Raw genomic sequence first — 56023 nt, 5'->3', positions numbered from 1 at the left:
CGGTGCAGGATGGCGAGTTGCGCGTGGCGGTCAAGCGCGTGCCGGGCGGGCGCTTCTCGGCGTTTGCCAATGACGTGCTCAAGGCCGGCCAGCAACTGGAGGTGATGCCGCCATCGGGCCGCTTCTTCGTGCCGCTGGACCCGGCCCGTCAAGGCAACTACCTGGGCGTAGCCGCTGGCAGCGGCATCACCCCGATCCTGTCGATCATCGCCACCACCCTGGCCAGCGAGCCGCACAGCCGTTTCACCTTGCTGTACGGCAACCGTTCCAGCTCTGGTGCGCTGTTCCGCGACAAGCTCGAAGACCTGAAGAACCGTTACCTCGATCGCCTCAACCTGATTTTCGTGTTCAGCCGCGAGCAGCAGGATGTCGACCTGTACAACGGCCGCATCGACGCCGACAAGTGCGGCCAGCTGTTCTCGCGCTGGCTGGACGTTCCTGGCCTGGACGCAGCGTTCATCTGCGGCCCGCAGGCAATGACCGAGACCGTGCGCGATTGCCTGCAGGCCAATGGCCTGGGCAAGGAGCGCATCCATTTCGAGCTGTTCGCCGCTGCCGGCAACGAAGCCCGCCGCGAGGCCCGTGAGGCAGCGCGCCAGGTGGACTCGGCGCTCAGCCACATCACCGTGATCAGCGACGGCCGCGCCCTCACCTTCGACCTGCCACGCAACACCCAGAACGTGCTGGACGCCGGCAACGCCATCGGCGCCGAGCTGCCTTATTCGTGCAAGGCCGGCGTGTGCTCCACCTGCAAGTGCCGGGTGATCGAAGGCGAAGTTGAAATGGACAGCAACCATGCCCTGGAGGACTACGAAGTGGCGGCCGGCTATGTGCTGTCGTGCCAGACCTACCCGGTGAGCGACAAGGTGGTTCTCGACTTCGACCAGCTCTGAGACCGAGTCGCCTGCTTCGCGGGCGCGCCCGCTCCCACAGGGATAGCGCAGGCCTCAAGTACAGCGCCGCACCTGTGGGAGCGGGCATGCCCGCGAATAGGCCATCGGCAACACCGCAATACCCGCGTGACCTCAACAAAACAATTACAACACCCAGAGATCGCAACCCATGACACCCGAACGCATAGAAAGCATCGCCAACCACCCCGACTTCCAGCACCTGGTGCAGCGCAAACGCCGCCTCAACGGCAGCCTCACCCTGGCCATGCTGGTGATCTACTACGGCTTCGTCCTGCTGGTGGCGTTTTCCCCAAGCACCCTCGGCCAGTCCCTCAGCGGCGGCGTGACCACCGTCGGCATGCTGGTGGGCGTGCTGATGGTGCTGCTGTCCTTCGCCCTCACCGGCATCTACGTGCACCGCGCCAACAACGTGCTCGACCCGCTCAACGACAAAGTCAAGCAGGAGTGCGCGCAATGAACTGGACTGCCATCTCGATGTTCATGGTGTTCGTCTGCTTCACCCTGCTGGTCACCCGCTGGGCCGCCCTGCGCACCCGTTCGGCCAGCGACTTCTACACCGCCGGCGGGGGCCTGAGCGGCATGCAGAACGGCCTGGCGATTGCCGGCGACATGATCAGCGCCGCGTCGTTCCTGGGTATTTCGGCGATGATGTTCATGAACGGCTATGACGGCCTGCTGTATGCCCTGGGCGTGCTGGCCGGCTGGCCGATCATCCTGTTCCTGATCGCCGAACGCCTGCGCAACCTGGGCAAGTACACCTTCGCCGACGTGGTCAGCTACCGCCTGGCGCAAACCCCGGTGCGCCTGACCTCGGCCTTCGGCACCCTGGTGGTGGCGCTGATGTACCTGGTGGCGCAGATGGTCGGCGCCGGCAAGCTGATCGAGCTGCTGTTCGGCATCAGCTACCTGTACGCGGTGATGCTGGTTGGTGTGCTGATGGTCGCCTATGTCACCTTCGGCGGCATGCTCGCCACCACTTGGGTGCAGATCATCAAGGCGGTGATGCTGCTGTCGGGCACCAGCTTCATGGCCTTCATGGTACTCAAGCACTTCGGCTTCAGCACCGAGGCGATGTTCGCCAGCGCCGTGGCCGTGCATGCCAAGGGCCAGGCGATCATGGCCCCGGGCGGCTTGCTGTCCAACCCGGTGGACGCCATTTCCCTGGGCCTGGGCATGATGTTCGGCACCGCCGGCCTGCCGCATATCCTGATGCGCTTCTTCACCGTCAGCGACGCCAAGGAAGCGCGCAAGAGTGTGTTCTACGCCACCGGCTTCATCGGCTACTTCTACCTGCTGCTGATCGTCATCGGCTTTGGCGCCATCGTCATGGTCGGTACCGAGCCGTCCTACCGTGACGCCACCGGCGCGATCATCGGCGGCGGCAACATGGTCGCGGTGCACCTGGCCCAGGCCGTGGGCGGCAACCTGTTCCTCGGTTTCATCTCCGCCGTAGCCTTCGCCACCATTCTGGCTGTGGTCGCGGGCCTGGCGCTGTCTGGCGCTTCGGCCGTGTCCCACGATCTGTACGCCTGCGTGGTACGCCAGGGCAAGGCCACCGAACAGGAGGAAATGCGCGTCTCGCGTATCGCCACCCTGCTGATCGGCCTGCTGGCGGTGATCCTCGGCCTGCTGTTCGAGTCGCAGAACATCGCCTTCCTCTCTGGCCTGGTGCTGGCGGTGGCCGCCTCGGTCAACTTCCCGGTGCTGCTGCTCTCGATGTTCTGGAAGGGCCTGACCACCCGCGGCGCAGTGTGCGGCAGCATGGCCGGGCTGGTCTCGGCAGTACTGCTGGTGGTGCTGGGCCCGGCGGTATGGGTCAACGTGCTGCATAACGAGACGGCGCTGTTCCCGTACAGCAACCCGGCGCTGTTCTCCATGAGCCTGGCCTTCTTCGCTGCCTGGGTGTTCTCGGTCACCGACAGCTCGGAGCGTGCCGTCGAGGAACGTGGCCGCTACCTGGCCCAGTTCATCCGCTCCATGACCGGTATTGGCGCCGCCGGCGCCAGCAAGCACTGATATCAAGGACGAACGACCATGTCGGGTAAAACAACAACAATGAACCGCACACACTTCATGTCAGCCGCCTGGCTGGCCACCCTCGCCCTGCCAATGCCGGCGCTGGCGGACTTCATCGAAGACAGCCACGCACGCGTGGAACTGCGCAACCACTACATCAACCGCGACTTCCGCCAGAGCAACGCACCCCAGGCCAAGGCCGAGGAATGGGGCCAGGGCTTTACCGCCAAGCTGGAGTCGGGCTTCACCGACGGCCCGGTAGGCTTTGGCGTCGACGCCATGGGGCAACTGGGGATCAAGCTCGATTCCAGCCGCGACCGCCGCAACACCGGCCTGCTGCCTTTTGGCCCGAACAGCCATGAGCCGGTCGACGACTACAGCGAACTGGGCCTGACCGGCAAGGTACGGGTGGCCAAGAGCACCCTGCGCCTGGGTACCCTGCAACCGATCCTGCCGGTGGTGGTGTACAACGACACCCGCCTACTGGCTTCCACCTTCCAGGGTGGCCTGCTCACCAGCCAGGACCTCGACGGCCTAACCGTCAACGCCGGCCGCCTGAGCAAGGTCAACCTGCGCGATTCCTCGGGCCGGGACGACATGGGCTACGGCGCTGCCAGTAGCGACCACCTGGATTTCGCTGGCGGCAGCTACGCCATCACCCCGCAAACCAGCGTCAGCTACTACTACGCCAAGCTCGAGGACATCTACCGCCAGCAGTTCGTCGGCTTGATAGACACCCGCTCGCTGGGCGAAGGCCTGAGCCTACGCACCGACCTGCGCTACTTCGACAGCCGTAACGACGGTGCAGAGCGCGCCGGCAACATCGACAACCGCAACTTCAACGCCATGTTCACCCTCGGCGTGCGGGCCCACAAGTTCACCGCTACCTGGCAGCAGATGTCCGGCGACAGCGCCTTTCCGTTCGTCAATGGCGGCGACCCGTTCACCGTCAACCTGGTCACCTACAACACCTTCACCCGTGCCGGGCTGGACTCATGGCAGGTGCGCTACGACTACGACTTCGTCGCCATGGGCATTCCTGGCCTGAGTTTCATGACCCGCTACACCGACGGTCGCCATGCCGAGACCGCCACCGTCAACAACGGCCGTGAGCGCGAGCGCGACACCGACCTCACCTACGTCATCCAGAGCGGCCCGTTCAAGGACGTCAGCCTGCGCTGGCGCAATGTCACCTTCCGTTCCGGCAATGGCCTGACCAACGCCGTGGACGAAAACCGCCTGATCATCGGCTACACCCTGGCGCTGTGGTAACAGCGCCCCCACATTTGAACAGCATGGAGAACAGCATGTCTGCCGCCCCTACTCTGCAAAGCTTCATCGCCGGCCGTTGGCTGGGCCAGCACGGCGCCCAGGCCCTGCGCAGCGCCCTCGACGGCCACGTGCTGGCCTACAGCCATGAAGAGCGCCCGGACTTCGCCGAAGCCGTGGACTTTGCCCGTGCCCGCGGCCTGGCCGCGCTGATGGCCATGGACTTCCAGCAACGCGCGGCGCGCCTGAAAGCGCTGGCCCTGTACCTGGCCGAACACAAGGAACAGCTCTACGCCTTGTCCCACCATAGCGGCGCCACCCGTGCCGACAGCTGGATCGACATCGAAGGCGGCAATGCCACGCTGTTCTCCTATGCCGGCATCGGCAGCCGCGAACTGCCGTCGGGCAACCTGGTGCACGAAGGCCCGGCCATCCCGCTGGGCAAGCAAGGGCATTTTGCCGGCAGCCACATCCTGGTGCCGCGCGCGGGGGTGGCGGTGCACATCAACGCCTTCAACTTCCCCATCTGGGGCATGCTGGAAAAGTTCGCCCCGACCTTCCTGGCCGGCATGCCATGCATCGTCAAGCCGGCGACCTCGACCAGCTACCTGACCGAGGCCGTGGTGCGCCTGATGAATGCCTCCGGCCTGCTGCCCGAAGGCAGCCTGCAACTGGTGATCGGCAGCACCGGCGACCTGCTCGACCGCCTGCAAGGCCAGGACGTGGTGACCTTCACCGGCTCTGCCGACACCGCCGCCAAATTGCGTGTCACGCCGAACCTGGTGCGCAACTCGGTGCCGTTCACCGCCGAAGCCGACTCACTGAACTGCGCCATCCTCGGCCCGGACGTAACCCCGGACAGCGCAGAGTTCGACCTGTACATCAAGGAGGTGGTGCGTGAAATGACCACCAAGGCCGGGCAGAAATGCACCGCCATCCGCCGCGCCATCGTCCCGGCCAGGCACATCGACGCCGTCGCCACGCGCCTGCGCGAACGGCTGAGCAAGGTAGTGGTCGGCGACCCGTCGCTGGAAGGTGTGCGCATGGGCGCCCTGGCCTCCCACGACCAGCAGCACGACGTGGCCGAGCGGGTGCGCAGCCTGCTGCAGAGTTGCGACCAGCTGTTCGGCGCCAGCGATGGCTTTGCCCCGCGTGGCGAGGGCGTGGCCGAGGGCGCATTCTTTGCCCCGACCCTGCTGCAGGCCCGCGACCCGCATGCCGAAGGCGGTGCCCACGATATCGAAGCGTTCGGCCCGGTCAGCACGCTGATGGCCTACGATGACCTCGATGAAGCCTTGGCCCTGGCTGCCCGTGGCAAAGGTAGCCTGGTGGCGACCCTGGTCACCGCCGAGCGCAGCGTCGCCGCCAAGGCCATCCCGGTGGCTGCCGCCTGGCATGGCCGCCTGCTGGTGCTCGACAGCGAGGCCGCCAAGGAGTCCACCGGCCACGGTTCACCGTTGCCGCAGCTCAAGCACGGCGGCCCAGGCCGCGCCGGTGGCGGTGAAGAGCTGGGCGGCCTGCGCGCGGTCAAGCACTACCTGCAACGCGCCGCGGTGCAGGGCTCGCCGAGCATGCTCACGGCGGTAACCGGCGAATATGTGCGCGGTAGTGAAGTGATCGAAACCGAGGTGCATCCGTTCCGCCGCTATTTCGAGGAGCTGCGAATCGGCGAGTCGCTGCTCACCCACCGCCGCACCGTGACCGAAGCCGACCTGGTCAACTTCGGCTGCCTGTCGGGCGACCACTTCTACATGCACTTCGACGAGATTGCCGCCAAGGAGTCGCAGTTCGGCAAGCGCATTGCCCACGGTTACTTCGTGCTGTCGGCCGCCGCCGGGCTGTTCGTCTCGCCAGGTGCCGGGCCGGTACTGGCCAACTACGGCCTGGATACCCTGCGCTTCATCAACCCGGTAGGTATCGGTGACACCATCCAGGCGCGGCTGACCTGCAAGCGCAAGATCGACCAGGGCAAGACCAGCCCGCTGGGCCAGCCCCAGGGCGTGGTAGCCTGGGATGTGGAAGTCACCAACCAGCTGGGTGAACTGGTGGCCAGCTACGACATCCTCACCCTGGTACTGAAAAAGCCCTGATGGCACCGTTGGTCAGGGGCGGCGCGCATTCAATCGACCGTCCCTGGCCTTTACCCCTCTGATTCAATGAGGGGTGGTCAATGGCTTCGCCTCTCACTCCTGTATTGGGCCCGCCTGATCGCGGGCCGTTTTTTCATCGAAAGCGAGGGTTGCCAGATGAATGACTTACTGCGAATGGGCGGCGGCAGCGCACAGGATGACTGGCCGGAGCTGGAACCAGACCGGCGCAATGACCAGGCAGATGACCCGGATACCGACCCCCACATTACCGATGACGAAGAAAACCGCCCGGGTGTACCCGCCAGCGACCCTGAGTCCGGTGCCTGACGCTCGGCAGAATACTTACTGCAGGATTAACCGGCTTACGCAGAACCTGAAACCTTGCACCATCCCTGTGGGAGCGGGCGTGCCCGCGAACACCGGCGCAGCCGGTGCCATGCACCGCGTTGGGTTCTTCGCGGGCGCGCCCGCTCCCACAGGGGATCCCGATAATGGCTGAAGCCTGGGGTATCAAACCGTAGCCGCCGGGTCACCCACCGACTGGTTCGGCTTGCCCCCCGATACCCGCCAACTCACAGCGGTGATCCCGTAGCGCTCGGCCATCGGCCTGCTGACCTTGCGGATCTTCTCGCGGCCGAACTTGGGAATGATGCCGATGCCCGCATCGCAACTTGCCCAATGCCAGGCCTCGGCATTGTCCAGCCGCTCCAGACGAATGATGAAACTGCGCGGTTGGCCATGCAGTTGGTAATCGATGATGTACAGCTGTGGGCCAGGCATCGCGGGGGCCTCCTCTTCTCCATGGATGACACCCTGATTGATCTGGGCATGGCCAGAAAATTCAAAATTTTGTCGAACGTATGGTACGAGTGGCCTTGGAGCCCGGCATCCAGGCCGTTGCACCGCCGCTATCCATCTCATCAATCAGCATTATAATGCTGGATGTGATCTATCCTCCGGCGGTAACCGGAATCATATTGCCGAAAGCTGTTGTTTGATCCACACTATTCGGCATCATAATTCCGATTGTATGGGTCGCCATGTCAGGACATCTCACTATCCAGACGTACGTTGAAGGCCATTGGCGCGATGCAATGCTGCTTTCTGTGTCGAATGTTCAGAAGGTTGAGGAGTCGCGATGCAGCGTCTCTTACGCCCAGCACTATCTGATCGAATTCCTCGACAAGCTAGAGACGCCGTTCGAGCCCGCTATCAGCGTGAACCTTCCGCTGGGCTGGAACCCTGTCGATAGCAAAGGGTATCCGCCCTTCATCTACGACATCATACCGGCCGGGGCCGCCCGTACGTCGTTGCAGAAGCGATTCGGTGGGGAAAAGCCTGATGGGATGGACATGGACTTTTTCCTTCTCAGGCGCTGCACGCCCTCGCCCATTGGCCATTTGCGCGTGAAGGAGTCTTTCGAGCAGATCAATCAAACCCGCATGGAGGCTTTCCCGCGTAAAGAGGTTGTAGACCGGACGAACGAATTTCTGGAGTACGCCTATGAGTCAGGCGCTGCGCTAGGCGGTGCGACGGGGGCTCAGGGCGAAGCGCCGAAGCTGATCATGGTGGAGGGGGAAGATGGCGCGCTCCATGCCGATGCCATGCTGCCTGACGCCCTTGCGCGCCGCCATTGGCTGGTGAAATTTGCGCGCAACCAAGCCACTGAACTCGACAAGAACATCCTGCGCACGGAGTACCACTACTACAAAGCGATCGCTCAGCTGGGCTTGCACACGATATCCACGGATGGACTGGCGCTTGAGGAAGCCGATAAACCGAGCCTGTGGATGCCGCGCTTCGATCGGCGAATCACCAACGGTGTGGTGGAAAGGATTCCGGTCGAATCGATCTATTCCGTGTGTGAGAACACCGAGCCTGGATCGAGGCTGAGTCATGAAGAGGTGATCAGCCGTCTGATCCACCTGTGGCGTACCAATGGGCAGGGCTCAGAGCTTGAGGAGCTGGTGTTCGAGTACCTGCGCCGCGACCTGCTCAACCGCATCCTCGGAAACTCTGACAACCACGGGCGCAACATGGCCATTTTCAGGTATCGGGACAGATTCGAGCTGGCGCCGATTTACGACCTTGCGCCGATGGTGCTCGATCCGGAAGGCGTTACCCGGGTGACCAAGTGGAAGCCCGAGCACAAGGGAAGCCCAGACTGGCGCACAATCTGCCAGTACTTCCACGACTATGTGAGCCCTGACGTGCTGTTCGAGCGCGTGCGTGCGGCGGCTGAAATGTTTCGAGCTTTACCAGACCTGCTGGTCGATCTTCCAGAGCAAGTGAGGCGCGCTCAGTCCATCCCGCTGAACAATTTGGACAAGCGCTTGGTTGAATGGGGGCTTCGATGAAAGAGATCACACACGAACGGCGCAAGCAGTTGATCGACGACATCATGCTGCAGCACGACAGGGGAAGCGAAACCCTGGGAACCGCTATTCGCCGACTACGGCTTGAGGTAACCGGTCTGGACCAGGACACTTTTGCTGCCATGTGCAACATGTCGACCAAGGCCCTGTACCAGATCGAGAAGGACAAGGGTAATCCCACCTTGGGCACCATCGAAGCCATCCTGAGGAAGTTCGGCCTGCGTCTGGGGTTGGCCATGGCAACCAAAGCCACTTGCACGCCACCGCTCGGGCAGCAGGAATCTATCGCTAAAGTGCCCGTTCGCGGGGCTAATCCTCGCCGCAAGTATGCAGGTCAGCTCAGTCGAGTTGCACTCCCGGCCACTGCAAAGGCCAAGGACGGTGACCAGGGCCCGAGTACATGAGTGCGCGCCTGCCAGCGACCTGTTAGCGAGATGACGCGATTCCGGGCCGTCAGGCCCGAAATCGCTGCCTGGTTTCAGCGAGTGTGCCAATTCACTGTTGGCGGCCACCGCCGTGGCTGTTCTGCCCGCCCTTGCGCCCAGCTTCCGATGCCCGTTGGCGATCGTTGGCGAAATTGCCGCCAGAGGCCTGCCCGCCTTTGTGGCCCGCTCGGGAGGCCCGTTCACGATCGTTGGCGAAGTTGCCTGGGTTGGTTTCCTTGGTACCGCCGCGCTGGCTGGTTCGCTGTTGATCCTGCGCCATGTCGTTTCTCCTTGCGATGGATTGGCCATGCACATGAAGCTGTGCCATGCCTTGCTTCCGAGCCGCCGATTGGCCGCTCTGCTCAATAGTTTTGCCGGCAGCTGACCGGTGACACAAAACACGCGCAGGCAAAATATTTGCGTGGTGGTTGAAGGGCGATCGCATCTTTCTTCTCAGCCTGTGGTCTCAACGTCATTGCGGGGGTGTCCACGGCTCGCGATTGTTTCATCAGGCAGCCTATAATCCTGCCACATACGCCTAATGCCAGTCAGTTAAGCCTTAGTGGCAGCCATTGGGGCTGCCTTGCAGCCCATCGCCGGCAAGCCAGCTCCCACAGGGACCGCGAAAGGCTTGAGGTCTGCACTGTTCCCGTGGGAGCCCGGCTTGCCGGCGATGGGCCGCATAGCGGCCCCCATCGCTTAACTGACTGGTATTAGCCACATACGCCCGGCTGCTGCTTCGGGCCGAACGTCACGGTCTGCACAAGGCTCCGTCCATGAAGTCGTCCTCCAAGCAACCTGCATCGCCCCAGAACCCCACGCTCAGTCCCAGCCATCTGGATTTCCCGGTCGTGGGCATCGGTGCCTCGGCGGGCGGCCTGGAGGCGATCTGTACGTTGTTCCGGCAAATGCCCAGCGATTGCGGCATGGCCTTCGTGGTGGTGTTGCACCTGTCGCCCGACCACCAGAGCGTGGCCGACCGCATCATCCAGGAAACCACGCGCATGCCGGTGCGCCAAGTGACCGAGCCGGTGCCCATCGAGCGCAACCACATCTACGTGATTTCGCCGGCCAATCGCCTGTCCACCAACGATGGCTACCTGCGTGTGACCCCAGCCAACCGGCGCCGTGGTGACCACGTGGCCATCGACCTGTTCTTCCGTGACTTGGCCGACGTGCACAAGGACCATGCCTTCTGCGTGGTGCTGTCCGGCACCGGTGCCGACGGTGCCGTGGGTTTGTCGCGGATCAAGGAGCAAGGCGGCGTGACCCTGGTGCAAACCCCAGACGACGCCCAGTACGACAGCATGCCCCGCGCCGCGATTGCAACCGGTATGGTTGACCTGGTGCTGCCAGCGGCGGAAATGCCACAGAAACTGCTGGAGTTGTGGCGCAATGCCCGCCAGGTCAAGCTGCCCGAAATCGAGGACGATACCCTGCCACCGGCCCTGGGCACCCGCGCCGGTGATGCCCAGGCCTCCGAGCCCCTGCTCGAAGAAATCCTCCTGCAACTGCGCAGCACCACCGGCCACGACTTCCAACACTACAAACGCGCCACCGTGCTGCGGCGCATCGAGCGGCGCCTGCATGTGACCGGGCAAACGGACCTGACGGGCTACCTGCGTTACCTGGAGCAGCACCCTGCGGAGTCCAGGGCATTACTGGCCGACATGCTGATTGGCGTGACCAACTTCTTCCGCGACCGTGACGCCTTCGAGGCCCTGGAGCGCCATGTGCTGCCGCAGCTGGCCTGCGAACGTGACCCCGCCGAGGGCGCGGACGAGATCCGTGTCTGGTCGGCCGGCTGTTCCACCGGCGAAGAGGCCTACAGCCTGGCCATGCTGGTCTGCGAACAACTGGCTCTGGAGCAAGGGGCGCGCAAGGTGCAGGTGTTCGCCACCGACCTGGACGAGCGCGCGATCGGCATCGCCCGCGCTGGCTCCTACTCCGAGGCCATCGTCACCGATGTGCCGCCCAGCCGGCTGCGCCAGTTCTTCGTCAAGGAAGACCAGCATTACCGGGTGCGCAAGGAGGTGCGGGAGAAGGTGTTGTTCGCCCGCCACAACCTGCTGTCCGATCCGCCGTTCTCGCAGATCGACCTGGTTGTCTGCCGCAACCTGCTGATCTACCTGGACCGCGAAGTGCAGCGCGACATCCTGCAGATGTTCCATTTCGCCCTGCGCCCGGGTGGCTACCTGTTCCTGGGCACGTCCGAATCGGCTGATGTGGCCGCCGAACTGTTCACCCCGGTGGACAAGCGCAACCGCATTTTCCGCGCGCGCGATGTCAGCAATGCAGGCCGCCGCTCTGGCCGCCAGTTGCCCGGCACGCCTGCTGCCAATACATCCTTGCAGGAATTGGCCAAAGCCAAGCCCGGGCGCAAGCCGTCCTTGGCCGAGTTGCATCATCGCGCCCTGTCGCGCCGCATGTCGCCCAGCCTCATCGTCGATGTCGATGGCAACATCCTGCACCTGAGCGAAGGCGTCGGCCGTTTCTTGCAACTGACCGGTGGCGAGCCAAGCCGCAACCTGATCAACCTGGTGCTGCCAAGCCTGCGGCTGGCCCTGCGCAGCACGCTGTTCCAGGCGCGCCAGGGTACTGAAGCAGTGACCTCACGCCCTGTCGAACAGGTGGATACCGAACGCAAGCTGCAGGTGGAAATCACCGTGCAGCCCTACAAGGACGACCCCAGTGGCATTGACTGCCTGCTGGTGGTGTTCGAGGAACGTGCGCCCGACCCATCCCTGCCGTTGCCTGGCGTCATTCGCCAGACCGAAAGCATGGTCCTGCACAACCTCGAGCGGGAGTTGCAGCGCACGCGCCTGCTACTGCAGGAGACGATCGAGCAATCGGAAGTTTCCAGTGAGGAATTGACCGCTTCCAACGAAGAAATGCAGGCGATCAACGAAGAGCTGCGCTCGGCCAGCGAAGAGCTGGAAACCAGCAAGGAAGAGCTGCAGTCGATCAACGAGGAACTGCTGACGGTCAACTACGAGCTCAAGAACAAGGTCGAGGAAACCGACAAGGTCAACGACTATCTGAGCAACCTCATCGCCTGCACCGAGATCGCCACGGTGTTCGTCGACCGCAACCTGCATATCCGCTGGTTCACGCCGCGGGCCGCCGACCTGTTCAACATACTGCCGGTCGACATCGGCCGCGCCCTGCTCGATATCACCCACCGCCTGGATTACCCGGCGCTGGCCGACGACGCCCGCGCCGTGGCCCAGGGCGAAACCACCATCGAGCGTGAGGTCGGCGGTCAGAACGATCACTGGTACCTGGCACGCCTGCTGCCCTACCGCTCCAGCGAGCAGAAAATCGACGGCACCGTACTGACCTTCATCGATATCAGCAGCAGCCACGCTGCCGAAGAACGCGTACGCCTGGGTGAAGAGCGCCTGAGCAAGCAGCTGGCCGAGTCGCAGAACACCAGCCACATGAAGGACGAGTTCTTCGCCGTCATGTCCCACGAACTCAAGCACCCGCTCAACCTGATCCAGCTGAATGCCGAAATCCTGCGCCGCTTGCCGTCGCTCAAGAACATCAGCGCAGCCAGCAAGGCCGTCGGCACCATCTGCGAGGCGGTAACCAGCCAGGCGCGGATCATCGATGACCTGCTGGATGTGGCGCGCATTCGCACCGGCAAGCTCAAGCTCAAGACCGAGGCGGTAGACCTGCGCACCATCCTGCAGGGCATCCATGACGTGGTCCTGAGTGAGCAACACCCTTGTACGGTACGCCTGGAGCTGCCTGCCGACGGGCTGCCGTTGATGATCGAAGGCGACGTCACCCGGCTGGAGCAGATCATCTGGAACTTGCTGAACAATGCACTGAAGTTCAGCCCGGCGGGCAGTGACATACGCCTGGTGCTGAGCCACGACGAAGAACAGGCACGCCTGCAGGTGATCGACCACGGCGTGGGCCTGAGCCACGACAGCCTGGAGCATATCTTCGACCTGTTCAGCCAAGCCTCGCCGCAGCTGGCCAACCACAGCCGTGAGGGCCTGGGTATAGGCCTGTCGCTGGTACGGCAACTGGTCGAGGCCCAAGGCGGTAGCGTCCGCGCCAGCTCCCCAGGGCTTGGGCTGGGCTGCACCTTCACCGTCTGCCTGCCCTTGTGCGATGTGCAGCACCCGCAGGCCACCCAGGGCACGGAGCAGCCAAGCGTGGGCCGCTTGAACGGCATTCGCGTGTTGCTGGTGGATGATTCCGTCGAGGTGCTGGAGGTCATGCAGGAACTGCTGGAAATGGAGAGCGCCAGCGTCAGTGCCTTCAGCCAGCCGCGTGCAGCCCTGGAGGCCGCTGCCGGCGAAGAGTACGACATCATTCTGTCCGATATCGGCATGCCGGTGATGGACGGCCATGCATTGATCAAAGCCCTGCGCGCCCATGTTCACCTGCGCCATACCCCCGCCATCGCCCTTACCGGCTACGGGGCCAGCGCCGATCAATACAAGTCGCGCCAGTCGGGCTTCGACCGGCACCTGAACAAGCCGGTGGGCTATGACGAGCTGGTCGAGGCCATCGAGGCCTTGAGCGGCACGCTGCCGTACTGACCATTGGTCATATTCAACGCAACGTTCATCGCTGCCCGGGGCCGAAACTTCATGGAACAGAAGATTCGGCCAGGAGGTTGAATGAAGCCAGTCAAGCATCGCGCCACCATCATCTGCCGGCATGGCAAGCAAACCCATAAATGGTTATGGGTGAGAAAGCCCAACGCTGCCTGGACCCTGCCGGGCGGCAAGATCGAACCCGGCGAGACGCCGCTGCAGGCTGCAGAGCGCGAACTGCTGGAAGAAACCGGGTTGCAAGCTGAGACATTGACCTTGCTGATGCGCCATGAAACGCCGGAGCGCATGCACTACGTGTTCGAGGCGGAATTTGCCGATGCACCACACCCCAAGGCGCTGCATGAAATTGCTGATTGCCGGTTTGCCCACCTGGACCAGGTGACGGTGCTCAAGGATGAGATCAAGCTGTTGATCCGTTCGTTGCTGGCCTGTGACCGGGCAACGGCGGCGTCAGTGCGGTAGACCTGCTTTGCCTGTACTGGCCTATTCGCGGGCAAGCCCGCTCCCACAGGTACTGCACAGGCCTTGAGACATGTGGTGAACCTGTGGGAGCGGGCATGCCCGCGAATAGGCCAGTACAGCCACCGCGACCATTCAGGCATGTACGCTCCACTGAGACGCCTCCACCTCGATCGGCATCTCGTCAATGGCATGAATCATCCCGCTTTCGAGCGCTTCCGCCGGCCCCAGTATCCGCGGATACGCCATCAGGTACCGCGGCACATCCAGTACCTCGACCGCCCCCTCGGTGCGCTCGGCCACGATCTGCGCATACAGCCGCAAGTCATAATCCAGGCTCATCGCATACTCGGCCATCCGTGAATGGTCCACCGAGCCATGCAAGGTCCAGTGGAACGGATGGAACAGGAACTTGCTGAAACTGCACGCCGTGCGCCGCTCCCCAGCCAGGAACAGGATATTGCCCATGGACTCCACCGTGCCCAGGTTGTGGGTATGCACCTCGATGGGTAGCGCCCGCAGGAAGTTGTACAGGGTGAACCCGTAGCTGCACTCCCCGCCCATGGTAGCGATGTTCAGTTGCAGAATTTCGGCCCCCTGCTGCATCGCCCGCGAGCAGGTATTGATCAGGTTGCCACAGGTCGACGAGTTGATCGGCCCGGTGAAGTGGATGATATGTCTGGCCATGCTTGCCTCCGACGCCCGTCCTCATAAGCCGCTATCCGGTGGAAACGTCATCGGCCGCAAAGTTCAACGCGTCATTACCCGCGTCCCGTTGGTCAATCGCGCTGAACCCTGGCCGGTTTTCTTCAGTCGCACTTTCAGAGCGAGTGCGACCGAACAAGGACCCGGCAATGAGGAACGCAGTGTGAGCGATATCCGCATCGGTATTTCCGGCTGGCGCTACGGCCCCTGGCGCAAGGATTTCTACCCCAAAGGCCTACGCCAGGATGACGAACTGGCGTTTGCCTCGCGGGCGGTCAACAGCATCGAGATCAACGGTTCGTTCTACAGCCTGCAAACGCCCGAACGCTACCGGGGCTGGCGGGATGCAACGCCGGACGGCTTCGTGTTCGCGGTCAAGGGCCCGCGTTACATCACCCATGTGCGCCGGCTCAAGGATATCGAAGAACCCGTGGCTAACTTCTTCGCTTCGGGGCCGCTGTTGCTCGGCAAGAAGTTGGGGCCGTTGCTGTGGCAGTTTCCACCGAGCATGAAGTTCGACGAGGCCCGCTTCGCCCGGTTCTTCGAACTGCTGCCGCGTAACCGCAAGGCCGCCTGCGAATGCGCGCAAGGTTGTGCGCAGTACCTGCGGGGCAATGGCGGCACCGATATCAATGGCAATGCTCGGTTGCGCCATGCCGTGGAAATACGCCATGAAAGCTTCCGGTGCGAAGCGTTCATCAAGCTGCTGCGCAAACACCGCGTGGCGCTGGTGGTGTCCGACAGTGCCGGGAAATGGCCTTATGTCGAGGACGTTACCGCCGATTTCGTCTACATGCGCCTGCATGGCGACGTCGAGCTGTACAGCAGTGGCTACACGGCGCAGGCGTTGCGGCGTTGGAAGCAGCGGATCCTGCACTGGAGCCAAGGCAGCCAGCCCGAGGACGCCCAATTGATCGTTCAGGGCCCGCCACCACGCCGCGCGACCCGCGATGTCTACTGCTACTTCGACAACGACCAGAAAGTGCACGCGCCCTACGATGCCCGGCGCCTGTTGCAGAAGCTGTCGCTGGACCACGAACTGATGACCGAGCCGGGCGTGGTGCCGGAGGTGGCCCTGTGAACAGGACCTTGCCCGCCCCGCACTGCATCATCGACAAGGTCACCGCCGTACGCCGGCTCAATGTACTGACGCTGAACGTGCACAAGGGCTTCACCTTGTTCAACCGGCGCTTCATCCTGCCCGAGTTGCGTGAGGCCGTGCGTGCCACTGGCGCCGACCTGGTGTTTCTTCAGGAGGTGCATGGCAACCACCAACAGCATGCCCTGCGCCATCCAGCCTGGCCGGAAACGCCGCAATACGAGTTCCTCGCCGACAGCATGTGGCCACAGTTCGCTTATGGCCGCAATGCCGTGTATCCCCATGGCGACCACGGCAATGCCCTGTTGTCGAAATTCCCCATCAGCAGCTTCAACAACCTGGACGTCTCGGTGCAGGGCAACGAGCAGCGCGGCCTGCTGCATTGCCAACTGGAGGTGCCGGGCCATGAGCAGGTACATGCGGTGTGCGTGCACTTGGGCCTGCGCGAAGCCCACCGGCAGAGCCAGGTCAGGCTGCTGCTGGAGCTGCTCGATAGCCTGCCGCCCAAGGCGCCGGTGATCATTGCCGGCGATTTCAACGATTGGCGGCTGAAGGCCGACGCCGTGCTGAGCGAACACCTGATCGAGGCCTTCGGCGAGCATTTCGGTGTCCCGGCGCGCAGTTTTCCGGCCCGCCTGCCGCTGTTGCGCCTGGACCGCATCTATTTGCGCAACGCCATGCCCGGCGATGCCCAGGTGCTGTCGAAGTACCCCTGGTCGCACCTGTCCGACCATGCCCCCTTGGCCGCGGAGATCAACCTGTGAACCGACCTTGGGTAGACGGCAACCGCGTGCAGTTGCTGATCAATGGCGAGCAATACTACCCCCGTGTATTCGAGGCCATGGCCCAGGCACGGGAAGAAATCCTGCTGGAAACCTTCATCATCTTCGATGACAAGGTTGGCCAGCAATTGCAGCAGGTATTGATCGATGCCGCGCACCGGGGCGTGCGCGTCGAGGTGGTCGTGGACGGTTACGGTACCGCTGACCTGCCTGCGCCGTTCATTGCCGCCATGACCGATGCCGGGGTCAGCTTCCACGCATTCGACCCGCAGCCCCGGTTGGTGGGCATGCGCACCAACCTGTTTCGGCGCCTGCACCGCAAGATCGTGGTGGTCGACGGTGAGCGCGCATTCATTGGCGGCATCAACTACAGTGCCGACCACCTTGGCGACTTTGGTGCGATGGCCAAGCAGGACTACGCCGTCGAAGTCACCGGCCCGGTAGTGGCGCAGGTGCATGCCGCCAGCAAGCGGCTGATGTCGCCGGTGCTGCAGCCGCCCAGTGCGGTACGCCCGCTGACCGAACCTGCCGGGGCCAGCAGTGCTGTGCTGGTCGAGCGCGACAACGGGCTGCGCAGTACCGATATCGAAGCCCACTACTTGCAGGCGTTTCGCAGTGCCAAGCAGCGAATCGTGGTGGCAAACGCCTATTTCTTCCCGGGCTACCGGTTGATGCGTGAGTTGCGCAATGCTGCCCGGCGAGGTGTGCAGGTGCGGCTGATCCTGCAGGGCCAGCCAGACATGCGCTGGGTCCGGGCGCTGTCGCGGCTGCTTTACAACTACCTGCTGCGCGACGGCGTGGTCATTCACGAGTACTGTCAGCGGCCCTTGCACGGCAAGGTGGCACTGGTGGACGAGCAGTGGGCCACCGTCGGCTCAAGCAACCTGGACCCGCTGAGCCTGTCGTTCAACCTGGAGGCCAACCTGTTCATCCGCGATCGGGCCTTCAACCAGCAGCTCAACCAGCATCTGCAGGCCTTGGCCAGCGAGCAGTGCAAGCCGGTCACCCTGGAACGCATGGTCCGTGGTTACTGGTGGCGGGCACCGCTGATCTTCGTCTGCTTCCACGTCATCCGTCATTTCCCGCGTATTGCCGGCTGGTTCCCGGCGCACCGCCAGCGTTTGCGCTCCGTGCAGCCGGAAGTCGAAACCCAGGGTGGCTTTCACGAGGGCAAGACCTGATGGACCGAAAACGTTGGCAAACCTGGGCCAAGCGCCTGTTCACCCTGTTGTTCCTGATCCTGGTCCCTGCGCTGCTGTACCTGCTGGTACGCAACCTCGACTGGAACGAGGTGCGCCAGTCGTTGCTGGCCTATAAGCCCGGTACCCTGGCCGTCGGCCTAGCACTTGCCTTGTGCAGCTACCTGACGTTCGCCAGCTATGATCTGCTGGCACGCGCCTACACCGGCCACCACCTGCCGGCCCGGCAGGTATTGCCGGTGGCCTTCGTGTGCTACGCCTTCAACCTCAATTTCACCACCTGGGTGGGTGGCGTCGCCTTGCGTTACCGGCTGTACAGCCGCCTGGGCCTGGATGCGGCGACGATCACGCGCATCCTTACCCTGGGCCTGCTGACCAACTGGATGGGCTACATGCTGCTGGCCGGCACGTTGTTCGCCTTGCGCCTGGTCGAACTGCCCAGCAGCTGGGCGGTAGGCGCCACCGGCTTGCAACTGATCGGCCTGCTGTTGCTGGCCATTGCCGTGGGCTACCTGCTGGCCTGTGGTTTCGCCAAAAAGCGCACCTGGCGCTGGCGCGAGCATGAAGTCACCCTGCCGTCGCTGCGCCTGGCCCTGTGCCAGGTGGCACTCGGTGCCAGCAATTGGGCACTGATGGCACTGCTGATCTTCTGGCTGCTGCCTGGCCCAGCCTTCTACCCGTCGATACTCGGCATCCTGTTGATCAGCTGCGTGGCGGGTGTGGTGGCGCATATCCCGGCCGGCCTAGGCGTACTGGAAACCGTGTTCCTGGCCCTGCTACACGGGCAGCTTGCCCAGGGCGCACTGGTGGCGGCGCTGCTGGGCTATCGCACACTGTACTACCTGGTGCCGCTGCTGCTGGCGGTGGTCTCCTACCTGATCCTGGAAAAACGCGCCAAGGCCATGCGCCAGCGCGACAAGCCAGCCTAGACCTTGCAAGGGCCCCTGGCCCGGGAGGTGGCAAATGCGTGTCCCCGTCTTGAAGTCAGTGTTGATCTTGATGCTTGCCAGCCTGGCTAGTGGCCAAGTACTGGGCAAAGCCTGCGACGTGCTGACCCGCTCCTCCAGCGAGGCGGTCAAACCGGTGGAGCAGCACACCTGCTACAGCTACAGTAACCTGCCCGCCGAAGCGATCAACTGGTCGTGCAGCAACGAAAGCAAGGATATGCTCAACAGCGAAAAGCACGAGGTAGCGCGCTGCGCGGACGGCAGCGTCGGCAGCTGTATCGCACCGTTGACCCAGGAGGCGTTGGCCAACCCCAAGGCCATCGGCGGCGATAGCCCGGCGTTGCCCAAGGATGCGCGGGTGATCACCTACTACTACGACACCCCCAGCCTCGGCCAGGCCCGCACCGATTGCGAGCGCAACAACGGTATCTGGCAGACCCACTGACCCTCCACAGGAGCAGTGCAGGTTTCGGCCTCGCGTCATACCTGTGGGAGCGGGCATGCCCGCGAACACCGGCAAAGCCGGTGCCATCCACCGCGCTGGATTCTTCGCGGGCTCGCCCGCTCCCACAGATACTGTGCAGGTTTCGGCCTCGCGCCATACCCGTGGGAGCGGGCATGCCCGCGAACACCGGCAAAGCCGGTGCCATCCACCGAGTTGGATTCTTCGCGGGACCGCCTGCCGCACAACGATCAAGGTGAAATCGGGTCACTGGCCGGAAAAGTCTCATCCAGCGCATTGTCCACCGCGCTTTCAGCAGGTTTTGCCGCCTCAGCACAATGGCAATCGCTCATCCGGCACGGCTCGCCATTACGGTGCCCGCGGGCACAGGCCTCGCAGCAATACACCTTGCCCTCCAGTTGCAGGGCATTGGCATCCACGGTGCAGGAACAATTGGCACAGGCACAACGCAGTTCGTTCATGGTTTGCTCCCCTCTTCATCGATCACGTCGTCCGTCCACGGCTCGCCATCCAGTGGCGCGGAACGGGCCAGTTCAGCTTCGTCCAAGCCTATGCCACCGCCGATCTCATCGGCATCCACCCGTCGCAGGGTCTTGTCCGCCGGGCCACCGCTACCGCCCGGTTCGTGCGGGTCGCGGGCTCCGGTTTCGTCCAGCAAAGTGTCCGGGCTCAGGTCGTCGTAGGTGACATTATCCTCATGTTGGCTGTCGCTCAGCGCTTCGCCCCCGGTCATGCCGCTCTCGGCCACGCGCCGGGGCGGGAACTCCCGGGCGACGTCCGCGGCCGGCCGCTCATCCCCTACCCGCCCCTCGCGCTCATCCAGACGCTCGTCGAAGTCCAGCTCATGGACACTGCCCATGCGGTCTTCGGTGTCGTCGATTTCGCTTGGGGTGTATGGCTTCGGTTCATCTGCTCTGGCCATATGCGTTCTCCGTCAGGTGGATTCAATCGGTCGACTACGCACAGCGGCGGAAAATTCAGAGTTTTTCAGCCTGGGAGATCGTCGATTTTTTGAACTCCCGCACCGGCCGCTGCCTCCCAGCTTAGAGACTGCGAACCGCCCGGAGCCCGCCATGGCCAAGCCCCTGCAGGAATATGCGCGCAAGCGCGACTTCAATGCCACGCCCGAGCCCAGCGGCCAGGGCCGCCGTGGCAAGCGGGCCCATGCACTGCAGTTCTGTATCCAGAAGCACGACGCCAGCCACCTGCACTACGACTTTCGCCTGGAACTCGACGGCACCCTGAAAAGCTGGGCGATCCCCAAGGGCCCGTCGCTGGACCCCAAGGTACGGCGCCTGGCCGTGCATGTGGAGGATCACCCGCTGGATTACGCCAACTTCGAAGGCCATATCCCCGAGGGCCACTACGGTGCAGGCGATGTAATCGTCTGGGACAGGGGGATCTGGGAACCCGAAGGCGATGCGCAGCAAGCCTATGCCAAGGGCAAGCTGCGTTTCCGCCTGCAAGGCGAAAAGCTCGGCGGCATGTGGAACCTGTTCCGTACGCGCCTGGCCGGCAAGAAGGAACAGTGGATGCTGGTCAAGTCCGACGATGGCCAGGCCCGCAGCGAAAGCGAATACAACATTCTCGAAGCGCAGCCCGATAGTGTCCTGAGTGACCGCACTCTGGTGCCCAAGCTCGGCGCAGTGAAGGCAAAGCCCGCACCCCGCAAGCGCTCCGCTACTGGCAAGAAGGCGGCATTACCCGACCTGCTGCAGCCTCAACTGGCCACACTGGTCGACTCGCTACCCAGCGGAGACTGGCGGTACGAGGTGAAGTTCGACGGTTACCGCATCCTGGCCCGGATCGACGGCGATGACATACGCCTGTTCACCCGCAACGGCCATGACTGGAGCGCCAAGATGCCTGGCCACCTCGCTGCCTTGCGCGAACTGGGCGTCGATTCCGCCTGGTTGGATGGCGAGATGGTGGTCAACGACGAACACGGCGTGGCCGATTTCCAGGCCCTGCAGAATGCCTTCGATACCGAGCATGACGAGCAGATTACCTACTACCTTTTCGACCTGCTTTTCCTCGGTGGCCATGACCTGCGCCAGGTGGCGCTACAGGACCGGCGCGAAGCCCTGCGCCGGCTCCTGGAGCACAACCAGGCGGACAACCTGAAATTCTCCGCCGACTTCGACCAGCCGGTCGAGTCGCTGCTGGACAGCGCCTGCCGCCTAAAGCTGGAGGGCCTGATCGGTAAACGCGTGGATAGCCCCTACCTGGGGCGGCGAAGTGCCGACTGGGTCAAGCTCAAGTGCAAGCAACGCCAGGAGTTCGTGATCGTCGGCTACACCGACCCCAAGGGCAGCCGCAGCGGTTTTGGCGCACTTTTGCTCGCCTTGCATGACCACGACAGCGGCGCGCTGCGCTATGCCGGCAAGGTGGGTACCGGCTTCAGCAGCACCACCCTGGCCAGCATCCATGCGCGGCTCGAACCGCTCGAAGTTGCCAAGCCCGCCCTGCCCAAGCCGCCAACCGGGGCAGAAGCGCGGGGCGTGCATTGGCTCAAGCCACACTTGCTGGCCGAAGTCGCCTATGCGCAGATGACCCGTGACGGCGTGGTTCGTCACGCGGTGTTCCATGGCCTGCGCGACGACAAACCCGCCAGCGCCATCGACCTGGAGCGTGCCATGCCCGGCAACACCGTGCCCAAAAGCAAACCAGCCAAGGCAGCGGAAAACTTCGGTGACTTGCGCCTGACCCATCCCGAGCGCGTCATCGACGCCAGCAGTGGCATCACCAAGCGTGAGGTGGCCGAGTATTACGCCGACCTCAGCCAATGGATCCTGCCGCAACTCAAAGACCGCCCGGTAGCGTTGGTACGCGCCCCAGACGGCCTGGCGGGTGAGCTGTTCTTCCAGAAAAATGCAGGGCAACTGCACATAGCCAACGTGCTCAGCTATGCAAAGGCCGAGGCAGGCCAGGCGGCGATGGTCATAAACCGCCCGGATACACTGCTGGGCGCTGTCCAGATGAACATGCTCGAGCTGCACACCTGGAACGCTACCGACAAGGATTTCGACAAACCCGACCGTTTTGTCCTGGACCTCGATCCCGACCCCGCCCTGCCCTGGAAAGCCATGCTGGAGGCGACCCAACTGACGCTGACCCTGCTCGATGAGTTGGGCCTGAAGGTATTTTTGAAAACCAGCGGTGGCAAGGGCATGCATGTGGTGGTGCCGTTGACCCGGCGCGCCGGCTGGGACGAAGTGAAGGACTTCAGCCACGCCATCGTCACCTACCTGGCCAAGCTGTTCCCCGACCGCTTGAGCGCTGTATCCGGGCCAAAGAACCGCGTCGGGCGGATCTTCATCGACTACTTGCGCAACGGCAAAGGTGCCACCACGGTGTGCGCCTATTCGCTGCGGGCACGCGAAGGCTTGCCCGTTTCGGTGCCGATCTGGCGCGAGGAGCTGGCCCAGCTCAAGGGGGCCAACCAGTGGAACATCGCCAACGTGCACCAGCGCCTGGCGGAAGTCGACGACCCTTGGGCCGCTATGGGCAAGACACGGCAGTCCATCACTGCCCGCATGCGCAAGCAGCTTGGGCTGAAGTGATGGCACCGCATCGGACGGACATGGCTAGGGAGACCCGCCCATGAGCATCGTACAGGACTTTCACCTGACCCACCTCGACCGGCTGTTACGCACCTTCGGCGAACGGCCCCAACCGCTCAACCTCGACACCCAACTGCCCCAGTTGATCCAGGCGCTGCAAGCCGACCACCTCGACCTGTTGCCACTGCCGGGGCAAGGCAATACCTTGCGGCGCTGGCAGACCCTGGCCCGGGTGGCCGGGTGCGACCTGGCGCTGGCCAAGCTGTACGAGGGCCATACCGATGCCTTGGCGATTCTGGCCGAATGTGGTGCCGCGCATCATGCCGCCGAGGGTATTTGGGGCGTATGGGCTGCCGAACCGCCCGATGCGCGCGCTCATATCTCTGCGCGCGACGGTGCGCAGGTGCGTCTGAGCGGTCGCAAGGCCTGGTGTTCAGGTGCCCTGCAGATCGACCGGGCGCTGATCACTGCCTGGGACCAGGACGATCGGCCGCAACTGGTCGCGATCGAGCTGTCGCAACCGAGCCAAGGGCTGAGCATCGAGCATTGGCAAGCGGTTGGCATGGCCACTACCGCCAGTGTCGAGGTCGAATTGAACGACACGCCAGGCACGCTCATCGGCAAGCCGGGCCAGTACCTGTCGCGCCCAGGCTTCTGGCAAGGTGGTGCAGGCATTGCCGCCTGCTGGTACGGCGCGGCCGAGGCCCTCGCCGATTACCTGCGCGAACATTGCCGCCATCCGCGTCCCGACCCGCACGCCGATGCCCACCTTGGCGCAGTGGATGCGGCGTTGTACGGCGCGCGGGCGGCACTGCGCGAATGCGCCGCCTGGATCGACCAACAACCCGGGGCAGACGCCAGTTTCGAAGTACGGCGTACCCGGGCGCAGGTAGAGCAAGCCGTCGAGCAGGTGATCAGCCATGTGGGGCGGGCGCTGGGCGCCACGCCGTTCTGCCGCAGCAGCCACTTCGCCCGGCTAAGCGCCGACCTGCCGGTGTTCTTGCGCCAGAGCCACGCCGAACGTGACCTGGCAGTATTGGGCCAGCAGTCGGCACAAGTCCCGGCCGGCGCGTGGCAGCTATGAGCGAGGACCTGATCCAGTCCAGCCGCGGCACACCCTGGTCGGCGTGGCAGCAGTCTGCGCACCTCGCCCGCGCCACCTGGCTGGACCCGCGCCAGCTCTGCCCTCCTGGCCGGCGCCTGGTCTTGATCGCGCCACACCCGGATGACGAAATCCTCATGGCTGGCGGCCTTCTGACGGGGTTCAAGGGCCGTGAACAGGACCTGCTGCTGATTTCTGCCACCGATGGCGAAGGTAGCCACCCCGGTTCCAGCCACTGGACCGAGCACCGCCTGCGCCACCAGCGCCCGCAAGAAAGCCGTCTGGCCTTGCAACAGCTGGACCTGGACCTCAAGCGCCTGGACTGGCGCAGGCTCAACCTCAAGGACGGCCAGCTACCGCGGGAAGAAGCGTTCCTGGTCAGCCATCTCACGCAGCTGCTGCGCCCTGGTGACTTGCTGATGACGACCTGGCGTGGCGATGGCCATTGCGACCACGAGGCGGTCGGGCGCGCTGCGGCGCAGGCAGCGCTGGCCCGCCGGGTGCAACTGGCGGAAGTGCCCATATGGGCCTGGCACTGGGCGCAAGCGGACGATCCTCGCCTGCCATGGCCGCGCGCGCACCGCTTGCAGCTGGACGAGCCTGGCCTGGCGCGCAAGCGCAAAGCCCTGGCCGCCCACGCCAGCCAGCTGGAACCGGACGGGCACAACCTGCCGGTTCTGCGTACCGATTTACTCGATTGCCTGCTGCAACCTTTCGAACTGGTGTTCCTGTAGATGGAGTTGTCATGAGCCTCGACGCACAGTATTTCGCCGACCTGTACGCCACCAACGAAGATCCCTGGGCCTTCCGTACCCGCTGGTACGAGAAGCGCAAGCGCGAGCTGCTGATGGCAAGCCTGCCACGCCAGTGCTACCAGCGGGTGTTCGAACCGGCCTGTGCCAATGGTGAACTCAGCGCCCTGCTGGCCGAACGCTGCGCTGAACTGCTGTGCCAGGACCTGGACCCCACCGCCGTGGGCCTGGCCCGACAACGTCTGGCTGGCTTGCGCAATGCCCGTGTGGAACTGGCCCGGCTCCCGGCGGGCTGGCCGGATGGGCGCTTCGACCTGATCGTGCTCAGCGAAGTGGGTTACTACCTCGACCCTGGCGACTGGCTGCAGGTTATCGAGCGAGCGGTGGCCAGCCTTAGCTACGACGGCGGGCTACTGGCTTGCCACTGGAAGCATCCCATCGTCGGTTGCCCGCAGGATGGGCGCGAAGTGCACCGCATGCTGGCCCGGCACCTGCCGCTGTATCCCCAGTTTCAGCATGAGGAGGCGGACTTTGCATTGGCATACTGGTCCTGCCAACCCTGCGTGGTCGACCTGGACGAGACCTGCTTATGATCGCCGTGGTCATTCCCGCCCATAACGAAGTTCGACGCCTGGGGCGGTGCCTCAGCTCGGTCACCGAGGCGGCCCGGCAGGCCATGCAGTCGGGCCATCAGGTGGAAATCTTGGTTGTGCTGGACCGCTGCACGGATGGCAGCGGGGCCGTTGCCAGGCGCCATGGTGTTCATACCTTGGAAGTCCAGGCTGGCAATGTCGGCGAAGCCCGCCGAGCCGGCGCAGCCTGGGGCATCGAGCGAGGGGCCAGTTGGCTGGCCTGCACCGATGCCGACAGCCAGGTGCCCCCGCATTGGCTGGTTTCGCAGCTGGCCTGCGGCACTGATGTGGTGTGTGGCACTGTGCATGTGCAGCGTTGGCAGCCCTGGCACACGGCAGCATTGCGCCAGTTGTACCTGAGTCGTTACCAAGCGCGTGAAGGGCACCGTCACATCCACGGGGCCAACCTGGGCGTCAGTGCCCAGGCGTATCAGCGAATCGGCGGTTTCCGGCCGTTGGCGGCGCACGAAGATGTGCAACTGGTTCGTGACCTGGAAGCGCTGGGCGTGCCGATCAGCTGGACCGCCCGCCACAGCGTGGCGACCAGCAGCCGGCGTGACAGCCGCGCGCGGGAGGGGTTTGGGGATTACCTGGCGGGTCTGGAGGCAATTCTCTGATGGGGCCGCTTTGCGGCCCATCGCCGGCAAGCCGGGCTCCCACAGGAACAGTGCAGACCTCAAGCCTTTCGCGGTCCCTGTGGGAGCTGGCTTGCCGGCGATGGGCTGCAAAGCAGCCCCGGCACTCTCAAGTTTTTACCGAGCACCCGCCGCCTGTACTGTGTTGTCTGTCCTGGCCCATCGCTGGCAAGCCGGGCTCCCACAGGAACAGTGCAGACCTCAAGCTTTTCGCGGTACCTGTGGGAGCTGGCTTGCCGGCGATGGGCTGCAAAGCAGCCCCGGCACTCTCAAATTTTTACCGAGCACCCGCCGCCTCTACTGTGTTGTCTGTCCTGGCCCTATCGCCGGCAAGCCGGGCTCCCACAGGAACAGTGCAGGTCTCAAGCCCTACGCTGTACCTGTGGGAGCTGGCTTGCCGGCGATGGGCTGCAAAGCAGCCCCGGCACTCTCAAGTTTTTACCAGAGCACTCGCCGCCTGTACTGTGTTGTCTGTCCTGGCCCATCGCCGGCAAGCCGGGCTCCCACAAGGGATAGCGCATGGCCTTGGGTTAAGATGGTGGGGCGGGCCGCTTCAGTCACAGGGACCACTGTCGACTGCAAGCGTTACGAAGCCTTGCGGGTACGTTTGGCTGGTTTTTTCTTGCCAGCCGCTACCCCCTTGCCACCCAGGCTGCGCTTGAGCAGCTCGGTCAGGTCGATGATATCCGCGCCTTTTTCCGCGCCAGCCGCGTCGCCCTTCTCCACCGTCTCGATCTTGCCCTTGCTGGCCTTCTCTTCAACCAGGTCAAGAATGGTCTGGCGGAAGGCATCATGATATTCGTCAGGGTTCCAGGCGCCGCTCATGTCCTCGACCAGCCGCTTGGCCATGTCCAGTTCGCGCTTGTCCACCTTGACTTCGGTGACGCTGCTGTCCAGTTCGAGGGTTTCCAGCCCTCGCACCTCTTCCGGCCAGCGCAGGGTGATCATGACCAGGGCCTCGTCCAGCGGCCGTAGCAAGGCCAGGTGCTGGCGGGTGTGCAACACCACCGTGGCCAGCGCCACTTTGCCGGTGCTGGCCAGGGTTTCACGCAGCAACGCATAGACCTTGCCACCGCGCCGGTCCGGGCTGAGGTAGTACGGCGTGTCGAAATGCTGCAGCGGGATTTCGCCGGCGTCGACGAACGAAAAAATATCGATGGTCTGGGTCGCTTCAGGCCGAGCCTTGCGGATTTCTTCCTCGCTGATCACCACGTAGCGGCCTTTTTCGTACTCCACCCCTTTGACGATGTTTTCCTTGTCGATCTCCTTGCCGGTGACCTTGTTCACTCGCTTGTAGCCCACCGGCTCCATGCTGCGTTTGTCGAGCCAGTCGAAATCCACACGCTCGGTGCGCACGGCGGTATTGAGGGCTACGGGGATATGCACGAGACCAAAACTGATGGCGCCTTTCCAGATTGCCCGAGCCATGACCGTACTCCGAGGTTGCCTGCCAATATCCTAAGTGACTGCGCCGGGCTGCGAAGGTTTAGCTGCCCTGCTCTACGGCTGGCTGATCGCTGAACAGCACCCGCTTGAACGCCTCGGCCGCCAGGTGCACCTGTACCGCCCAATCCCCCGCCGCGTCGCTGCCGGCATCGTCGGAAATGTACTTCAGGCACACGAACGGAATACCTTCGCTGCGTGCGATCAACGCGAGCACGTAGGCTTCCATGTCGACCACATCGTAAGGCGCGTCGCCGTGATTGATCTCGAAGCTGTCGCCACTGCCGCAGGTTTCCACGGCCAGGCCCGGAATTTGCGCCCCATGCTCCAGCACCACCGGGATATCCGACAAAGGCGTCTCGTAGCGGGCGAAGCCCAATGGCGTCACGTCCATGTCGCGTTGGACGAAGCGGGTGCAACACACCACCTCACCCTTGCCATGGCGCTGGCTACCGGCCGAGCCAAGGTTGACGATCAGCCTGGGCCTGCGCGTGGCAATGGCCTTGCTCAGGGCGATGGCCGCATTGACCTTGCCGATGCCGGTGAACACGCTGTGCAGGCCAGCGAAGACATCGCCGGCTTCAGCTTCGAGGGCGAAGACGAACAGCGTGTCATCCAGGGAAATATCAGGGAACTGCTTGATCAGCATCATGGGGCAGGTGTTTCCGAGTGGCTGCGAGGGGGCGCGGCCATTTTCGGCCAACCCCGGCTAATTGCAAGCCCCCGCGGCCACCACGGCCAGCAACGCCTGCGCCTTGCTCAGCCCCGCCGCGCTGGCTTGCGCCAGGCATTGCAGTTGCTGGTCTGCATGGGTGCCTTCCTGCAGCAGGCGTTGTGCATGACAGTAGGCGCGCTCGGCGTCCACGGTGTCGAGCGGTAGTTGCTCCTGCAACTGGGCCAGCCAGCCTGCGGCCGTGACCAACTGCTGCTCATGCATGCCGATGAACTGAGCTTGACGCCCGTGGCGCATGGCGCGCCAGTAGTTTTCCTGGGTTACCCAACGCAGCTCGCGGTTGCAGGGCGCAGGGGCACGGCGGTGGGTGATGCTGTGCTCCACCAGGTGGCGAAACAACGCGGCGATGCACAGGGCGTCATCCAGTCGTGGGCAGGCATCGCAGATGCGCAGCTCCACCGTCGGGAAGCGCCGCGAAGGCCGGATCGCCCACCAGAAGTCGCCATCCGCGGCCAATGAACCGGTGCGCTGCAAGAGCGCGCGGTAGCGTTCATAGGCAGCCCAGTCGGGCAAGGGTTCGGGTAGCCCCATGTGCGGCCACTCGCCGCAAATCACCCGTCTGTAGCTCATGTAGCCGGTTGGCTGGCCCGCCCACAATGGCGAGGAGGTACTGAGTACCAGCAGCAGGGGTAGCCAACCCAGCACGCGGTTGATCAGTTGCATGCGGTCACAACCCGGCGGCACGCCTACGTGTACGTGCAGGCCGTTGAGCAAGCTGCGCTGTGCGACATACCGGTAATCATCGAACAGTTGCCGGTAATGCGCCGAGGCCGCGGGTTTCTGCCGCAACCAGGCGGCGTTGGGGTGGCTCCCTGCGCCATACAGGCCCATCCCCTCCTCGGCCAGTGTGGCGCGCAGCTGCTGCCGGCTGTGCTGGAAGAACTCGCGTGCCTGGTACAGGTGGGTGAATACCGGCGAGGCCACTTCGATCTGGCTGCGGAACATCTCTTGGGCAAAATGCCTGCCCAAGGTTTCTCTGCAGCGCCCGATCACGGCGGGCACTGGTGTGGCCGCCACCTGCCCCGAGCCCAGGTTCACCAGCAGGTATTCTTCCTCGATGCCGAACGTGCAGGGCCAGGCCATGCCGGCTCAACTGTTGCGGGTGACGGTAAGCGCTACGGCGGCGATGCGCTCGACCTGCGCGTAGCCCGGTTCGGCAAGCTGTTCGCCAAATACGTCCGGGTCGACTTCCCGGTACACCCAGGACCACTCCGGGCCCGCCAGGCGCAGGCGGATGGCCTCGAGCAGGGCATCGCGGCCTTCGACGATCGCCACGCCGGTGTACAACAGCAAGGTACCGCGCCGGCCCAGGCGCTCGCGGGCTTGTTCGACGATGCGCAGGGACAGTTCGGCGCCCAGCTCCCCACCGCCGTGGCGGTAGGTGCGTGCACTGCGGTCCAGCATGTAGGGCGGGTTGGCGACGATCAGGTCGAACGTGCCGGTGATGCCGTCCAGCAGGTCACTGGGCTCGACGGAAACGTTGCTGACCCCTGCCAGGGCGGCATTGATCGCGGTATAGCGTAGCGCCAGGGGGTTGATGTCCACCGCGCTGACTTGCGCATGCTGCGCTGCCCGGGCGATCAGCAAGGCGCCCACACCGCTGCCACAACCGATATCGACCGCATGCTCGACCCGCGTGGGGCTGTGTTGCAGGTGCTCGTGGATAACCTGGGCAAAGCGGTAGCTGTCGGGGCCGAAGAACACTGCATCGCGGGCGTCGGTGGGAAACGCCGAATGCACCAGCAGCAGTTCGTCCAGGCTGGACCAGCGTACCGCGCTGGTCAGCAACTCGCCATGTGGCACCAGCACCTGCGCACGTTCGAGTAGCCGCAACTGGTCGACCGAAACCAGCGAAGGCGCGAAAGGCCGGCTCCAGCCGAACACATCACGCAGCGTCCTGGCCTGTTCGGCGCCCTCGCGGGCGTTGTTGCGGGCATGGGTAGCCGGCGTGACGCAGGTAAAGCGGTAACCATCAGCGCGCAGGCGCTGGCCCAGTTGCAGCAGCGCCTGGTCGGCCTCGATCTGTTCTGGGGCAAGCATCATCAGCGGGGTTCCTCCTGAAGCAGCCCGGTTGCATGGATGAAGGCGCGGGTGGCCGACAATCCGTCGGGGGTGGCATGGCGGTTGCCGGCCATGCGTTCGATCAGTGCCGCCGGGGGCTCATGCTGCGTCGTGCCCGGTTGCTCCTCCGTAGCCTCGGGCAGCCCCCAGCTGCCGGGTACGACGCGGCGGATGGGCGCCTGCCAATCATCGGCGATCCAGTCATGCCAAAGCTGTTTCTCATAAGCATTGAACACGCCGAACATGGCCGCCGATGGCCCGTCGATCAACTTCCACCAGCGGCTTTGCGCCGGCTCCTGGCCGCGGCGGATCCAGCCCTGGGCCTGCAGCGCTGCGACAAACGCGGGCATGGCGCCGGGTTCGGCGAGCCATTGATTGATGGTGCGCTGTTGCACGCGGCAATGGTCGGCATGCATGAACTGGCCGTAGACACGCTTGCGCTCGAGGGCGGCGAGCAGTTCGGCCTGCAGGTCGAACTGGCGGATCAGGTCGGGGGCAGCGATACCCAGGCTATTCAGGCGATAGCCGCGCCGCACCCGTGCGTAGAACGCCTGCTCGTCGTGTGGGGCACACAGCTGGCGCAACGCCTGCACCGACAGATGGGCGTGGCCGCTGGCGGCGTTATCGATGGTTACATGTAACTGAAAGTACTGGCCGTCGATGCCCAGCTCAGCCAGTTCGTAGGTGGTGATCAGCAGGTGCAGCGGTGGTTGCTCGTAGCCGAGGTTATAGCCGACTACCTCCGGCAGGTAGGCGTCGCAATGTTGCCCCAGGGCCAGTTGCAGGGTGCCTTGCAGGTAGCGCTGGTCCTCCAGTTGCATGCCTTCCAGGCAACCCAGGCGGCTAAGCAGGCGCTGGTAGATCAGCACATGATTGCAGCGCGGGTCGCCGTTGCCGAGTTCTTCCAGATAGGTGCGGATCAACCCGTGGTAGCGTGGGTCGCGCCAATGCTGCAAGGCGCCGTGCAGCCAGGCGCCATCCACGGCTTTGGTCGGTGCCACCTGCTGCAGGAACCACAGCGCCTGGGCGCGGTTGGCAAAGAAACGGCGTGGCGCGCCCTGGCGGCGCTGGGCAAGGTAGCCGGCGTAGGCCTCGGCGACCTGAGCAGCCTGTCGCGCACTCCAGGCCGGCAGTTGCGACGGTGTGTCAGGCAAGTCATCCAGCAGGTTCCCGGCACGCGCCAGTTGCTCGTCAAGCCAGGTGGCGCTGCTCTCATCCGGGCCTGCCAGCAGGGCCTGGTAGCGCTGTTGCAGGCTGACGCACCCGGTAGTCAGCGGTGCAATTGCCGCGGTCTTGCGATTCATCACCGTCATGCCATGTTCCTCGTGCGCTTACTGGCTCGGTTTCTGGCCGGGCATTGGCTCGGGATCGGGCGCAGGTTGCGGCGCCGGCTTGGTATCGGGCTGCTGCATCTGCAGCGAAGGTTTGCTGGGGTCGGCGTCCTTGGCCGGGTGGTCGTTGTCACGGTCGAAACAGCCGCCTACCAAGGTCAGCGAACCCAACAGGAGTAGCAGAGGTGTCAGTCGCATAGGGTATCCCCCTTTTCGCTGATTCGCAGTGCCAGGTCGCCCCGGCACTGCGGGTCGGTCAATTACGAGCGGCCACCTTTGCGGCCCGACTCGCGATCGTGCGGCATGTTGCTGCCCGAGGACTGGCCGCCCTTGCGTCCGGCTTCGGAAGCCTTCTCACGGTCATTGGCAAAGTTGCCCGGGTTTTTGTTACCGCCCTGGCTGCCTTGTTGATTGCCGGTACGGCTGTTGTCTTTGTTGGCCATGGTCGCAAACCTCATATGACTTCGGGATGCACGGCGGTGTGCCGTACACAGGTTCGGAGTTCGGCTCTATCGCGAGATTCGTTTTATTGCGAAGGGTTCGGACCGGTGGCATTAAATAAGCGGCGGGGCCATATTTGGTGCGCCTGTCAGTCGCGCGGCGGGTTCTCCAGCCTGGCTTGGCGCCGGCCCAGCCAGCCACCGGTCCCGGCCCAGCCCAAGGCAATCAGCGCACCGATCGACATCGCCAGTTGCGGATGCTCGCCCAGCACGTCCAGCGCCCGCTTGACCCAGCCGCTCAAGGCATCGCCGCCGCGGTAGACCACCGTGTCGATGAAGTTCTTGGCCTTGTACTTGTCCTCGGCGGGCAACACCGTGAACAGCATCTCACGCCCCGGCCTGACCAGCGCGTACTCACCGGCCCGGCGCACCACCATCACCACCACGAACACGGCGAACACCGGCGCCAGGGCCAGCCACAGGAACCCCACGGCCATCACCAGCGGCACCGCCACCAGCAACACACCAACGCCCAGCCGGCGAGCCAGGCGCCCGGTGAGGAACACCTGGGTCAGGATGGCCAGGGCCTGCACCACGCTGTCGATGAGGCCGAACACCTGGGTTTGCCGGGTGCGATCGGTAAACGTTTCGCTGATGATGCGCGCCTGCTCGAAATACAGAAAGGTACTGACGCTGGCCAGCAGCACCACGAACAGGGCAATGCCCAGTAGATAGGGCGAGCGCAACACGGCGGTGGCGCCAGCGAACGGGTTGCCGCCCAATGGCCGGGAATCCGCGCGCTCGACCTGCGCGGGTAGCGGGTGGCGCGCTCGCCAGCGTTGCAGGAACAGCGTCGCGCCGATGCTGCCAAGCAGAAATGCACCGACAAGCACCAGCAGCCCGGCATGGCCCAGCGGTGCCACCAGCACTGTGCCAAGGACGGGGCCGCTGAGCCCGCCAAGGCTGGCCCCGGCGGCCAGCAGGCCGAATAGCCGCTTGCCCTGCGCGGTGGAAAACAGGTCGGCGAGCACACTCCAGGCCAGCGATATGGTCAGCAGGTTGAACACCGACAACCAGATGTAGAAGGCCCGGGCGGTCCACACCTCGTCCGGGTCACGGGCAAAAAGCACGGCGAACAGCCACAGGTTGCTGGCAAAGAAGCCATAGGTCCACGGCAGGATATGCCTGCGCTGCACCTTGGAGGCCAGCCAGCCGAACAGCGGCAGGCAGGCCAGGGTGGCGATGAAGGTGCCGGTGAACAGCCATTGCAGGTTTTCCACACCACCGGCGACGCCCATGGTTTCGCGCACCGGGCGCAGCATGAAGTAACCGCTGAACAACAGGTAGAACAGCAACAACCCGCCGAGCACCGCCGGCCCTTCGCCGGGTTGGATGTTCAGGCCTTGGTCCAGGCGCCGCCGCCAAGCCGCCATGATGTCAGGCAAACTGCTTGATCAGCGCCTGTTGCTGCGCCTGGGTAAGCATCGGTTCATGCCCGGCCTTGAGCTGGTCAAGCTGGCGCTCGGGCCGGCTGGTCGCGGGTATGACCGTGGTCACCGCCGGGTGGCTGATGGCGAACTTGAGAAACAGCTGCGCCCAGCTGTCGATGCCCGCCTCTGCCGCCCAGCCGGGCAAGGCCTGGTCCTTGACCCTGGCGAACAGGCGCCCATCGTCGAAGGCCCGGTTGATCAGCACGGCAACGCCCTTGTCCTGGCACAGCGGCAACAGTTCGCGGGCGGCATGAGGTGCGTTGACCGAGTAGTTGATCTGGATGAAGTCCAGAGGCTCGCTGCGAACGATGCGGGCGACCTCGTCCTGGCCGCTGTTCAGGTAATGGGTGATGCCGACATAGCGGGTCTTGCCCTGCTGCTTCAGCTCGCGGGCATACGGCAACTGGGTCTGCCAGTCGCGCAGGTTGTGGATTTGCAGCAAGTCGACCTTGTCGGTGCGCAGGCTCTCGAGGCTGCCGGCCCATTGCGCTTCGGCGGCGGCCCGGCTGTCGGCGGCGATCTTGGTGGCGATGAAACACTGCCGGTGCCAGCCGCCCTCTTCCAGCAACTGGCCGAGAATGCTGTCGGCGCCACCGTAATTGGGCGAGGTGTCGATGACCCTGCCCCCGCCTTCGAAGAACGCCTTCAGCACTGTTTTCAGCTGCTGATACTGGGCCGAGCCGGCTTGCACCTCGAAACTGCCGGACGTACCGGCACCGATCACTGGCAACGCTTCCCCAGTGGACGGTACTTTGCGGGTCAGCAAACCCGCCGGTGCTGCGGCGTGCAACCAAGGACTCGCGGCCAGCAAACCCAAAGCGGCACCCGCGCGTAGGACATCACGACGTGCGTACATGGAAAAGCTCCCGTCATGAATCGGAAACTTTCAAGGCTAGCCGCTCTGCGCCCTGCCGGTGGGTGTTTCTGTATCTGGATGTTTGGCGATCAGGCCTGCAGCAGCAGGCGCAGGTCGACACCCACGTCGGTCATGGGTGGGCACCAGTAGTAGCCACCGGTCAGCGGCCGGCTGAAGCGGTACAGGCCATCGATGATGCCGTCTTCCAGGCCGCTCATGCGCCGCAGTTGCACTTCGAACGCATCGAAGCTGTGGCCCAGGGCGACGAAGGCCAGGCCGGCGCCACGCGGGTCCGCCCAGGCCACCGAACGGCGGACCATGAACGCTTCGGGCTCGAAGCTCTCTTGGGCGGTGCGTTTGACGTGTGCGGACTCGGGGGCGTCGTCGAGCTCTTCGTTGTCGCTCAGGCGGCGGCCGATGATGTTGTCCTGGTCGGCCTGGGGCAGCGCCTTGAAGTACTCCAGGTCGTGCTTCCACAGCTGGAATGCCGCGAAGCTGGAACCGTCGGCCGCAATGGCCGCTTGCACGGCGTCGTCGCCCACCGGGTTTTCCGTGCCGTCTTCGTAACCGGTCAGGTCATGGCCGCCACGGTGCAGGAAGCCGTCGACGCTGTCGGCCAGGCGCAGGGCAGGTGCCAACGCCTGTTCCAGGGCCTGGGCGCGCAGCAGCAGGTCGCCGCGCTCGTTACCCCGCAGCCACAGCCACAGGGCGTGCTGGGTGCTGGGGTTTTCCACGGCGGCGTCCAGCAGCGGGAAGGCGCGCAAGCCCGGTACTTCACGGCCCAAAGACCTGGCCAACGGCGCGCCAACGCCGAGGATCAGTTGTTGCCCATCGACCTGCGGCAGCAACGCATCCAGGGCAGCAGGCAGCGCTTCGGGCGATTGCAGGGTGAAGAACAGGTGGCGGGCGTGGGCCGGCACCGGGGTGGCAAGCAGACCTTGCTGGAACGGCATGACAGGCTAATCCTCGGTAAAAGCGGGAATGCTACTGCGCCTGCAAGCCCACTGCAACGCGGCATCCAGCCACGTTCGCCACTGCGCCTGGTAACAAACGGTTACCAAGAGCTGGCGCTTTGCAATTAGCTATCAATCAAGGCCGACCTACACTCCTCGAGATCCTTTGCCCGAGAGACTGCCCATGACCGCCTCGCCCCTGCTTACCGCCTTTCTGCCGCTTGCTCTGGGCATCATCATGCTCGGCCTGGGGCTGTCGCTGACCCTGGCCGACTTCGCCCGCGTGGTGAAATACCCCAAGCCGGTAGTGGTGGGCCTGGCCTGCCAGATCCTGCTGCTGCCCCTGGTGTGCTTCCTGATCGCCAATGGCTTTGGCCTGGAGTCGGCCCTGGCGGTGGGGTTGATGCTGCTGGCCGCGTCGCCCGGCGGCACCACGGCCAACCTGTTCAGCCACCTGGCCCATGGCGATGTGGCGTTGAACATCACCCTGACCGCGGTCAACTCGCTGATCGCGATCCTGACCATGCCACTGCTGGTGAACCTGTCGCTGATCTGGTTCATGGAGTCGGACCAGGCCATCCCGCTGCAGTTCGCCAAAGTCATGCAGGTATTCGCCATCGTCCTGTTGCCGGTGGCGCTGGGCATGCTGATTCGCCATTTCGCGCCCGCATTCGCCGCACGCATGGAGAAGCCGATGAAGCTGGTGGCGGCGCTGTTCCTGGCCTTCACCATCGTCCTGGCCCTGGCCAAGGACTGGCAGACCGTGGTCGAGTACGCGCCGGTGGTGGGCCTGGCCGCGCTGTTGTTCAACCTGCTGAGCCTGGGCGTGGGCTACTGGGTTCCGCGCCTGTTGAGCATTCCCAAGCGCCAGGCGATAGCCATCGGCATGGAGATCGGCATTCACAACGGCACCTTGGCCATTGCCCTGGCGCTGAGCCCTTCGCTGCTGAACAACGCGACCATGGCGGTGCCGGCGGCGTTGTACAGCCTGATCATGTTCTTCACGGCGGCGGGGTTTGGCTGGTGGGTGAGCCGCGGGCATGTGGCGGCGCAGCCTGAAGGAAAAATAGTGAACTGAGGCTTATGGCCTGTTCGCGGGTGAACCCGCTCCCACAGGATTCACCACAGCCTTGAACATTGTGGAATCCCTGTGGGAGCGGGTTTACCCGCGAACACCGGCAAAGCCGGTGCCATCCACCGCGCTGGATTCTTCGCGGGCACGCCCGCTCCCACAGGTACTGTGCAGGTTTCGGGCTCACGCTATACCTGTGGGAGCGGGCGTGCCCGCGAAGAGGCCCGAACAGGCTGTCACAAATGGCTGCGCCGGCTGCGCATCCGCTGCTTCAACACCTTCAACGGCGGCGCATAGAAAAACCCGAACGACACACTCCCCGTACGCCCCTTCACCGCGTGATGCAGCCGGTGCGCCCGGTGCAAGCGTTTGAGGTAGCGGTTGACTGGCTTCGGCTTGCGCGGCCAGTGCCGGTGGAACAAGCCATCATGGGCCACGACATACAACACGCCATACCCGGCCACGCCACCGCCTACCCACTGCAGCGGTGCATAACCACTCTTGCCCAGGGCCACCAGCGCCGTGGCGATCAACCCCAGGGCCACCAGGTACAGGTCGTTGGTTTCGAGCATGCCCAGCTGCGGCTCATGGTGCGAGCGATGCAGCCACCAGCCCCAGCCATGCATGATGTACTTGTGAGCCAGCGTGCCAACGCCCTCCATGGCCACCAGGGTGCCGAACAATACGGCGAGATTGAACAGCATGGAACGGTCCGGGTGATGGCAAAGGAAGGCGCAAGGGTACCGATTGCCCATGCTTTTTTCCATGCAGGCGTGACAGGTTGCAGGCCTGTTTTCGGTGAAGCCATTGTCATGTTTTTACCCTTGACCTGATCTGTCACCGGGCGTATGGTCCGCGACGCAATTTTGCATCCCTGAACAGGAGACCTGCATTGGACAGTAGCCCCAGTCGCTTGCGACAGGTCCACGTGGCGCACTAGGCCGGCAGTGTCCTGCACTGTCTGGCCGCCCTGGCAAGACGGTGGTTTCTTGTAACCCCCTCTTCTCCTTCCTCTCTCGTGGTCCTGCGCATTTTCTGGTTTTTCAACCGCGCCAGCCGATGATGGCGTTCATGCGGGCGTTTGCCCGTGGAAGAGGTTTGCTATGGATTGGAAAGTATTTCTGCTGCGCGTCAGCATCGCCCTGCTGCTGGGGGCGCTGATCGGCGCCGAACGTCAACTGCGCCAGCGCCTGACTGGCCTGCGCACCAACGCACTGGTCAGTACCGGTGCCTGCCTGTTCGTGCTGATGACCCAGGCGGTGCCAGGCATGGCGCCCACCGATGCATCACGTATCGCGGCTTATGTGGTGTCGGGCATCGGCTTTCTCGGCGGCGGCGTGATCATGCGCGATGGTTTCAATGTGCGCGGCCTGAACACCGCCGCCACCTTGTGGTGCACTGCCGCTATCGGCGTGCTGTGCAGCCTCGGGCTGCTGCTGGAAGCGACACTGGGCAGCCTGGTGGTGCTGTGCGCCAACATCCTGCTGCGCGATATCGCCCAGCGCCTGGACCGCCAGGAGGTGGTGCCGGCCAGCGAGGTGGAACAGCATTTTGAAGTACGCATCGTCTGCCGCGCCGAGGATGAGATCCAGGTGCGCAGCCTGATGTTGCACAGCCTGGGCGACCCGCAGTTGCGCCTGCAGTCACTGCACAGCGAAGACCTGGCCAACCCCGCGCGCCTGGAGGTGCGTGCCGAGCTGCTGGGCACTGCGCAGGCACCGGCGCAACTGGAACGGTTGGTCAGCCGGGTCAGCCTGGAGAAAGGTGTAAGCTCGGTGCGCTGGCAGCTGCAGCCGCAGGTGCTAGCGACAGACTAGAACGAAAGGATTTCTTCATGCACATTCGCCCTACTCTTGAGCACGACATCCAATGGCTCCCGCACGTCGAACGCTCGGCTGCCCAGGCCTTTGCCGCCTGGCCGGCACTGGCATGGCTGGCGCACAGCGATGTGATGGACTGCGACGCCCACCAGGCATTTGTCGAGGCGGGTGGCAGCTGGGTGGCTGAGGGGCCAGATGGGCGCATTCTGGGGTTTGCCTGTGCCCGGCTTGAGGGGCAGGCGTTGCACCTTCACGAGCTTTCGGTACGCCGGGAGGCTCAGGGGCAAGGTGTCGGGCGCCGGTTGCTGCAGCAGGTGGCCAATGCAGCGCGCCAGGCTGGGGCCAATGAACTGACTTTGACCACGTTTGCCGAAGTGCCATGGAATGCGCCGTTCTATGCGCGCTTTGGCTTCGAGGCGATTGATCAGCAACTGCTGGATGCACGATTGCAGCGGATTCTGGCCGAGGAGCATACCCATGGGCTCATGGGCCGTTGTGCGATGAGCCTTTCTATCACTGCTTAGTTCTGGGGCTGCTGCGCAGCCCATCGCGACGCAAGGCCGCTCCCACAGTTGGGAGCAACTGTCTTGTATTGCCTGGATTGGCCTCATCGCCGGCAAGCCAGCTCCCACAGGTACTGCACAGGGCTTGAGGCTGATGCGGTCCATGTGGGAGCGGCCTTGCGTCGCGAAAGGGGCGCAAAGCGCCCCCGGCAATCTCAAGCCCGATCACGGGCCGACGCCCACCGCAGTCCCCGCTGCCACACAGTAGCCATCCCGCCCCTGCCGCTTGGCCTGGTACAAGGCCCCATCCGCCGCGGCCATCAGGCTTTCAGCCGTCACCTCTTCCCGCGCCTGGTCACCCACCGCTATCCCGGCACTGAACGACACGCGCCCCAGCGGGCTGCCCGTATGTTCCAGCATCTGTCGGCGCAACAGCAACTGCACCTCCTGCACCAGCAGTTCCGCCCCATAGCTGTCGGTGGCTGGCAGCAACAGCGTGAACTCCTCGCCCCCGTAACGCACTGCAAGGTCTGCCGGCCGCTTCAGTGCCTGCTGCAGCACCTCGGCAAAGCGCCGCAGGCACTGGTCGCCCGCGGGGTGCCCATAGCGGTCGTTGTAGGCCTTGAAATAATCCAGGTCGAGCATCACCAGCGCCAGCGGATAGCCCTGGCGGCCCGCCCGCCGTAGTTCCGGCTCGAACACCGCATCCAGCCGCCGTCGGTTGCCCAGCCCGGTCAGGCTGTCGGTCAAGGCCAGGGATTTCAACGTCTGATGCGCCTGGTGCAGCGCCCGCTCAATGACAATACGGCCGCGCAACTGGCGCAGCACCACACCGCCAAATGCAGCCAGCCCAAGCAGTAACAGCAGCAACACGGCCACTGACTTGATCGCGTCATGCCGCCAGGGTGCGACGATCGACTCACGCGACAAGCCCGCCTCCACTACCAGCGGGTAGCTCGACAGCGCGCGGTAGCCATATAGACGCGGCGTGCCGTCGACCACCGCGACTGCTTCGGCCACCCCCTCCGTGGCATAGGGCAAGTGCTTGCGGAAGATTTCGCTGTTGGCCAAGCTGCGGCCTACCACCTGTTCAACGAACGGCCGCCGCACCAGGATGAGGCCGTCGCGCTTGGCCAACACCAGCGCGCCACGTTCGTCGATCTTGAAGTCGCCGTAATAACGTACGAACCACTCTACCTTGATGGTGCCCAGCAACACCCCGGCGAAGCTGCCGTCGGCATACTCCAGGCGCCGTGAAATGGGGATGACCAGGTCGCCGGTGGAGCGGCTGCGCACCACCGAGCCAATACGCACGCCACGGTCGGCATGGTTGCGGTGGTAGACGAAGTAATCGCGGTCGGCATTATTGGCCTTGGGTGGGATTGCCGCCCGGTCCGTGACGATCCAGCTGCCATCCGGGCCATACACGAACAGCCCGTGCAACTGCGGCATGATGTTTTTTTGCTGGGCCAGCAAGGCATGCAGGCGCGGCCGGTCGATACGCTCGAAGCCGTCACCTTCCAGGCGTTCACCCAGTGCCGCAGTAATGGCATCCACCTGGCGGATGGCATCCTCGGCATGCTGCGCGGTGGCCCTGGCCAGGTTGGTGACCATGTTCTCGGCATTGCTGAAAGCCTGCCGGTAGTCGCGCCAGATGCGCCAGCCTTCCACCAGCACAAAAGCCAGCATTACCACCACCATGAACGCCAGGACCAGGCGGAACAGCGCCACGGCGCGGCCCTCGCCGGTTACCGCGAAAGGCCCCTCGTCATCCTGTTGCCTGGCTGCGCACATTGAAATCCCTGGTCACACTACATTCGCCGCCCTTCACTATAGTTCAGTGCCGCATGGGCGAAACCAGCCGCGAAAAAGATTAAACCTTTGCCGCGCCCTCACCCTCAACCGTACGCGACACTGAGGTCGCGCCACGGTTTAAGGAGTGAAGCATGAGCCCTCTCTTCATCAAGCGCATCGGTCTGAGCATGGTATTAGGCCTGGCATCGGTGCATGCACTGGCAGCAAGTTCGGATGATTTCGTCGAAGCAGCCACAGAGGCCGGTATCGCCGAGGTGGTTACCGGCAACCTTGCGCAGGAAAAAAGCCAGGATGCCGAGATCAAGACATTCGCCCAGCAAATGGTCACCGACCACACTCAAGCCAACCAGAAACTGGGCGACATCGCCCGCAAGCTGGATATTTCCATACCCGATGAGGCGGCGCTGACCGACAAGGTCAAGAAAATGATCCTGGAATGGCGCGACGAGTCTTTCGACAAGTCCTACATCAACAATCAAGTCGACGCCCATGAAAAAGCAGTGGAGTTGTTCAAGAAAGAAGCTGCTTCGTCCGACAAGGCTGAGCTGAAGGCATTCGCCAGCGAAACCCTGCCCAAGCTCGAGCAGCACCTGGAGCATGCCAAGGCGCTTCAGGCCAAGCACGGCAAGTGAGGTCCGCCATGAGTAACGATGCATTGAAAGCCGAAATACTGACCCGCCTGCTGCACGCGCATCCCCAGGGGTTGGGCAAGGAAGTGCTGGACAACTATCGTGGCGAGAAGGCGGTGGCCGGCATGCTCAAGACGTTGCAGGAAGCTGGTTTGATCCAGGATGGCAGCGTGACGGTGGGCAGCGATCACCAGATCAGCGTGAACTACCCGATCAAGCTCTCGGCGGCGGGTGTGGAGGCAGCAAGGCAAGAGGAGGCCCGAACATAGGGGCCGACGCGGACTCTGTGGGAGCGGGCATGCCCGCGAAGAATCCAACGCGGTAGTTGGCACCGGCTGTGCCGGTGTTCGCGGGTGAATCGGCTCGCCGCACCACCGCTCCCACAGGACCTCTTGCCAAATCAATCAGTCAAGAACCGCGCTTCTCGACGTCCCTTGGCGGTTTGGCCGGCCCCTGTGGGTCGACCTGGGGATCTTCCAGATCTGGCGAATCGGGGTCAAAACCCAGGTCATCCTGTTTGTCGGCCTGCTCGGACGAATGCGGCCCTTGCGGATATTTGCGTGGCTGTTCGGACTCAGGCATGGCGTTGTCTCCCGTGAATGTCTATGGAAGAAAGCACCAGCCCGAAAAAGTTTGATTAATCTGCGGCTGCCGACAGCTGCGTCCGACAGTGCCTTAACGCCTCATCACGCTCCTTCAGCTGTTCTTCAAGCCGTTGCAACTGGCGCGCCTGTTCGCCACACAAGTCGCGTCTGGCTTCCAGGCTCTGCGCCTGCGCATCCAGCTGCCGGCGCATTTCCTCGCTGGCGCCCTGAGCCTGGGCCAGGATCGTGCGCAAGCCCTGGATCTGCGCATCGCGCTGTTCCAGCAACTCATCCTGCGCCCTGCATTCGCCGGCGGCTTGGCGGTGTTCAGCCAACAAGCGCTCGTTATCGCGGTGCAGGCGGGTCAGCTCATCCTGCTTGACGATCATGCCCTGCTGCAGTTGGCGCAGCTCCACCTGCAACTGTTGCAACTGCGTTTCGTGGCGGCGTTGTTCCTGTTCGCGCTGTTCACGGCTGGCGCTGCGGTAGTGTTCCAGTGCATCGCAGGCATGGCGGTGCTTGTCTTCCAGCGAACGCACCTGCTCGTCCTTGTCGGCCAGCCGCACCTGCAATTCCCCAAGCGACTGGTTGAGGCTGGCGCTGCGCAGCTGTTCGGCCTGCAGGGTGCTTTGCGTGGAAAGCAGTTTTTCCGATTCGGCAGCCAGCGCGGCTGCGTCGATCTGATGTTGTTGGTGCGCTGCGGCCAGTGCTTGCTGGGCAATCGCCAACTGCGCTTCAAGCTGTTCGCGCTGTTGGGTGAAGGTGCTTTCGGCCTGCTCGATCTTCAGGTCGGCCTCGTCCTGCAGTTGGGTGGCCAGCTGCCCGACCATCCGGCTCAGCACGTCGCTCAGCGCAATACCGCCCTCGGCGGCCACCGGCTGCTGGCCGTTCAACTCCTTCAGGTAGCGGTGAATGGTGGTCTTGGAACCGGTATTGCCCAACTCGATACGTATGGCATCGATGCTGGGGTTCTCGCCCCGGGCAATCAGCGCCTGCCGCGCCTGCTGCACTACAACCTTGTTTATACCGCCCCGGGCCATGCTTGCTCCTACGCTTTCGTACAGTGGTATGTACCATGTAATTACATACGAATTCTGTAACTTGTGCATGGCAACTGCAAGGCATTTATCAGGCGGGATAATCTGAACCAGCAATGGCTTTGAGGAAGCCTCGGTCGGCGAGCCGCCGCAGGTCTCGCCATTCGCGCCAGTCAATAAGGCCCAGACGGTCCATTTCGTCGGCCTGGCGCAGCAATTCTTCGTGGTGAGTGCTTGGTCAATCGCGCCTACGCCCAAGATCGTCATACAACAGAAACCAACGGTTCACTGCGGCCAGGCGGCGCTGTTCTTGGGTAATCTGCTGTGTAATCGCGTTCATATTGGCCGTGGGACTTTGTCGCCGGTCTTGCCATCGGTGTGCTTCATGGTCTGCTCCTCGAGCGAGTGAGGTATTTTCAGAAGAGCGTGCCGACGGGCGAAAGTTTGATTCGTTTGCCTCAGCGCAAGCACTGTTCCAAAAGCCAGCGCGTTGGCGCGGGAGGCATATCCACCAAATCGGATTGAACAGTTCTCTCGGCGACACAGCCTAATACCTTGAAAACCCATTTTTTCAGGAGCCAGACCATGATCGACCCGAACCATCCCGACCCGTATGTCGACGAGGTGCAGCACAACCTTGGCGAACCCGCCCCCCAGCCTGAGCCGGAAGCGGAGGCGCCTGATTGGCCGGACGGCCAAGTCCCGCCTGAAGAACAGTCCGACGGCTGAGTTAAGGAGATTCACCATGAAGATCATCAAGCCTCATTCTCTATTGTTGGCGCTGTGCCTTGGCGCCAGCGCACCGCTGGTGATGGCAGCCACCGACATGAACGACCAACGCGCGCCTGGCACGCAGACGCATGACAGCGACCAGATGAATGGCAACGGCGGAGCCACCGGCGCTGGCACACCCGCAGATGGCATGGGTAGCGGATCTGGCGGTACCGATAGCAATGATACGGACAACACCGGTGGCGATGGCACCACCAATGGCTCGGGTAGCGGTGGCTCAGGGGCTGGTACAGGTAGCGGTCCAGGATCTGGCACCGGTGGCTCGGGCAGCGGTGCCGGTGGTTCGGGCGGTTGATGACCCAGGCTGTGCAGCAGCCCAGCGGTGCTTCGGCGCAGGGGCGCTTCTACAACACCGACATCCCTGCCCGCCTCGACCGCTTGCCTTGGACGCGTTTTCACACTCTGCTGGTACTGGCGCTGGGCATCACCTGGCTGCTGGACGGGCTGGAGGTCACCCTGGCAGGATCGGTGGCCAGTGCGCTGAAGGGTAGCCCAGCGCTGAACATGACCAATACCGAGATCGGCCTGGCGGGCGCCACGTACATCGCCGGCGCGGTGCTCGGCGCCCTGCTCTTCGGCTGGCTCACTGACCGCCTGGGGCGGCGCAAGCTATTTTTCATCACCTTGTTCCTGTACATCGGGGCCACTGCGGCAACGGCGTTTTCCTGGAATCTGTGGAGTTTCCTGCTGTTCCGCTTTCTGACTGGCGCCGGCATCGGCGGCGAGTACACGGCAATCAACTCGACCATTCAGGAGTTCACGCCGGCCCGCTACCGCGGCTGGGTCGATCTGACCATCAACGGCACGTTCTGGCTTGGCGCAGCACTGGGCGCAGTCGGCGCGGTGGTGTTGCTCGACCCGCAGGTGGCTGGCGCAGACCTGGGCTGGCGCCTGTGCTTTGGCATTGGCGCCGTGCTGGGCCTGGTCATCATACTGATGCGCCTGTGGATACCAGAAAGCCCACGCTGGCTGATGATCCACAATCAGCCAGAGGAAGCCGAGCGTATCGTCGCCAGCATCGAACGCCGTTATCAGCAGTGTGGCATCGCAATCCCTCCCCTGCAGGCCCCGCCTCTGCGTTTGTGCGCCCGCGACCATACGCCGCTGCGCGAGGTGTTTCACAGCCTGTTCGTGGAGCACCGCCGCCGGGCGCTGGTCGGCCTTGCGCTACTGACCGCCCAGGCGTTCTTCTACAATGCGATCTTCTTCACCTATGCCTTGGTGCTGACCGATTTCTACGGTGTGCCCGCGGCCAAGGTGGGCTGGTACGTGCTGCCCTTCGCCTTGGGCAACTTCTGTGGCCCGTTACTGCTCGGCCGGCTGTTCGACGTGCTCGGCCGGCGCATCATGATCAGCGCGACCTATCTGATTTCCGGCGTACTGCTGGCCATCAGCGGCTATCTGTTCCAGCAGAATCTGATCGATGTCACCCAGCAGACCCTCGCGTGGATGGTAATTTTTTTCTTCGCCTCGGCGGCGGCCAGTTCGGCCTACCTCACCGTCGCGGAAACCTTCCCGTTGGAAATTCGTGCGCTGGCTATCGCCGTATTCTATGCGTTCGGCACCGGCCTGGGCGGCCTGATCGGGCCCACATTGTTTGGTGCCTTGATCGACAGCGGCGAGCGCATCAATGTGTATTACGGTTACCTGACGGGTGCCGCGCTGATGGTCATCGCCGCGCTTGGCCAGGCATTGTGGGGCGTAGCGGCCGAACGGCGTGCGCTTGAACATGTCGCCCGGCCGCTGTCGCAGGTCAACGACAGTTGAGCCATTCCGGACGCGGGAACTGCTGGTTCGCCGCCTTCAGTTCCTGAAGACAGACCACGTCAGGCTGTTCCCGCTGCAACCAAGCCAGCAACGCCGGCAGGCGGTTGCGGATACCGTTGATATTGAAGGTGGCGATCTTCAACGTTTTCATGCGTCTGGATCGCTCACGTGAGCCCGCACTGCGTCCTCCAGCGCCCGCACATGAGCCTGATCGGCTAGCGTCTTGAGCGCCAGCCAATCGTCCCAGTCGATAGCGCCATCGTCTCTCAGGGCCTCGGCGGTGCGAATCAGCTCCTGATGGTAGGCATCCGGCGACTCGCGTCGGTAACTGATGTCGTCATACTGTGAGTACCAGGCTTCGAGTTCAGGAATGCTGCGTTCGATACTCATGGGGCCGCCCTCGCTAAACCATTATTGGTGAGAGCCTATCCGTCGCGTGATGTTCAACTTTGCAATCAGCGCATTTTGGCCAATGTAAATTGCACTGTTGCCCCGCGCGGATGATTACGAGCAGCCGTCAATTGCCCGCCCTGGGCCTCGACGATAGATCGGCAGATCGACAATCCCATTCCCAACCCGCTGGCCTTGGTGGTGTAAAACGGCGCGAACGCAAGTTCCAGGTTTTCCGTCGCGAACCCCGGCCCGCTATCGCTTACCGTCACTTGTACACCTTGCTGATTCATTGCGGTGCTGATTTGCAGCTCGCGACAGCCTTCGTCAACATCCGACATGGCTTCCAGCGCATTGATGATCAGGTTCAGCAGCACCTGCTGCAGCTCTACCCGGTCGGCCTGCACCTGCGGCAAACCCTCGGCGAGCGCAGTGTGCACCAGCGCCCGCCACTTCAGCGCCTCTCCCCGGGTAAAGTCGACCATTTCAAGCACCACCGCATTGACATCCACCGCCTGCTTCTGCGGCGGGGCCTTACGGATCAGTTCACGAATTCGCCCCAGGACTTCCGCCGCCCGGTTGGCATCCTTGATGATCCGCCCAAGGCCCAGGCCTACCTCGTCCAGTTGCGGAGGCTGTGCACGCAACCAGCGGATGGCGGCATTGGCGTTGGTGACCGTCGCGGCGATCGGCTGGTTGACTTCGTGAGCAATCGAGGCCGCCAGCTGGCCCATGGTGGCGACGCGGTTGGCATGGGCAAGTTCGGATTGTACCTGGCGATTTCTCGCCTCGCGTTCAGCCACCTCGTGATACAGGCGAGCGTTTTCCAGCGAGATAGCTGCCTGCGACGCGACCAGCCGTAGCACCGCGATGCGCGCAGGGTCGAAAACACGGCTACTGAGGTTGTTTTCCAGGTACAGCGCCCCCACCACCCGCGCCTGGTTGGTAAGCGGTAAACACAGCAGAGAGCGCGCTCGCCATCGGCGGATATAGTTGTCGGCCATGCACGCAGGATCACTGATGGCGTCGTCCAGGCACAGGCTTTCCCCGGTGCGCAGCACCTGGTAGAGCACCGACTCAGCCAGCAAGGTGCTGCTCACCGGTTCGTTGCAAAGCGCCACCTCACCCTCACCCACGCTTGCCTGCGCGACGACACGCGCTTCACCCCCGCGGGCGCGAACCAGCACGCCCCGTTCAGCGCCGGCCTGCTCGATCGCCGTGCGCAGCACCTGGTTGATCAATTTTTGCAGATCGACTTCACCCGACACGGCTTGTGACACCTTGAGCACTGTCGCCAGATCCAGGTGCTCGACCGGGGTAGCGATGGTCGCCGTGGGGCCCGGTTCAGGGTCGACATTGCGCAGATAACGGTGACGGCTATCCAACTGGCGTACCTTACCCTCGGCCCCCCAGCGCAGGTAGCCATAACGAGCGTCGCGAAGGTAGACACGGGCAATCCGGGCAAGCCCCCGAGCGCCATAGAAACGCGCCGCCAATTCGCTGGCCAGCGCCTCGACATGCACGAAGCCGCTGTCACGCGCCAGCTGGATAGCCTGCTCATAGAGATGCTCGGCCTCGACCAGCCGCCCTTCCACCCGTGCAATTTCTGCCTCCACCAGTGCCAACCGGCTGGCGAAGGTTGCCGCGCACTGCTGCGCCCAGATCTGCAACTGGCCATGATGCTCCGCTAACGCCTGCAACGTTGCTTGATCGAAGCCTTCGCGGGCGGCCAGCGTCAGTGCAGCGAAAAAGTGGTACTCGGCCTCTTCGAAAAACGAGGCGATTACCCACGTCAGCAGCTTGGCTTGCGCCGCGCAGGCTTCGGCCGCCGCATAATCGCCTGCCAAGTATCGCGCCTGCAGCTTTCGCACCCAGTATTTCCCGGCAGCCAACGCCAGGTCTGGAGCATCGCGCAGATGCTGTTCAAACCGCGCCTCGCTGAAGTGATCGTCGTCCAGGCAACCGAAGGTCGGCGTTTGCCCGCGCAATGTGCGGATCAGCGCCAACTGCGTGTTGATGAAGTCGATCACCAGCCCGAAATGCACCTTCTCGGCATAGGCAAGGCCCTGCTCAGCCTCCGCCTGCATGCTGCCCAGCGCTTCGCCGCTGAACAACTGATCGGAGATCAGCCCATTGCCCACGTAGGCGGCATAAGGTAAATCGCCGACCCGGTTGGCCGCGACGAACGCCCGCCGCAGGAGCTCGCGGCATTCGCTGACCGGGCGTGTCCAACGCACCACGAACATTGAAAAGCACAGGAATGTGCCGGCTTCGAAACGTTGAAGGCCGCGCCGCTCGACCAGTTCGCAGCCCAGACGCCCGAAGCGGTAACCGGTCAGATAGTCGCCAAAGCGCCGGGACACGCGCCCGATGTTGGCGTAGAGCATGCACGAGGCATCACAGTTGCCGTGCGCAAGGCTCAAGCTCACGGCTTTGCAAATGGTCAGGCAGGCCAGGTTGGCGTTGGTTTGCACGGCCGGGGCAAAAAGCTTGCACAACGCATCCAGGGTAGCCAGAGATGTCGCGTCTTCCATCAGCGGCAGGTCGATCAGTTGCTCGATACTGCGCTCACCCAAAAGCAATGCGATCTGGTCATACTCGCTACGCACCTCGTCATCGTCCGGCTGCGCCACCCATTCAATGCCCACCTGGCGCAACCAGGCGAGGCAGACAGCCACAGCGCGGTCGCTGCGGTCGAGCATCAGGCAAACGTCCATATGCAGGCATGCCACCGCCACGCCTTCAGCCGCGGTCCTGGCGCGTTGTGCCAGGCCGACCAGGCGGTTGTCCGCTTGCTCGAGCTGGCCGGTGAGAAACTCGCATTCAGCCAGGTTCAGGGCCAGGGCAAAGCTCAATTCGTGAGGATGAGCCGCGCCCCCTTCATTCAGCAATTGCTCACCCATGCTCAAGTAGGCCAGCGCCGAACTGTAGGCCGACGCAGCCTTGGCACGGCGCCCGGCCAGCAGGTTGAGCTCTGCCAATTGCTCGCGTTCGGCATTGGCGTCGATCAGCGCCGCACCACGATTGAGCTGGCCGACTATCTCGAAAATGGATTCTTCGCGGTGATGGGCCGGTATCTGCTCGGCCAGCAGGCGACCGATACGCAGGTGCATGGGAGCCCGCTCAGCTTCGGCGATCATGGAGTAGGCAGCTTCATGGATGCGGTCGTGAACGAAGGTACAGGTATCCTCCTGTTGGGCCACCAGCTCCAGCCGAACAGCGGCCCACAAAACAGCTTGCACGCGCTCCACCGGCAGGTCGAGCACCAAGCCTAGGGTTTGTGTCTGCGCCACGTTCCCCAGGCATGCCAGGTGCTGCAGCGCCTGGCGGGTAGCCAACGGCAGGCGGGCAAGCTTGCCGACCATCAGGTCGACCACGTTGTCGGTGTAGCCCTTGGCATGGATACGCTGCGAATCCCAGCGCCAGCGCCGGGCAGCGTGGTCGTAGGCGAGCAGCGACTCCTCAGCCAACGCCTGCAGAAACTGGATGACGAAAAACGGGTTGCCGGCGGTCTTGTCCTGTACCAGTTGGGCCAAGCCCATCACGCTAGGTGCCGGGCAGTGCAACGATTCGGCGATCAGTTGTTCGATATGCGGGCGGGCCAGGGGCGAGAGGCGGATCTCATGCACCGGGGCGCCAGCCTTGCGGATCGCCTGGAGCCTGGCGTTCAGCGGGTGGCGGGCGTCCACTTCATTGTCGCGGTAGGCGCCCACCACCATGACATGGCGCAGGTCCGCGTGCGTGAGCAAGTCCTCGAGCAGGTCGAGGGTGGCCGCGTCCAGCCATTGCAGGTCGTCCAGAAACAGCGCCAGCGGGTGCTCGGCGCTGGCGAACACGGCGATGAAGCGGCGCAGCACCAGCAGGAACCGCCGCTGCGCCTGTTGCGGGTCCAGTTCCGGCACCGCAGCGGGTTCGCCGACGATCAGCCGCAGCTCCGGAATCAGGTCGGTCATCAGCCGTGCGTTGGGCCCACACGCCGCCAGCAATGCATTGCGCCATTCGGCCAGTACCTCGCTGCTTTTACCAAGCAAGGTACGCACCAGGCCCTGAAACGCCTGGACCAGCGTCGAATACGGGATATCGCGCTTGTACTGATCGAATTTGCCACTGGCGAACAACCCTCGCGGCGGCACCAGCACCTTGTGCAGTTCATTGACCACCGAGGATTTGCCGATACCCGAATAACCGGACACCAGCACCAGTTCCGGCACGCCGCTGCGTACCATGCGGGTGAAGGCATCTTCAAGGATCTGCACTTCGCGTTCGCGGCCGTAGAGTTTTTCTGGGATCAACAGGCGCTCGGGCGTGCCTTGCTCATCCAGGCTGAAGGCCATGATGCGCCGGTTCTGGCGCCAGTCGGCGAGGCAGCGCCGCAGGTCGTGCTCAAGGCCGGCAGCGCTTTGGTAGCGGTCTTCCGCGGTCTTGGCCAAGAGTTTCATCACCACCTGCGAAAGTATCTGCGGCACGGTGGCGACGCGCTCGCAAGGCGGCAGTGGCTTGCGAGCGATATGGCAATGCACCCATTCCATGGGGTCTGCGGCGTTGAAGGGTAGCGAGCCTGTGAGCATCTGGTACAGGCTCACCCCCAAAGCATAGAGGTCACTGCGTGAATCCACAGAGCGGTTCATCCGCCCTGTCTGTTCAGGCGCCATGTACGCCAAGGTGCCGGCGATGGTCTCCGGCGGCTCGGGTGGCTGCCGCTCGCGGGGAAAGCGCGAAGCAAGGCCGAAACCGGTCAGGCGGGCCTTGCCGTCGTCGCAGTTGACCAGAATATGCTGAGGTTTGAGGTCCTTGTGCACCAGCCCGGCCAGGTGCAGGCGGCCTAGGGCGACACTGATTTCAACAGCCAGCCGAAGGCAGGTTTCGATGTCCAGCGGCGACACCAGCAATGCCGACAAAGGTTGACCACCGGGGTCGCCCAGCACCAGGCGCGGCTTGCCGTTGATGCGTTCCAGGGCCTGGGGCAGCAGCGCCCAGCTAGCGTCCAGTTGCTCGCGCAGGAGATATTCGTGGGTCAACCGGTCGACGGTAGCCGGTAATGGCTGCTCGTTGACCGGCCGCATCACCAGCACGTTGCTACCGTCTGGGCGCCGCAGCCGACAAAACAGGCGATCACCATCGTTCCACAGGATTTGCTGTTTGCCTGCCATGGGTCCGGGCCCCATCATCGAATTGAAAGAAAGCGGGCTCTGTCAGACGCTGCGCCGAGACGGCTCGACACCCAGCGCCTCAGCCATGCGTACCAGGTCGGCCACTGAGCGCGCGCCGAGTTTCTTCATCATCTGCCCGCGATGCACTTTTACCGTAACTTCGCTGAGGTTCAGTTCAGCGGCGATCTGCTTGTTCATCAGGCCTGCGGTGACGAACGCCAGCACCTGGCGCTCCCTGGGCGTCAGCGCCTCGAAAGCCTTGCGCAATGCCACGCCCGCCTGTTCGCTTGCCAGGCGCTCGCGGTCACGAGCCAGGGCGTTGGCCACCGCGTCGAGCATGTCCTGGTCACGGAACGGTTTGGCGAGAAAGTCCACCGCGCCAGCCTTCATCGCCTTCACCGACATGGCGATGTCACCATGCCCGGTCATGAATACCACCGGAATACGCACCCCGCCCTGCTCCATCTGCGCCTGGAAGGCCAGGCCGCTTTCGCCGCGCAGGCGCACATCGAGCACCAGGCAACCGGGCACAGCCCTGCGGGGAAAGGCAAGAAAGTCCTGGGTGGACTCGAAGCTTTGCACCTGCAGGCCGACCGAACGGAACAGGCCGTCAAGCGCCAGGCGCATGGACTCGTCGTCATCGACGATGTACACCACCGGCTCCTGCGAGCCGTGTGCGCGCGGTAGGGCCATTTTCGCTCCTTGAGCAGTGACGCCGAGTGCTGTGGGCAAGTGAAAAATCTAACCTATTGTTGGGTAAAGTTCACAGGTTTGGCCACTGCAAACTGGCAATACCAGACTCAGGTATCGTCCAGCTATACCTAGGTATACTTCTGCCGCTTGCACGACGGGGTATCTTGGAACAACGGCACAGGCCGCCAGGAGCAGAGCGCGCATGAAGCAGCCAACCGGAGCACTGATTGCCGTTGTCGACGACGACGAGTCCCTGCGCGATGCGCTCGACGGCCTGTTGCGCGCCACCGGTTACCGTGCCCGCACCTTCGCCAGTGGCAGCGACTTCCTCGCCTCCGATGGCCCGGGCCAGGCGCACTGCCTGATCTCCGACATCCAGATGCCCGGCATGTGCGGTGTCGAGCTGCTGACGCAACTGCATGCCCGTGGGATCGACATCCCGGTGATCTTCATCAGCGCCCACCCCGGGCAGCGCTCGCGGATCACCGCGGACATGCCCGGCGTGGTCACCTGCCTGCCCAAGCCGTTCGAAGCCCAGCACCTGCTGGACTGCATCGAGTCAGCCCTGCAGCGCTGAAAAGCCTCCCATCGATACTTTGGTATACCCCCTTGCCACCTATGCGTAACCCGGCGCACACCCATGGAGAAGTGTGCCCGCCCGTGCCTCTGGATAGCATCGATATACAGCGAACGACTGGCCAGCCAGTGTCTGGCCAGGGCTGTAGTTCAGAACAATCAACCGTCCAACCCAGGAGCACGATCATGAAACAGCAACTTGTGGTTATTGGTGCCGGCTTCGCCGGACTGTGGAGCGCCCTGAGCGCCGCGCGCCTGCTCGATATGCATGACCGCCAGGACGTAGAGATCACCGTGCTGGCCCCACAAGCCGAACTGCGCATCCGCCCGCGCTTCTACGAAGCCGACGTGCACAGCATGTTCGCCCCGCTCCAGGCGCTGTTCGATGCCGTGGACGTCCGTTTCATCAAGGGCAGCGCCGAAAGCATCGACGAACAGGCTCGTTGCGTCCGCTACCGCGACGAAGCTGGCCAGCCGGCGCAACTGGCCTATGATCGCCTGGTCCTGGCCAGCGGCAGCCAGCTGGCCCGGCCACCGGTGCCTGGCCTGAACGAGTACAGCTTCGACGTCGACCAGATCGAGTCGGCCGCGCGCCTGGAGCAGCACCTGATGGCGCTGGGCAAGCGGCCCGCCAGCGCCGCCCGCAACACCGTGGTGGTGTCCGGCGGTGGCTTCACCGGGATCGAGACCGCTACCGAGATGCCTGCCCGCCTGCGTGCGGCACTGGGCGAAGAGCAGCAGGTCCGGGTGATCCTCATCGACCGTGGCGAGCGCATCGGCGCGGCCTTGGGGGAAGGTATCCGGCCCTCAATCATCGAAGCCTCGGACGAACTGGGCATCGAATGGGTCGTCGGCGCCAGCGTGACCGCCATGGATGCCGACGGCGTGACGCTGGCTGATGGCCGGCGTATCGAAAGCCAGACCGTAGTCTGGACTGCCGGCATGCGCGCCAGCCCACTGACCGAACAGCTGGCCGGCACGCGCGACCATCAGGGGCGCCTGCATGTGGACGGCAACCTCAAGGTGCGCGGGCTGGAGCATGTTTTTGCCGCTGGCGACGTGGCCTATGCAGCCACCGACGATATCGGCAATTTCGCCGTGATGTCCTGCCAGCACGCCATCAGCCTCGGTCGCCATGCTGGCAACAACGCCGCAGCCGACCTGCTGGGTGTGCCACCCACGGCCTATCGCCAACCCAAGTACGTGACCTGCCTGGACCTGGGTTCCTGGGGCGCAGTGTACAGCGAGGGCTGGGACCGCCAGTTGAAACTTGTGAAAGGCGAAGCCAAGGAACTCAAGACCCAGATCAACACCGTGTGGATCTACCCACCTGTAGCCGAGCGTGCTACCGCCCTGGCCTCTGCCGACCCATCGATTCCGGTGGCATGAACCGCACACGACCTTTTCCGTCCGGGCAGGAGAACGACCATGACAATGCCAATCAACCAAGTCGTCGCAACCGATACCGAAGAACTGGTGCCCTCGCGCTATGCCGTGAAAGTGGGCGACATCGATGTGCTGGTGGTGAGTGACGGGGTACTGCCGTTGCCCACCGAAACCATGTCGACCAACGCTGACCCGGCTGCCCGTGCGGCCTGGTTCAAGAGCATGTTCCTGGGGCCAGAAGCCTTCGACTGGGCATTGAATGTATTGCTGGTGCGCAGCGGCGAACAGGTCATCCTGGTGGATGCCGGGCTGGGTGGGCAGTTTCCCGGATTCCCGCGGGCCGGGCAGTTCCCGAAACGCCTGGCGGCTGCCGGCATCGCGCTGGAGTCGATAACCGATATCGTCATCACCCACATGCACATGGACCACATCGGCGGCCTGCTGGTCGATGAGGTAAAGAACCGCTTGCGTGCCGACGTGAAGGTGCACGTTACCGCTGCCGAGCTGGACTTCTGGGCCGCGCCGGACTTCTCGCAGACCGACATGCCACAACCCGTGCCGCAGGTATTGCGGTCTACGGCCACGGCGTTCGTGCAAGCCTATGGCAGCAGGATCCGCACCTTTGAACGCCATCATGAAGTGGCGCCCGGCGTAGTCGCCAGCCTCACTGGCGGCCATACCCCTGGGCATTGCGTGGTGTACGTCAACTCGGGCGGGGAGCGGCTGACGTTCGCAGGTGACGCGCTGTTCCCGGTAGCCTTCGATCATCCAGATTGGCACAACGGTTTCGAGCATGACCCTGAAGAGTCGGTACGGGTACGAGTGGCGCTGTTGCACGAAGCCGCCACCAGTGGCGAGCTGTTCGTTGCCACGCACCTTCCCTTCCCCTCTGTGGGCCGGGTAGCGGTCGAGGGTGAAGGGTTCCGATGGGTTGCGGGTTTCTGGAATTATTAAGTATTTGGGGCCGTTTCGCGACCCTTCGCGGCGGTTCGACGCCTCGACAAGCCCGCTCCTACAGGCTTGGCGCTGAGTTCAGGAAATGCGCGATCCTTGTAGGAGCGGGCTTGCCCGCGAAGGGCTGCAAAGCAGCCCCAGTAAAGCCGACAGATCATCGGTCGTTTCAGGACACCCGCTCGACCCGTGCAGGCGTGCGCCGCATCAGCACCTTGCCGTTGCGTACCGAGACCAGTGCATGCCCTTGGCTACGCACCATCTCGTAATCGTCCGGGGCCGACAGCAGCAACAGGTTCGCCGGCCGCCCCACCTCGATCCCGTAGCGCTCGCCCAGGTTCAAGGTGCGGGCGCTGTTGTCGGTGATCAGGTCCAGGCAGCGCTGCAGGTCTTCGTAGCCGAGCATATGGCAGATGTGCAGGCCGGCTTCGAGAATGCGCAGGATGTTGCCATTGCCCAGTGGGTACCAGGGGTCGACGATGGAGTCCTGGCCAAAGCACACGTTCATCCCGGCACGGTCGATCTCGGCCACGCGGGTAACCCCGCGGCGTTTCGGGTAGTTGTCGAAACGCCCTTGCAGGTGAATGCTCTCGGTCGGGCAAGACACGAAGTTGATGCCCGACAGCTTGAGCAAGCGGAACAGCTTGTAGCAATACGCGTTGTCGTAGGAGCCCATGGCCACGGTATGGCTGGCCGTCACCCGGGCGCCCATGTCGCGTACCCGGGCTTCTTCGGCCAGCACTTCCAGGAAGCGTGACTGCGGGTCGTCGGTCTCGTCGCAATGCACGTCCACCAGGCAGCCGGTACGCTCGGCCAGGTCCATCAGGAACTTCACCGACGACACGCCCTGGTCGCGGGTGTTCTCGAAATGCGGGATACCGCCGACCACATCGGCACCGATGGCCACCGCTTCGGTCATCAGCGCCCGGCCATTGGCGTACGACTCGATGCCTTCCTGGGGGAAGGCGACGATCTGCAGGTCGACCAGGTGGCGCACTTCGTCACGGACCTCGACCATGGCCTTGAGCGCGGTGAGCCTGGGGTCGGTCACATCGACATGGGTGCGCACATGCTGGATGCCGTGGTCCACCAGCATGCCGATGGTCTTTTTCGCGCGGGTCTTGATGTCGTCGTGGGTGGTGAATTCCTTGCGTTCAGCCCAGCGTTCGATGCCTTCGAACAGGGTGCCGCTCATGTTCCACTTCGGCTCGCCAGCGGTCAGCGTGGCGTCCAGGTGGATGTGCGGTTCGACAAAAGGCGCCACCACCAGGTTCTGCCCGGCGTCCAGGTCATCGGCAGTGCCCGGCACCAGCACCTCAGCCTGCTGCTCGATGGCGGCTATGCGCTCGCCGTGCAGTTTGATGCGGAACAGACCGGGCTTGCCGCGCAGGCGTGCGTTGAGGATGTTCATGCTGTAGCTCCTTGGGCGTCGCTCATGGTTTACCAGCATAGTGGCCGGGCAGGTTTCGGGCTAACGCTATCCCTGTAGGAGCGGCTTTAGCCGCGAACACCGGCAAAGCCGGTGCCATCCACCGCGCTGGATTCTT

52 protein-coding genes and 3 pseudogenes (1 of these 55 cut by a window edge) are annotated in these 56023 nt (G+C 63.6%); 31 read left to right on the top strand and 24 right to left on the bottom strand.

Features of this window, described 5'->3' with window-relative positions:
• The 6 genes and pseudogenes from paaE to TZ03_RS31140 all read left to right on the top strand — a co-directional run.
• Positions 1-893 carry the 3' portion of a 1,2-phenylacetyl-CoA epoxidase subunit PaaE gene (gene paaE / locus TZ03_RS20660; RefSeq protein ID WP_051100034.1) on the top strand. The gene continues 184 nt to the left of window position 1, outside the view, so only the last 893 of its 1077 coding nucleotides appear in the window; its start codon lies beyond the left edge, outside the window; it ends in the stop codon at positions 891-893.
• 169 nt (positions 894-1062) lie between these two features.
• A complete protein-coding gene (locus TZ03_RS20655) occupies positions 1063-1371 on the top strand; it encodes a DUF485 domain-containing protein (RefSeq protein WP_004376242.1) in 309 nt (102 codons plus the stop codon).
• Positions 1362-2930 (top strand): annotated as a pseudogene (locus TZ03_RS20650) (cation acetate symporter); the annotation flags it as partial. The gene TZ03_RS20655 and the pseudogene TZ03_RS20650, both read left to right, overlap by 10 nt.
• Positions 2931-2969: 39 nt before the next feature.
• Complete coding sequence (locus tag TZ03_RS20645) at positions 2970-4202, top strand: OprD family porin (RefSeq protein ID WP_051100031.1); 1233 nt, start codon at positions 2970-2972, stop codon at positions 4200-4202.
• Between the two features lie 35 nt (positions 4203-4237).
• Positions 4238-6289: a phenylacetic acid degradation bifunctional protein PaaZ gene (gene paaZ / locus TZ03_RS20640; RefSeq protein WP_051100029.1), complete on the top strand. Its 2052-nt coding sequence runs from the start codon at positions 4238-4240 to the stop codon at positions 6287-6289.
• Between the two features lie 156 nt (positions 6290-6445).
• Positions 6446-6616, top strand: a complete 171-nt coding sequence (locus tag TZ03_RS31140; protein WP_160297751.1) for a hypothetical protein — start codon at positions 6446-6448, stop codon at positions 6614-6616.
• Between the two features lie 183 nt (positions 6617-6799).
• Here TZ03_RS31140 and TZ03_RS20635 read toward each other — a convergent pair whose 3' ends face one another.
• The gene (locus TZ03_RS20635; protein ID WP_051100027.1) at positions 6800-7069 is read right to left on the bottom strand and encodes a DUF6555 family protein; all 270 of its coding nucleotides are present in this window, start codon (positions 7067-7069) and stop codon (positions 6800-6802) included.
• A 260-nt stretch (positions 7070-7329) separates the two neighbouring features.
• Here TZ03_RS20635 and TZ03_RS20630 point away from each other — a divergent pair, with 260 nt between their 5' ends.
• Together TZ03_RS20630 and TZ03_RS20625 are read left to right on the top strand one after the other, a co-directional pair.
• Positions 7330-8646 carry a type II toxin-antitoxin system HipA family toxin gene (locus TZ03_RS20630; protein WP_051100025.1) on the top strand — a complete coding sequence of 439 codons (1317 nt, stop codon included), beginning with the start codon at positions 7330-7332 and terminating at the stop codon, positions 8644-8646.
• The gene (locus tag TZ03_RS20625) at positions 8643-9068 is read left to right on the top strand and encodes a helix-turn-helix domain-containing protein (RefSeq protein WP_051100063.1); all 426 of its coding nucleotides are present in this window, start codon (positions 8643-8645) and stop codon (positions 9066-9068) included. Before TZ03_RS20630 ends, TZ03_RS20625 begins: the two co-directional genes overlap by 4 nt.
• 91 nt (positions 9069-9159) lie before the next feature.
• On the opposite strand, the gene TZ03_RS20620 is transcribed toward TZ03_RS20625, so the two are convergent.
• Positions 9160-9369, bottom strand: coding sequence for a general stress protein (locus TZ03_RS20620; protein ID WP_051100024.1), 210 nt, complete (start codon positions 9367-9369; stop codon positions 9160-9162).
• A gap of 496 nt (positions 9370-9865) precedes the next feature.
• On the opposite strand from TZ03_RS20620, the gene TZ03_RS20615 reads away from it, so the two are divergent.
• A complete protein-coding gene (locus TZ03_RS20615; protein WP_051100023.1) occupies positions 9866-13648 on the top strand; it encodes a CheR family methyltransferase in 3783 nt (1260 codons plus the stop codon).
• Positions 13649-13729: 81 nt separating this feature from the next.
• Positions 13730-14128 (top strand): NUDIX hydrolase, encoded by a 399-nt coding sequence (locus TZ03_RS20610; RefSeq protein ID WP_051100022.1) that lies wholly within the window; start codon positions 13730-13732, stop codon positions 14126-14128.
• Positions 14129-14260: 132 nt separating this feature from the next.
• On the opposite strand, the gene TZ03_RS20605 is transcribed toward TZ03_RS20610, so the two are convergent.
• Positions 14261-14812, bottom strand: a complete 552-nt coding sequence (locus TZ03_RS20605) for an ATP-dependent Clp protease proteolytic subunit (protein ID WP_051100021.1) — start codon at positions 14810-14812, stop codon at positions 14261-14263.
• A 181-nt stretch (positions 14813-14993) separates the two neighbouring features.
• Between TZ03_RS20605 and TZ03_RS20600 the strand changes: the two genes are divergently transcribed.
• From TZ03_RS20600 to TZ03_RS20580, 5 genes are read left to right on the top strand one after another with little or no spacing between them, the layout of a single operon-like run.
• Positions 14994-15911, top strand: coding sequence for a DUF72 domain-containing protein (locus TZ03_RS20600; RefSeq protein WP_051100020.1), 918 nt, complete (start codon positions 14994-14996; stop codon positions 15909-15911).
• Positions 15908-16693, top strand: a complete 786-nt coding sequence (locus tag TZ03_RS20595; RefSeq protein ID WP_051100019.1) for an endonuclease/exonuclease/phosphatase family protein — start codon at positions 15908-15910, stop codon at positions 16691-16693. The genes TZ03_RS20600 and TZ03_RS20595 overlap by 4 nt, the downstream gene beginning before the upstream one ends.
• Positions 16690-17892, top strand: coding sequence for a cardiolipin synthase ClsB (clsB, locus tag TZ03_RS20590; protein ID WP_051100018.1), 1203 nt, complete (start codon positions 16690-16692; stop codon positions 17890-17892). Before TZ03_RS20595 ends, clsB begins: the two co-directional genes overlap by 4 nt.
• Positions 17892-18839, top strand: a complete 948-nt coding sequence (locus TZ03_RS20585) for a lysylphosphatidylglycerol synthase domain-containing protein (protein WP_051100017.1) — start codon at positions 17892-17894, stop codon at positions 18837-18839. The genes clsB and TZ03_RS20585 overlap by 1 nt, the downstream gene beginning before the upstream one ends.
• A 34-nt stretch (positions 18840-18873) precedes the next feature.
• Positions 18874-19302: a hypothetical protein gene (locus tag TZ03_RS20580; RefSeq protein ID WP_051100016.1), complete on the top strand. Its 429-nt coding sequence runs from the start codon at positions 18874-18876 to the stop codon at positions 19300-19302.
• Positions 19303-19550: 248 nt separating this feature from the next.
• Here the strand turns inward: TZ03_RS20580 and TZ03_RS29075 are convergent, their stop codons facing one another.
• Complete coding sequence (locus TZ03_RS29075) at positions 19551-19781, bottom strand: metallothionein (protein WP_082056677.1); 231 nt, start codon at positions 19779-19781, stop codon at positions 19551-19553.
• Positions 19778-20242 (bottom strand): hypothetical protein, encoded by a 465-nt coding sequence (locus TZ03_RS20575; RefSeq protein WP_051100015.1) that lies wholly within the window; start codon positions 20240-20242, stop codon positions 19778-19780. The genes TZ03_RS29075 and TZ03_RS20575 overlap by 4 nt, the downstream gene beginning before the upstream one ends.
• Before the next feature lie 151 nt (positions 20243-20393).
• Between TZ03_RS20575 and ligD the strand changes: the two genes are divergently transcribed.
• From ligD to TZ03_RS20550, 5 genes are read left to right on the top strand one after another with little or no spacing between them, the layout of a single operon-like run.
• On the top strand, positions 20394-22883 hold the full coding sequence (gene ligD / locus TZ03_RS20570; RefSeq protein ID WP_051100014.1) for a DNA ligase D: 2490 nt from the start codon (positions 20394-20396) through the stop codon (positions 22881-22883).
• 40 nt (positions 22884-22923) lie between these two features.
• The gene (locus TZ03_RS20565; RefSeq protein ID WP_051100013.1) at positions 22924-23967 is read left to right on the top strand and encodes an acyl-CoA dehydrogenase family protein; all 1044 of its coding nucleotides are present in this window, start codon (positions 22924-22926) and stop codon (positions 23965-23967) included.
• Entirely contained in the window at positions 23964-24719 is a 756-nt protein-coding gene (locus TZ03_RS20560) for a PIG-L deacetylase family protein (protein WP_051100012.1), read from the top strand. The genes TZ03_RS20565 and TZ03_RS20560 overlap by 4 nt, the downstream gene beginning before the upstream one ends.
• 11 nt (positions 24720-24730) lie before the next feature.
• Positions 24731-25330 carry a class I SAM-dependent methyltransferase gene (locus TZ03_RS20555; protein ID WP_051100011.1) on the top strand — a complete coding sequence of 200 codons (600 nt, stop codon included), beginning with the start codon at positions 24731-24733 and terminating at the stop codon, positions 25328-25330.
• On the top strand, positions 25327-25986 hold the full coding sequence (locus TZ03_RS20550; protein WP_051100010.1) for a glycosyltransferase: 660 nt from the start codon (positions 25327-25329) through the stop codon (positions 25984-25986). The genes TZ03_RS20555 and TZ03_RS20550 overlap by 4 nt, the downstream gene beginning before the upstream one ends.
• 603 nt (positions 25987-26589) lie before the next feature.
• On the opposite strand, the gene TZ03_RS20545 is transcribed toward TZ03_RS20550, so the two are convergent.
• The 10 genes and pseudogenes from TZ03_RS20545 to TZ03_RS20500 all read right to left on the bottom strand — a co-directional run bounded on the left by TZ03_RS20545 (position 26590) and on the right by TZ03_RS20500 (position 35311).
• Positions 26590-27432, bottom strand: a complete 843-nt coding sequence (locus TZ03_RS20545; RefSeq protein WP_051100009.1) for a Ku protein — start codon at positions 27430-27432, stop codon at positions 26590-26592.
• Between the two features lie 58 nt (positions 27433-27490).
• The gene (locus tag TZ03_RS20540; protein WP_051100008.1) at positions 27491-28099 is read right to left on the bottom strand and encodes a nucleosidase; all 609 of its coding nucleotides are present in this window, start codon (positions 28097-28099) and stop codon (positions 27491-27493) included.
• Positions 28100-28156: 57 nt separating this feature from the next.
• On the bottom strand, positions 28157-29263 hold the full coding sequence (locus tag TZ03_RS20535) for a carboxylate-amine ligase (RefSeq protein WP_051100007.1): 1107 nt from the start codon (positions 29261-29263) through the stop codon (positions 28157-28159).
• Between the two features lie 6 nt (positions 29264-29269).
• A complete protein-coding gene (locus TZ03_RS20530; protein WP_051100006.1) occupies positions 29270-30223 on the bottom strand; it encodes a methyltransferase in 954 nt (317 codons plus the stop codon).
• The gene (locus tag TZ03_RS20525; protein ID WP_051100005.1) at positions 30223-31554 is read right to left on the bottom strand and encodes an iron-containing redox enzyme family protein; all 1332 of its coding nucleotides are present in this window, start codon (positions 31552-31554) and stop codon (positions 30223-30225) included. Before TZ03_RS20525 ends, TZ03_RS20530 begins: the two co-directional genes overlap by 1 nt.
• A gap of 18 nt (positions 31555-31572) precedes the next feature.
• Positions 31573-31770: a hypothetical protein gene (locus TZ03_RS20520; RefSeq protein WP_051100004.1), complete on the bottom strand. Its 198-nt coding sequence runs from the start codon at positions 31768-31770 to the stop codon at positions 31573-31575.
• 62 nt (positions 31771-31832) lie between these two features.
• Positions 31833-31958 (bottom strand): annotated as a pseudogene (locus TZ03_RS20515) (general stress protein); the annotation flags it as partial.
• A gap of 203 nt (positions 31959-32161) precedes the next feature.
• Positions 32162-33445 (bottom strand): NTP/NDP exchange transporter, encoded by a 1284-nt coding sequence (locus TZ03_RS20510; RefSeq protein WP_051100060.1) that lies wholly within the window; start codon positions 33443-33445, stop codon positions 32162-32164.
• Between the two features lie 4 nt (positions 33446-33449).
• Positions 33450-34358 (bottom strand): aldo/keto reductase, encoded by a 909-nt coding sequence (locus TZ03_RS20505; protein ID WP_051100002.1) that lies wholly within the window; start codon positions 34356-34358, stop codon positions 33450-33452.
• Between the two features lie 89 nt (positions 34359-34447).
• Positions 34448-35311: a Dyp-type peroxidase gene (locus TZ03_RS20500; RefSeq protein ID WP_051100001.1), complete on the bottom strand. Its 864-nt coding sequence runs from the start codon at positions 35309-35311 to the stop codon at positions 34448-34450.
• A gap of 184 nt (positions 35312-35495) precedes the next feature.
• On the opposite strand from TZ03_RS20500, the gene TZ03_RS20495 reads away from it, so the two are divergent.
• On the top strand, positions 35496-36389 hold the full coding sequence (locus tag TZ03_RS20495) for a bile acid:sodium symporter family protein (protein ID WP_051100000.1): 894 nt from the start codon (positions 35496-35498) through the stop codon (positions 36387-36389).
• Positions 36390-36619: 230 nt separating this feature from the next.
• On the opposite strand, the gene TZ03_RS20490 is transcribed toward TZ03_RS20495, so the two are convergent.
• On the bottom strand, positions 36620-37087 hold the full coding sequence (locus TZ03_RS20490; protein WP_051099999.1) for a sterol desaturase family protein: 468 nt from the start codon (positions 37085-37087) through the stop codon (positions 36620-36622).
• A 399-nt stretch (positions 37088-37486) separates the two neighbouring features.
• Between TZ03_RS20490 and TZ03_RS20485 the strand changes: the two genes are divergently transcribed.
• The gene (locus tag TZ03_RS20485; RefSeq protein ID WP_051099998.1) at positions 37487-38200 is read left to right on the top strand and encodes an MgtC/SapB family protein; all 714 of its coding nucleotides are present in this window, start codon (positions 37487-37489) and stop codon (positions 38198-38200) included.
• A gap of 17 nt (positions 38201-38217) precedes the next feature.
• Positions 38218-38727 (top strand): GNAT family N-acetyltransferase, encoded by a 510-nt coding sequence (locus TZ03_RS29070; RefSeq protein WP_082056676.1) that lies wholly within the window; start codon positions 38218-38220, stop codon positions 38725-38727.
• A 204-nt stretch (positions 38728-38931) separates the two neighbouring features.
• On the opposite strand, the gene TZ03_RS20475 is transcribed toward TZ03_RS29070, so the two are convergent.
• Positions 38932-40500 (bottom strand): sensor domain-containing diguanylate cyclase, encoded by a 1569-nt coding sequence (locus tag TZ03_RS20475; protein WP_051099996.1) that lies wholly within the window; start codon positions 40498-40500, stop codon positions 38932-38934.
• A gap of 152 nt (positions 40501-40652) precedes the next feature.
• Between TZ03_RS20475 and TZ03_RS20470 the strand changes: the two genes are divergently transcribed.
• Positions 40653-41153, top strand: a complete 501-nt coding sequence (locus TZ03_RS20470) for a DUF4142 domain-containing protein (protein WP_051099995.1) — start codon at positions 40653-40655, stop codon at positions 41151-41153.
• A gap of 8 nt (positions 41154-41161) precedes the next feature.
• A complete protein-coding gene (locus TZ03_RS20465) occupies positions 41162-41419 on the top strand; it encodes a hypothetical protein (protein WP_051099994.1) in 258 nt (85 codons plus the stop codon).
• A 139-nt stretch (positions 41420-41558) separates the two neighbouring features.
• Here TZ03_RS20465 and TZ03_RS31280 read toward each other — a convergent pair whose 3' ends face one another.
• Both TZ03_RS31280 and TZ03_RS20460 read right to left on the bottom strand, forming a co-directional pair.
• Positions 41559-41732 carry a DUF6021 family protein gene (locus TZ03_RS31280; RefSeq protein ID WP_177328494.1) on the bottom strand — a complete coding sequence of 58 codons (174 nt, stop codon included), beginning with the start codon at positions 41730-41732 and terminating at the stop codon, positions 41559-41561.
• A gap of 55 nt (positions 41733-41787) precedes the next feature.
• Complete coding sequence (locus TZ03_RS20460) at positions 41788-42774, bottom strand: DNA-binding protein (protein WP_051099993.1); 987 nt, start codon at positions 42772-42774, stop codon at positions 41788-41790.
• Positions 42775-43356: 582 nt separating this feature from the next.
• Between TZ03_RS20460 and TZ03_RS31135 the strand changes: the two genes are divergently transcribed.
• Genes TZ03_RS31135 through TZ03_RS20445 form a run of 3 tightly spaced genes read left to right on the top strand, consistent with a single transcriptional unit; the run spans position 43357 to position 45330 of the window.
• Positions 43357-43500 (top strand): hypothetical protein, encoded by a 144-nt coding sequence (locus TZ03_RS31135; RefSeq protein ID WP_160297750.1) that lies wholly within the window; start codon positions 43357-43359, stop codon positions 43498-43500.
• 16 nt (positions 43501-43516) lie between these two features.
• Positions 43517-43858 (top strand): hypothetical protein, encoded by a 342-nt coding sequence (locus TZ03_RS20450; RefSeq protein WP_051099991.1) that lies wholly within the window; start codon positions 43517-43519, stop codon positions 43856-43858.
• Positions 43858-45330, top strand: a complete 1473-nt coding sequence (locus tag TZ03_RS20445; RefSeq protein ID WP_051099990.1) for an MFS transporter — start codon at positions 43858-43860, stop codon at positions 45328-45330. The genes TZ03_RS20450 and TZ03_RS20445 overlap by 1 nt, the downstream gene beginning before the upstream one ends.
• Positions 45331-45334: 4 nt before the next feature.
• Here the strand turns inward: TZ03_RS20445 and TZ03_RS29060 are convergent.
• The 4 genes and pseudogenes from TZ03_RS29060 to TZ03_RS20430 form a co-directional block, all read right to left on the bottom strand.
• Positions 45335-45481: pseudogene (locus tag TZ03_RS29060) on the bottom strand (endonuclease/exonuclease/phosphatase family protein); the annotation flags it as partial.
• Entirely contained in the window at positions 45478-45720 is a 243-nt protein-coding gene (locus TZ03_RS20440) for a hypothetical protein (protein ID WP_051099989.1), read from the bottom strand. The pseudogene TZ03_RS29060 and the gene TZ03_RS20440, both read right to left, overlap by 4 nt.
• Positions 45721-45785: 65 nt before the next feature.
• The gene (locus TZ03_RS20435) at positions 45786-50870 is read right to left on the bottom strand and encodes a trifunctional serine/threonine-protein kinase/ATP-binding protein/sensor histidine kinase (protein ID WP_051099988.1); all 5085 of its coding nucleotides are present in this window, start codon (positions 50868-50870) and stop codon (positions 45786-45788) included.
• A 42-nt stretch (positions 50871-50912) separates the two neighbouring features.
• On the bottom strand, positions 50913-51563 hold the full coding sequence (locus TZ03_RS20430) for a response regulator transcription factor (protein ID WP_051099987.1): 651 nt from the start codon (positions 51561-51563) through the stop codon (positions 50913-50915).
• A 202-nt stretch (positions 51564-51765) separates the two neighbouring features.
• On the opposite strand from TZ03_RS20430, the gene TZ03_RS20425 reads away from it, so the two are divergent.
• From TZ03_RS20425 to TZ03_RS20415, 3 genes are all read left to right on the top strand, one after another.
• Positions 51766-52140 (top strand): response regulator transcription factor, encoded by a 375-nt coding sequence (locus tag TZ03_RS20425; protein ID WP_051099986.1) that lies wholly within the window; start codon positions 51766-51768, stop codon positions 52138-52140.
• A 185-nt stretch (positions 52141-52325) separates the two neighbouring features.
• Positions 52326-53528 carry an NAD(P)/FAD-dependent oxidoreductase gene (locus TZ03_RS20420; RefSeq protein ID WP_051099985.1) on the top strand — a complete coding sequence of 401 codons (1203 nt, stop codon included), beginning with the start codon at positions 52326-52328 and terminating at the stop codon, positions 53526-53528.
• Positions 53529-53567: 39 nt separating this feature from the next.
• Positions 53568-54479 carry an MBL fold metallo-hydrolase gene (locus TZ03_RS20415; RefSeq protein WP_051099984.1) on the top strand — a complete coding sequence of 304 codons (912 nt, stop codon included), beginning with the start codon at positions 53568-53570 and terminating at the stop codon, positions 54477-54479.
• 166 nt (positions 54480-54645) lie between these two features.
• Here the strand turns inward: TZ03_RS20415 and codA are convergent, their stop codons facing one another.
• Complete coding sequence (codA, locus tag TZ03_RS20410) at positions 54646-55887, bottom strand: cytosine deaminase (RefSeq protein ID WP_051099983.1); 1242 nt, start codon at positions 55885-55887, stop codon at positions 54646-54648.
• Positions 55888-56023 lie beyond the last annotated feature (136 nt).

This window comes from Pseudomonas sp. 10-1B, assembly GCF_000935045.1.
GTDB lineage: Bacteria > Pseudomonadota > Gammaproteobacteria > Pseudomonadales > Pseudomonadaceae > Aquipseudomonas.
Note: the sequence above shows the minus strand (reverse complement) of the source record. Positions and strands in the feature narration are given on the sequence as shown.

Bases quoted from the DNA above. Each gene is read 5' to 3' on its own strand.
- TZ03_RS20655 (WP_004376242.1), top strand. From the start codon at position 1,063: ATGACACCCGAACGCATAGAAAGCATCGCCAACCACCCCGACTTCCAG.
- TZ03_RS20645 (WP_051100031.1), top strand. From the start codon at position 2,970: ATGAACCGCACACACTTCATGTCAGCCGCCTGGCTGGCCACCCTCGCC.
- paaZ (WP_051100029.1), top strand. From the start codon at position 4,238: ATGTCTGCCGCCCCTACTCTGCAAAGCTTCATCGCCGGCCGTTGGCTG.
- TZ03_RS31140 (WP_160297751.1), top strand. From the start codon at position 6,446: ATGAATGACTTACTGCGAATGGGCGGCGGCAGCGCACAGGATGACTGG.
- TZ03_RS20635 (WP_051100027.1), bottom strand. From the start codon at position 7,069: ATGCCTGGCCCACAGCTGTACATCATCGATTACCAACTGCATGGCCAA.
- TZ03_RS20630 (WP_051100025.1), top strand. From the start codon at position 7,330: ATGTCAGGACATCTCACTATCCAGACGTACGTTGAAGGCCATTGGCGC.
- TZ03_RS20625 (WP_051100063.1), top strand. From the start codon at position 8,643: ATGAAAGAGATCACACACGAACGGCGCAAGCAGTTGATCGACGACATC.
- TZ03_RS20620 (WP_051100024.1), bottom strand. From the start codon at position 9,369: ATGGCGCAGGATCAACAGCGAACCAGCCAGCGCGGCGGTACCAAGGAA.
- TZ03_RS20615 (WP_051100023.1), top strand. From the start codon at position 9,866: ATGAAGTCGTCCTCCAAGCAACCTGCATCGCCCCAGAACCCCACGCTC.
- TZ03_RS20610 (WP_051100022.1), top strand. From the start codon at position 13,730: ATGAAGCCAGTCAAGCATCGCGCCACCATCATCTGCCGGCATGGCAAG.
- TZ03_RS20605 (WP_051100021.1), bottom strand. From the start codon at position 14,812: ATGGCCAGACATATCATCCACTTCACCGGGCCGATCAACTCGTCGACC.
- TZ03_RS20585 (WP_051100017.1), top strand. From the start codon at position 17,892: ATGGACCGAAAACGTTGGCAAACCTGGGCCAAGCGCCTGTTCACCCTG.
- TZ03_RS20580 (WP_051100016.1), top strand. From the start codon at position 18,874: ATGCGTGTCCCCGTCTTGAAGTCAGTGTTGATCTTGATGCTTGCCAGC.
- TZ03_RS29075 (WP_082056677.1), bottom strand. From the start codon at position 19,781: ATGAACGAACTGCGTTGTGCCTGTGCCAATTGTTCCTGCACCGTGGAT.
- TZ03_RS20575 (WP_051100015.1), bottom strand. From the start codon at position 20,242: ATGGCCAGAGCAGATGAACCGAAGCCATACACCCCAAGCGAAATCGAC.
- ligD (WP_051100014.1), top strand. From the start codon at position 20,394: ATGGCCAAGCCCCTGCAGGAATATGCGCGCAAGCGCGACTTCAATGCC.
- TZ03_RS20565 (WP_051100013.1), top strand. From the start codon at position 22,924: ATGAGCATCGTACAGGACTTTCACCTGACCCACCTCGACCGGCTGTTA.
- TZ03_RS20560 (WP_051100012.1), top strand. From the start codon at position 23,964: ATGAGCGAGGACCTGATCCAGTCCAGCCGCGGCACACCCTGGTCGGCG.
- TZ03_RS20555 (WP_051100011.1), top strand. From the start codon at position 24,731: ATGAGCCTCGACGCACAGTATTTCGCCGACCTGTACGCCACCAACGAA.
- TZ03_RS20550 (WP_051100010.1), top strand. From the start codon at position 25,327: ATGATCGCCGTGGTCATTCCCGCCCATAACGAAGTTCGACGCCTGGGG.
- TZ03_RS20545 (WP_051100009.1), bottom strand. From the start codon at position 27,432: ATGGCTCGGGCAATCTGGAAAGGCGCCATCAGTTTTGGTCTCGTGCAT.
- TZ03_RS20540 (WP_051100008.1), bottom strand. From the start codon at position 28,099: ATGATGCTGATCAAGCAGTTCCCTGATATTTCCCTGGATGACACGCTG.
- TZ03_RS20535 (WP_051100007.1), bottom strand. From the start codon at position 29,263: ATGGCCTGGCCCTGCACGTTCGGCATCGAGGAAGAATACCTGCTGGTG.
- TZ03_RS20530 (WP_051100006.1), bottom strand. From the start codon at position 30,223: ATGATGCTTGCCCCAGAACAGATCGAGGCCGACCAGGCGCTGCTGCAA.
- TZ03_RS20525 (WP_051100005.1), bottom strand. From the start codon at position 31,554: ATGACGGTGATGAATCGCAAGACCGCGGCAATTGCACCGCTGACTACC.
- TZ03_RS20520 (WP_051100004.1), bottom strand. From the start codon at position 31,770: ATGCGACTGACACCTCTGCTACTCCTGTTGGGTTCGCTGACCTTGGTA.
- TZ03_RS20510 (WP_051100060.1), bottom strand. From the start codon at position 33,445: ATGGCGGCTTGGCGGCGGCGCCTGGACCAAGGCCTGAACATCCAACCC.
- TZ03_RS20505 (WP_051100002.1), bottom strand. From the start codon at position 34,358: ATGTACGCACGTCGTGATGTCCTACGCGCGGGTGCCGCTTTGGGTTTG.
- TZ03_RS20500 (WP_051100001.1), bottom strand. From the start codon at position 35,311: ATGCCGTTCCAGCAAGGTCTGCTTGCCACCCCGGTGCCGGCCCACGCC.
- TZ03_RS20495 (WP_051100000.1), top strand. From the start codon at position 35,496: ATGACCGCCTCGCCCCTGCTTACCGCCTTTCTGCCGCTTGCTCTGGGC.
- TZ03_RS20490 (WP_051099999.1), bottom strand. From the start codon at position 37,087: ATGCTGTTCAATCTCGCCGTATTGTTCGGCACCCTGGTGGCCATGGAG.
- TZ03_RS20485 (WP_051099998.1), top strand. From the start codon at position 37,487: ATGGATTGGAAAGTATTTCTGCTGCGCGTCAGCATCGCCCTGCTGCTG.
- TZ03_RS29070 (WP_082056676.1), top strand. From the start codon at position 38,218: ATGCACATTCGCCCTACTCTTGAGCACGACATCCAATGGCTCCCGCAC.
- TZ03_RS20475 (WP_051099996.1), bottom strand. From the start codon at position 40,500: ATGTGCGCAGCCAGGCAACAGGATGACGAGGGGCCTTTCGCGGTAACC.
- TZ03_RS20470 (WP_051099995.1), top strand. From the start codon at position 40,653: ATGAGCCCTCTCTTCATCAAGCGCATCGGTCTGAGCATGGTATTAGGC.
- TZ03_RS20465 (WP_051099994.1), top strand. From the start codon at position 41,162: ATGAGTAACGATGCATTGAAAGCCGAAATACTGACCCGCCTGCTGCAC.
- TZ03_RS31280 (WP_177328494.1), bottom strand. From the start codon at position 41,732: ATGCCTGAGTCCGAACAGCCACGCAAATATCCGCAAGGGCCGCATTCG.
- TZ03_RS20460 (WP_051099993.1), bottom strand. From the start codon at position 42,774: ATGGCCCGGGGCGGTATAAACAAGGTTGTAGTGCAGCAGGCGCGGCAG.
- TZ03_RS31135 (WP_160297750.1), top strand. From the start codon at position 43,357: ATGATCGACCCGAACCATCCCGACCCGTATGTCGACGAGGTGCAGCAC.
- TZ03_RS20450 (WP_051099991.1), top strand. From the start codon at position 43,517: ATGAAGATCATCAAGCCTCATTCTCTATTGTTGGCGCTGTGCCTTGGC.
- TZ03_RS20445 (WP_051099990.1), top strand. From the start codon at position 43,858: ATGACCCAGGCTGTGCAGCAGCCCAGCGGTGCTTCGGCGCAGGGGCGC.
- TZ03_RS20440 (WP_051099989.1), bottom strand. From the start codon at position 45,720: ATGAGTATCGAACGCAGCATTCCTGAACTCGAAGCCTGGTACTCACAG.
- TZ03_RS20435 (WP_051099988.1), bottom strand. From the start codon at position 50,870: ATGGCAGGCAAACAGCAAATCCTGTGGAACGATGGTGATCGCCTGTTT.
- TZ03_RS20430 (WP_051099987.1), bottom strand. From the start codon at position 51,563: ATGGCCCTACCGCGCGCACACGGCTCGCAGGAGCCGGTGGTGTACATC.
- TZ03_RS20425 (WP_051099986.1), top strand. From the start codon at position 51,766: ATGAAGCAGCCAACCGGAGCACTGATTGCCGTTGTCGACGACGACGAG.
- TZ03_RS20420 (WP_051099985.1), top strand. From the start codon at position 52,326: ATGAAACAGCAACTTGTGGTTATTGGTGCCGGCTTCGCCGGACTGTGG.
- TZ03_RS20415 (WP_051099984.1), top strand. From the start codon at position 53,568: ATGACAATGCCAATCAACCAAGTCGTCGCAACCGATACCGAAGAACTG.
- codA (WP_051099983.1), bottom strand. From the start codon at position 55,887: ATGAACATCCTCAACGCACGCCTGCGCGGCAAGCCCGGTCTGTTCCGC.